Source organism: Acutalibacter caecimuris (assembly GCF_034335085.1).
GTDB classification, from domain to species: Bacteria; Bacillota; Clostridia; order Oscillospirales; family Acutalibacteraceae; genus Acutalibacter; species Acutalibacter caecimuris.
Genome location: NZ_JAWXXJ010000002.1, coordinates 173,015 through 225,245 on the forward strand (window position 1 = coordinate 173,015; position 52,231 = coordinate 225,245).

The 52,231-nt window shown below is 54.1% G+C and carries 41 protein-coding genes and 3 pseudogenes (1 of these 44 only partly in view); 32 read left to right on the plus strand and 12 right to left on the minus strand.

The features are described 5' to 3' along the window. The 4 genes from fusA to U8U01_RS02145 all read left to right on the plus strand — a co-directional run. Positions 1–1,400: the 3' portion of an elongation factor G gene (gene fusA, locus U8U01_RS02130; RefSeq protein WP_322169648.1), read on the plus strand. The gene continues 697 nt to the left of window position 1, outside the view; the window shows 1,400 of its 2,097 coding nt (coding positions 698–2,097); its start codon lies off the left edge, out of view; it ends in the stop codon at positions 1,398–1,400. Between the two features lie 138 nt (positions 1,401–1,538). Beyond that, positions 1,539–2,741: an elongation factor Tu gene (gene tuf, locus U8U01_RS02135; protein WP_322169650.1), complete on the plus strand. Its 1,203-nt coding sequence runs from the start codon at positions 1,539–1,541 to the stop codon at positions 2,739–2,741. Between the two features lie 189 nt (positions 2,742–2,930). Continuing rightward, positions 2,931–3,425 carry an RNA polymerase sigma factor gene (locus U8U01_RS02140; RefSeq protein WP_322169651.1) on the plus strand — a complete coding sequence of 165 codons (495 nt, stop codon included), beginning with the start codon at positions 2,931–2,933 and terminating at the stop codon, positions 3,423–3,425. Further along, positions 3,412–4,239, plus strand: coding sequence for a hypothetical protein (locus U8U01_RS02145; RefSeq protein ID WP_322169653.1), 828 nt, complete (start codon positions 3,412–3,414; stop codon positions 4,237–4,239). The genes U8U01_RS02140 and U8U01_RS02145 overlap by 14 nt, the downstream gene beginning before the upstream one ends. A gap of 146 nt (positions 4,240–4,385) precedes the next feature. Here the strand turns inward: U8U01_RS02145 and U8U01_RS02150 are convergent, their stop codons facing one another. Beyond that, positions 4,386–5,237, minus strand: a complete 852-nt coding sequence (locus tag U8U01_RS02150; protein WP_322169655.1) for an AraC family transcriptional regulator — start codon at positions 5,235–5,237, stop codon at positions 4,386–4,388. Positions 5,238–5,473: 236 nt separating this feature from the next. Here U8U01_RS02150 and U8U01_RS02155 point away from each other — a divergent pair, with 236 nt between their 5' ends. The 5 genes from U8U01_RS02155 to U8U01_RS02175 all read left to right on the plus strand — a co-directional run bounded on the left by U8U01_RS02155 (position 5,474) and on the right by U8U01_RS02175 (position 12,450). Next, entirely contained in the window at positions 5,474–6,205 is a 732-nt protein-coding gene (locus U8U01_RS02155) for a class II aldolase/adducin family protein (RefSeq protein WP_322169657.1), read from the plus strand. Next, positions 6,202–7,986 (plus strand): L-fucose isomerase, encoded by a 1,785-nt coding sequence (locus U8U01_RS02160; RefSeq protein WP_322169659.1) that lies wholly within the window; start codon positions 6,202–6,204, stop codon positions 7,984–7,986. The genes U8U01_RS02155 and U8U01_RS02160 overlap by 4 nt, the downstream gene beginning before the upstream one ends. Before the next feature lie 40 nt (positions 7,987–8,026). Then, complete coding sequence (locus U8U01_RS02165; RefSeq protein ID WP_322169662.1) at positions 8,027–8,995, plus strand: Gfo/Idh/MocA family protein; 969 nt, start codon at positions 8,027–8,029, stop codon at positions 8,993–8,995. Between the two features lie 420 nt (positions 8,996–9,415). Then, positions 9,416–10,360, plus strand: a complete 945-nt coding sequence (locus U8U01_RS02170) for an alpha/beta hydrolase fold domain-containing protein (RefSeq protein ID WP_322169664.1) — start codon at positions 9,416–9,418, stop codon at positions 10,358–10,360. 98 nt (positions 10,361–10,458) lie between these two features. Next, positions 10,459–12,450 carry an oxidoreductase gene (locus tag U8U01_RS02175; RefSeq protein WP_322169666.1) on the plus strand — a complete coding sequence of 664 codons (1,992 nt, stop codon included), beginning with the start codon at positions 10,459–10,461 and terminating at the stop codon, positions 12,448–12,450. A gap of 13 nt (positions 12,451–12,463) precedes the next feature. Here U8U01_RS02175 and U8U01_RS02180 read toward each other — a convergent pair whose 3' ends face one another. Next, positions 12,464–13,468 (minus strand): glycoside hydrolase family 18 protein, encoded by a 1,005-nt coding sequence (locus U8U01_RS02180; RefSeq protein ID WP_322169668.1) that lies wholly within the window; start codon positions 13,466–13,468, stop codon positions 12,464–12,466. Then, a complete protein-coding gene (locus tag U8U01_RS02185; protein WP_322169670.1) occupies positions 13,465–14,538 on the minus strand; it encodes a LacI family DNA-binding transcriptional regulator in 1,074 nt (357 codons plus the stop codon). The genes U8U01_RS02180 and U8U01_RS02185 overlap by 4 nt, the downstream gene beginning before the upstream one ends. Positions 14,539–14,731: 193 nt before the next feature. On the opposite strand from U8U01_RS02185, the gene U8U01_RS02190 reads away from it, so the two are divergent. The 5 genes and pseudogenes from U8U01_RS02190 to U8U01_RS02210 all read left to right on the plus strand — a co-directional run bounded on the left by U8U01_RS02190 (position 14,732) and on the right by U8U01_RS02210 (position 19,790). Continuing rightward, positions 14,732–17,095: a glycoside hydrolase family 9 protein gene (locus U8U01_RS02190; RefSeq protein WP_322169672.1), complete on the plus strand. Its 2,364-nt coding sequence runs from the start codon at positions 14,732–14,734 to the stop codon at positions 17,093–17,095. Next, positions 17,092–17,235, plus strand: a complete 144-nt coding sequence (locus U8U01_RS02195) for a hypothetical protein (RefSeq protein ID WP_322169674.1) — start codon at positions 17,092–17,094, stop codon at positions 17,233–17,235. Before U8U01_RS02190 ends, U8U01_RS02195 begins: the two co-directional genes overlap by 4 nt. Positions 17,236–17,287: 52 nt before the next feature. After that, positions 17,288–18,159 (plus strand): annotated as a pseudogene (locus tag U8U01_RS02200) (ROK family protein). Next, entirely contained in the window at positions 18,156–18,893 is a 738-nt protein-coding gene (locus tag U8U01_RS02205) for a 6-phosphogluconolactonase (protein WP_322169675.1), read from the plus strand. Before U8U01_RS02200 ends, U8U01_RS02205 begins: the two are co-directional and overlap by 4 nt. A 9-nt stretch (positions 18,894–18,902) precedes the next feature. After that, the gene (locus U8U01_RS02210) at positions 18,903–19,790 is read left to right on the plus strand and encodes a Gfo/Idh/MocA family protein (protein ID WP_322169677.1); all 888 of its coding nucleotides are present in this window, start codon (positions 18,903–18,905) and stop codon (positions 19,788–19,790) included. Between the two features lie 44 nt (positions 19,791–19,834). On the opposite strand, the gene U8U01_RS02215 is transcribed toward U8U01_RS02210, so the two are convergent. Next, positions 19,835–21,739, minus strand: coding sequence for a beta-L-arabinofuranosidase domain-containing protein (locus tag U8U01_RS02215; protein WP_322169680.1), 1,905 nt, complete (start codon positions 21,737–21,739; stop codon positions 19,835–19,837). Positions 21,740–21,828: 89 nt separating this feature from the next. After that, positions 21,829–22,788, minus strand: coding sequence for an AraC family transcriptional regulator (locus tag U8U01_RS02220; RefSeq protein ID WP_322169682.1), 960 nt, complete (start codon positions 22,786–22,788; stop codon positions 21,829–21,831). 146 nt (positions 22,789–22,934) lie between these two features. On the opposite strand from U8U01_RS02220, the gene U8U01_RS02225 reads away from it, so the two are divergent. The 6 genes from U8U01_RS02225 to U8U01_RS02250 all read left to right on the plus strand — a co-directional run bounded on the left by U8U01_RS02225 (position 22,935) and on the right by U8U01_RS02250 (position 30,138). Next, entirely contained in the window at positions 22,935–24,662 is a 1,728-nt protein-coding gene (locus U8U01_RS02225; RefSeq protein WP_322169685.1) for an alpha amylase N-terminal ig-like domain-containing protein, read from the plus strand. Positions 24,663–24,820: 158 nt separating this feature from the next. Continuing rightward, positions 24,821–24,958 carry a helix-turn-helix domain-containing protein gene (locus U8U01_RS02230; protein WP_322169687.1) on the plus strand — a complete coding sequence of 46 codons (138 nt, stop codon included), beginning with the start codon at positions 24,821–24,823 and terminating at the stop codon, positions 24,956–24,958. Positions 24,959–25,169: 211 nt separating this feature from the next. Continuing rightward, on the plus strand, positions 25,170–25,862 hold the full coding sequence (locus U8U01_RS02235; RefSeq protein ID WP_322169690.1) for a response regulator transcription factor: 693 nt from the start codon (positions 25,170–25,172) through the stop codon (positions 25,860–25,862). Beyond that, positions 25,859–26,890, plus strand: a complete 1,032-nt coding sequence (locus tag U8U01_RS02240; protein WP_322169692.1) for a sensor histidine kinase — start codon at positions 25,859–25,861, stop codon at positions 26,888–26,890. The genes U8U01_RS02235 and U8U01_RS02240 overlap by 4 nt, the downstream gene beginning before the upstream one ends. A 177-nt stretch (positions 26,891–27,067) precedes the next feature. Beyond that, the gene (locus U8U01_RS02245) at positions 27,068–27,733 is read left to right on the plus strand and encodes an ABC transporter ATP-binding protein (RefSeq protein ID WP_007890430.1); all 666 of its coding nucleotides are present in this window, start codon (positions 27,068–27,070) and stop codon (positions 27,731–27,733) included. 14 nt (positions 27,734–27,747) lie between these two features. Continuing rightward, positions 27,748–30,138 carry an ABC transporter permease gene (locus U8U01_RS02250; RefSeq protein ID WP_178068863.1) on the plus strand — a complete coding sequence of 797 codons (2,391 nt, stop codon included), beginning with the start codon at positions 27,748–27,750 and terminating at the stop codon, positions 30,136–30,138. A 225-nt stretch (positions 30,139–30,363) separates the two neighbouring features. Here the strand turns inward: U8U01_RS02250 and U8U01_RS02255 are convergent, their stop codons facing one another. Continuing rightward, entirely contained in the window at positions 30,364–31,404 is a 1,041-nt protein-coding gene (locus tag U8U01_RS02255; protein ID WP_118392959.1) for a DUF6076 domain-containing protein, read from the minus strand. A 302-nt stretch (positions 31,405–31,706) separates the two neighbouring features. On the opposite strand from U8U01_RS02255, the gene U8U01_RS02260 reads away from it, so the two are divergent. The 11 genes and pseudogenes from U8U01_RS02260 (at position 31,707) to U8U01_RS02310 (ending at position 45,373) form a co-directional block, all read left to right on the plus strand. Next, on the plus strand, positions 31,707–31,931 hold the full coding sequence (locus U8U01_RS02260; RefSeq protein ID WP_120474617.1) for a helix-turn-helix domain-containing protein: 225 nt from the start codon (positions 31,707–31,709) through the stop codon (positions 31,929–31,931). A 353-nt stretch (positions 31,932–32,284) separates the two neighbouring features. Continuing rightward, a complete protein-coding gene (locus tag U8U01_RS02265) occupies positions 32,285–33,025 on the plus strand; it encodes a CHC2 zinc finger domain-containing protein (RefSeq protein WP_144124320.1) in 741 nt (246 codons plus the stop codon). After that, complete coding sequence (locus tag U8U01_RS02270; RefSeq protein ID WP_118392954.1) at positions 32,910–34,250, plus strand: virulence-associated E family protein; 1,341 nt, start codon at positions 32,910–32,912, stop codon at positions 34,248–34,250. The genes U8U01_RS02265 and U8U01_RS02270 overlap by 116 nt, the downstream gene beginning before the upstream one ends. 270 nt (positions 34,251–34,520) lie before the next feature. Further along, positions 34,521–34,706, plus strand: coding sequence for a hypothetical protein (locus tag U8U01_RS02275; RefSeq protein WP_004849804.1), 186 nt, complete (start codon positions 34,521–34,523; stop codon positions 34,704–34,706). 38 nt (positions 34,707–34,744) lie between these two features. Beyond that, positions 34,745–34,936 (plus strand): annotated as a pseudogene (locus U8U01_RS02280) (recombinase family protein); the annotation flags it as partial. Between the two features lie 364 nt (positions 34,937–35,300). Then, positions 35,301–38,531 carry a helicase-related protein gene (locus tag U8U01_RS02285; protein WP_322169795.1) on the plus strand — a complete coding sequence of 1,077 codons (3,231 nt, stop codon included), beginning with the start codon at positions 35,301–35,303 and terminating at the stop codon, positions 38,529–38,531. A 12-nt stretch (positions 38,532–38,543) separates the two neighbouring features. Continuing rightward, complete coding sequence (locus U8U01_RS02290; RefSeq protein WP_322169798.1) at positions 38,544–39,191, plus strand: DUF4391 domain-containing protein; 648 nt, start codon at positions 38,544–38,546, stop codon at positions 39,189–39,191. Next, positions 39,191–39,715, plus strand: a complete 525-nt coding sequence (locus U8U01_RS02295; protein ID WP_322169800.1) for a DUF6680 family protein — start codon at positions 39,191–39,193, stop codon at positions 39,713–39,715. Before U8U01_RS02290 ends, U8U01_RS02295 begins: the two co-directional genes overlap by 1 nt. Then, complete coding sequence (locus tag U8U01_RS02300; RefSeq protein WP_322169803.1) at positions 39,687–41,612, plus strand: site-specific DNA-methyltransferase; 1,926 nt, start codon at positions 39,687–39,689, stop codon at positions 41,610–41,612. Before U8U01_RS02295 ends, U8U01_RS02300 begins: the two co-directional genes overlap by 29 nt. Positions 41,613–41,749: 137 nt before the next feature. Next, entirely contained in the window at positions 41,750–42,307 is a 558-nt protein-coding gene (locus tag U8U01_RS02305; protein ID WP_322169806.1) for a HEPN domain-containing protein, read from the plus strand. Positions 42,308–42,313: 6 nt separating this feature from the next. Then, entirely contained in the window at positions 42,314–45,373 is a 3,060-nt protein-coding gene (locus U8U01_RS02310) for a type III restriction-modification system endonuclease (RefSeq protein ID WP_322169809.1), read from the plus strand. Between the two features lie 243 nt (positions 45,374–45,616). Here the strand turns inward: U8U01_RS02310 and U8U01_RS02315 are convergent, their stop codons facing one another. Further along, positions 45,617–45,949 (minus strand): plasmid mobilization protein, encoded by a 333-nt coding sequence (locus U8U01_RS02315; protein WP_322169811.1) that lies wholly within the window; start codon positions 45,947–45,949, stop codon positions 45,617–45,619. Between the two features lie 108 nt (positions 45,950–46,057). On the opposite strand from U8U01_RS02315, the gene U8U01_RS02320 reads away from it, so the two are divergent. Next, positions 46,058–46,582 carry a hypothetical protein gene (locus U8U01_RS02320; RefSeq protein WP_322169814.1) on the plus strand — a complete coding sequence of 175 codons (525 nt, stop codon included), beginning with the start codon at positions 46,058–46,060 and terminating at the stop codon, positions 46,580–46,582. A gap of 17 nt (positions 46,583–46,599) precedes the next feature. Here U8U01_RS02320 and U8U01_RS02325 read toward each other — a convergent pair whose 3' ends face one another. The 5 genes and pseudogenes from U8U01_RS02325 to U8U01_RS02345 all read right to left on the minus strand — a co-directional run bounded on the left by U8U01_RS02325 (position 46,600) and on the right by U8U01_RS02345 (position 52,076). After that, a complete protein-coding gene (locus tag U8U01_RS02325; RefSeq protein WP_322169817.1) occupies positions 46,600–48,624 on the minus strand; it encodes a DUF4368 domain-containing protein in 2,025 nt (674 codons plus the stop codon). Continuing rightward, the gene (locus U8U01_RS02330) at positions 48,621–48,839 is read right to left on the minus strand and encodes a transposon-encoded TnpW family protein (RefSeq protein ID WP_322169819.1); all 219 of its coding nucleotides are present in this window, start codon (positions 48,837–48,839) and stop codon (positions 48,621–48,623) included. Before U8U01_RS02330 ends, U8U01_RS02325 begins: the two co-directional genes overlap by 4 nt. Positions 48,840–49,374: 535 nt before the next feature. Continuing rightward, positions 49,375–49,759: pseudogene (locus U8U01_RS02335) on the minus strand (TnpV protein). Positions 49,760–50,071: 312 nt separating this feature from the next. After that, entirely contained in the window at positions 50,072–51,748 is a 1,677-nt protein-coding gene (locus tag U8U01_RS02340) for a DUF4368 domain-containing protein (RefSeq protein ID WP_322169822.1), read from the minus strand. Between the two features lie 100 nt (positions 51,749–51,848). Next, complete coding sequence (locus tag U8U01_RS02345; protein WP_004607973.1) at positions 51,849–52,076, minus strand: TnpW family protein; 228 nt, start codon at positions 52,074–52,076, stop codon at positions 51,849–51,851. Positions 52,077–52,231: the final 155 nt, after the last annotated feature.

The window sequence follows — 52,231 nt, forward strand, 5'->3', positions numbered from 1 at the left end:
AATACCTGGGCGAGGAAGAGATCAGCATAGAGGAGATCAAGGACTGCATCCGTAAGTCTACCATTGCCAACCACATGGTGCCGGTGACCTGCGGGACCTCTTACCGCAACAAGGGCGTGCAGAAACTGCTGGACGCGATTGTGGACTATATGCCCGCCCCCACGGACGTGCCCCCCATTAGGGGCACACACCCGGACACCGAGGAGGAAATGGTGCGCCACTCCTCTGACGAGGAGCCCTTTGCCGCGCTGGCGTTTAAGATTGCCACAGACCCCTATGTGGGCAAGCTGTGTTTCTTCCGGGTCTATTCCGGCTCGATAGAGGCGGGCGCCACGGTGTATAACTCGGTGAAAGACAACAACGAGCGCATGGGCCGCATTGTGCAGATGCACGCCAATGACCGCAAGGACATTGACCGGGTATATGCCGGCGACATTGCCGCCGCAGTGGGCCTGAAGAACACCACCACCGGCGACACCCTGTGCGACGAGAAACATCCGGTTATCCTGGAGTCCATGGAGTTCCCGGAGCCGGTTATCCGGGTGGCTATTGAGCCCAAGACCAAGGCGGGCCAGGAGAAGATGGGCATTGCCCTCTCTAAGCTGGCGGAGGAGGACCCCACCTTTAAGGCGTATACCGACGAGGAGACGGGCCAGACCATCATCGCCGGCATGGGCGAGTTGCACCTGGAGATCATTGTGGACCGGCTGCTGCGGGAGTTTAAGGTGGAGGCCAACGTGGGCAAACCCCAGGTGGCTTACAAGGAGACCATCCGCAAGGAGAGCCAGAGCGACACCAAGTATGCCCGGCAGTCCGGCGGTAAGGGCCAGTATGGCCATGTTAAGATCCGCATTGAGCCCAACCCGGCGGGTGGCTACGAGTTTGTCAACGCAGTGGTGGGCGGCGCCATCCCCAAGGAGTATATCCCCGCGGTGGACCAGGGCATTCAGGGCGCGATGCTCAGCGGCGTGCTGGCAGGCTACAATGTAGTGGACGTGAAGGTAAGCCTGTACGACGGTTCTTACCACGAGGTGGACTCCTCTGAAATGGCCTTTAAGATCGCCGGTTCTATGGCCTTTAAAGAGGCCATGCGCAAGGCCGACCCGGTGCTGATGGAGCCCATTATGAAGGTGACGGTCATTACCCCCGAAGAGTATATGGGCGACGTCATCGGCGACCTGAACAGCCGCCGGGGCATGATTTTGGGTATGGACGCCCTGCCCGGCGCCCAGCAGGTCAACAGCGAAGTGCCCCTTTCGGAGATGTTTGGCTACGCGACGGATATGCGTAGCAAGACCCAGGGCCGCGGCCAATATACCATGGAGCCCGCCCATTACAGCGAGGTGCCCAAGGCTATCTCGGAGAAGATCATCAGCGACAGGGGCCGCAAGAACGACTAAGGGCGAAACCCCGGCGCGGGGGGGGAAATCCCCCGCCAAAGAAAAGCAGAAATTTTGCTTGCTTTTTTGACCAATTATTGGTAGAATGTATACAAGCAAAGCTTGGACTAATTTAATTTGCAAGGAGGAAATATTCCAATGGCAAAGGCAAAATTTGAACGTACCAAACCCCATGTAAACATTGGCACCATCGGCCACGTGGACCATGGCAAGACCACCCTGACCGCCGCCATCACCAAGGTGCTGGCCATGAAGGGCGACGCCGACTTTATGGACTATGCCAACATCGACAAGGCCCCTGAGGAGCGGGAGCGCGGCATTACTATTAACACCGCCCACGTAGAGTACCAGACCGACGCCCGCCACTATGCCCACGTGGACTGCCCCGGCCACGCCGACTATGTGAAGAACATGATTACCGGCGCTGCCCAGATGGACGGCGCGATCCTGGTAGTTTCCGCTGCGGACGGCCCCATGCCCCAGACCCGTGAGCACATCCTGCTGGCCCGCCAGGTGGGCGTGCCTGCTATGGTCGTGTATATGAACAAGGTGGATCAGGTGGACGACGACGAGCTGCTGGAGCTGGTGGAGATGGAAGTCCGCGAGATGCTCAGCGAGTACGAGTTCCCCGGCGATGATATCCCCTTCATCAAGGGTTCCGCCCTGCAGGCTCTGGAGAGCAGCAGCACCGATCCCAACGCCCCCGAGTATGCTTCCATTCTGGAGCTGATGAACGCGGTTGACAGCTATATCCCCACCCCCGAGCGCAAGGCCGACCTGCCCTTCCTGATGCCTGTGGAGGACGTTATGACCATTACCGGCCGCGGCACCGTGGCTACCGGCCGTGTGGAGCGTGGCCAGCTTAAGCTGAGCGAGGAAGTGGAACTGGTCGGTTTGACCGAGGAGACCCGCAAGGTGGTTGTCACCGGTATCGAGATGTTCCGCAAGACTTTGGATTACGCCGAGGCCGGCGACAACGTGGGCGTACTGCTCCGCGGTGTGCAGCGCAATGAGATCGAGCGCGGCCAGGTGCTGTCCAAGCCCGGCTCCATCCATCCCCACACCAAGTTTAAGGGCCAGGTTTACGTGCTGACCAAGGACGAGGGCGGCCGCCATACCCCCTTCTTTAACAACTACCGTCCCCAGTTCTATTTCCGTACCACGGACGTGACCGGCGTGATTTCCCTGCCCGAAGGCACCGAGATGTGTATGCCCGGCGACAACGTGGACATGGACGTGGAACTGATCACCCCCATCGCCATTGAAGAGGGCCTGCGTTTCGCTATCCGTGAGGGTGGCCGTACGGTTGGCTCCGGCGTTGTTACCGCTATCAATTCCTAAACCAAGCTTTTCGGGAGGCTCCCCTTGTGGGGGCCTCTTTTTTTGTGTGCGGGTGGATGAGCAGGAGATAGCATGGGGCTGCGGTTTCTTCCTTTGGCGAAGGGGGCCGGCGAAAAAAATTTTGCGGGGCATCAACAATTTGGGCCGGTGGATTGTGTAGTAAACAGAAAGAGGAAAGGGGGCGGGCAAATGGCCAGCGGATTTTCTCAAGAGGAACTGGCGGACCTGTATCAGCGGCATTATAAGATGGTGTACCAGATCTGCCTGGTGCTGATGAAACAGGTGGCCGATGCGGAGGACGCCACCCAGACCGTCTTTCGGAAGGCGATGGAACAGGCAAGGCCATTCCGTGATCCGGAGCACGAGAAGGCCTGGCTGATCGTTACAGCCCGGAACGAGTGCCGCAACCAACTGAAGTACTGGTGGCGTACCCGGCAGGCGGGCAGCGAGGCGCTGGATACCCTTACCTGGGAGGGGCCGGGGGACCGGCAGGTGTGGGAGCAGGTGGCGGCATTGCCGAAACCCCACCGGCTGGTGCTCTACCTGCACTACTACCAGGGCTACACCACCGGGGAGGTGGCACAGATGCTGGGGGAAAACCCCGCCACGGTGCGCGCCCGGCTGGTACAGGCAAGGAAGAAACTGAAATTGAAACTGGAGGAAGAGGGCTATGGAACAACGTGATTTGAACCGGATGTTTGATCAACTAAACCCGGTCCCCGGACGGGCCCAGGCACTGCTGGATGGGATCCTCCAGGACGGGACAAGGAGGGAATTTGTAATGGAAAAGCGGAAACGGTTGGTTGCCAGTGTGGCAGTGGCCATACTGCTGATGACCTGCACCATAGGGGCGGTGGCATCGATGTTCCGGGTGCAGATTACGGAGAAGGATGAGGCGGGGACGGTCTGGCTGTCCGAAGGGATTGCCTATTACCCGCTGGAGAGCCTTTCGGAGAAGGTGCGGGCCCTGGACGGCCAGCCGGCGGAACTTTTCGCCTTTGACTCCTGGGAGGCGGTGGAGGGGTTTATCGGGCTGGATTTGATGAACAACCCAGTACTGGACGCGGCCCCGGCTAAGGAGTATGGCTTTCAGATCGACTTAGGGCACAAGAAGAGCGGCGGACAGTTTGTGGTGATCACCCAGCCGGAATTGGAGCATATACGGGCCCACGGGTGTTTTGAGATCGGCCAGGTGGACATTGACGTGGAAAGCGAAGTGTTTACAGAGCGGATGGACGCCCAGGGGAAGGGCTGGGACGAGAAGTTCCACGGGTACGATTTTACGGAGAACACGGAACTGGAGCGGGAAACCTACACGGCCACCAGCGGGTTGGAGGCGCAGATCATGCAGATTACCTACGGCGAAGGGCATTACAGTTGTATGGCGGCGTTCTCGTTACAGGGCATACCCACCGTTGTGCGGGCAAACGCCCAGGGGAGCATGGAAGAGGCCCGGACGGTTTTGCTGGAGGTTTTGGACGGGTTTATTCCCGGATAGGCCCCCAACCCCCGGAAGGGGAAAGAAAAGCGATGGATAGCATAAATAAGGCGTGCCCCAGGGAGGTTCCCTGGGGCACGCCTTTATGGGTGGGGGAAGTGTGGGCCGAAACGGCAGGGCGCAGTGGGAGAGGGCAAGGCCGCCCCTTACGGCCCAGGGGCTTGCTGTTTCCGGTAGGCGGAGGGGGACATACCCTTTAGGCGGGAGAAGGTGCGGGAGAAATAACTCATATCGTTAAAGCCACAACTTAGGGCAATGTCCGTTACGGCCTCGTCTGTTAGGGCCAGGCGCTCACCGGCCTGCTCGACCCGGAAGTAGTTCAGGTACCCGATGGGGGTGCGGCCGGTCATTTGGGCAAAGGCCCGGCAGAAATACTTGGGGTTCATGCCGGCCACCTGGGCCAACTCAGGCAGGGCAACGGGCTGGTCGTAATTGTCCCGGATAAAGGTCAGCACATTTTTAAGCTGGAGGATGCGTTTGCGGTTTTTGATGGGGGGCTTGGCCGGGGCTTTGACCTGGAGCAGGCCCCCCATCATCTGCCATAAAAGCCCCATAGCCGTCCACTCATAGCCCCGCGCCCGGCCCTCCAGGGCGCTGAAAAGCCGGGCGGCCAGTTGGGCCTGGCTGCTGCCGGCGGGGAACACCCCACTGAAACCGCCCTCTTCCGCCAGGAATTCCTGGGCGTTGCGGACACAGACCGGGGTGTTGTGGAGCAGCGCGCCCAAATCTACCACCACGCACTGGTAGACGCTGTTTTGGGGGATGCCGCCGTGGACCGCCCCCTCGCCGATCCAGGCGCAGTCCCCAGGTCCCATGGGCAGGCCGCGGCCGTCGATGGTCAGGTGGAAGGCGCCGCTGCGCACCAAAATCAACTCATACTCCAGGTGCCAGTGCAGGGGCATCTGGTAGCGGGGGGAGGAGCGGTCTACATCGTATAAGGCCAGGGGGAAGTCAAAGGTGCCCCGGCGCTGGTTCTCGTATAAGCTGTTATAACCCATAATGCTTGAAAAGGTAAAAAGGTGAATATACTCCTAATTTGCAGGCGGATTTGTCCAAGAAACAAAAGGCGAAACGTACTATAATGCAATTAGTATAGCATAGCAGCAAGCCGCTTTGCTCCTTGCCAAATCGCCAGGGCGATTTGTAAACTTGCTTTGCAAGTTTCGACTCTACTGAAATACCCTGTGGGTATTATAGCATGGCACCGGTTGCCTGTCAACAAGGAGGAGTTTTTATGGAAGATTACCAGGGCATTTCGGAACAGATTTGCGACATATGTCACAAGATGTGGCAGTTGGGCTGGGTGGCGGCCAACGACGGTAATGTGAGCGCGCGCCTGCCGGACGGCAGGGTGATTGCCACCCCTACGGGGATAAGCAAGGCCTTCATCACCCCGGATAAGCTGGTGCTTTTAGACAGCCAGGGGAACCTTTTGGAGGCCGGGGAGGGCTACCGGCCCTCCAGCGAGATAAAGATGCACCTGCGCTGCTACGAAAAGCGCCCGGACGTGGCCAGCGTGGTGCACGCCCACCCGCCGGGGGCGACCGGCTTTGCCGTGGCCCACAAGGCGATGGATATGTACAACATGATTGAGGATGTGGCGGTTATCGGCTCGGTGCCGCTGACCCCCTACGGCACCCCCTCCACCAGGGAGGTGCCCGACGCCATTGCGCCTTACCTGGAGGAGCACGATGTGATGCTGCTGGAGAACCATGGGGCCCTGGCGGTGGGCAGCGATGTGCTGACGGCTTTTTACCGCATGGAAAGCCTGGAGTTGTGGGCAAAGATTACCATTAACGCGGTGATATTGGGGGGCAGCTATGACATTAGCCGGGAGAACATACAAAAGCTGATCGGCCTGCGGGGCTACTACCAGGTTACCGGACGGCACCCGGGGTACAAGGTATTTAACCCAGAGGACGAGGCGCTACATAAAAGCAGAAACCCTAAGGAGGCAGAAAAATGAATTACCCGAAAATCGGCATACGCCCGGTGATTGACGGCCGCTGGGGCGGCATACGGGAGGGGCTGGAGGCCCAGACCATGGGCATGGCCCGGAGGGCGGCGGAACTGATTGGCAGCAGCCTAAAATACCCAGACGGCACGCCGGTGCAATGTGTGGTTTCCAGCACCACCATTGGGGGCGGGGCAGAGGCCGAAAAATGCGCGGAGGAGTTTTCCGGGCAAAATGTGGTGGCGACCCTGAGCGTGACCCCCTGCTGGTGCTATGGAACCGAAACCTTTGACATGGACCCCCAGACCATTAAGGCTGTGTGGGGGTTTAACGGCACCGAGCGGCCGGGGGCCGTGTACCTGGCGGCGGTGATGGCTGCCCATGCCCAAAAGGGCCTGCCCGCTTTTTCCATCTATGGCCACGACGTGCAGGACCTGGGTGACGGGACCATCCCCGCGGATGTGGCGGAGAAGATACTGCTCTTTGCCAGGGGCGCGGTGGCCGTGGGCTGGATGAAGAATAAAGCCTATGTGAACCTGGGCGGCGTGGCGATGGGCATTGCCGGCAGCTACTGCAACGGGGATATGTTCCAGAAGTACCTGGGTATCCGGGCCGAGTGGGTGGATATGACGGAGATCCTGCGGCGCATTGCCCTGGAGATTTACGACCGGGCGGAGTATGAGAAGGCCCTTGCCTGGATAAAGGAGAACTGCAAGGAGGGCTTTGACCTGAACGAGGGCAAGGATCTGCCTGGGCTGATTACCCGCTCTAAGGTGGTGGAGCCAGACCAGGATTGGGCGTTTATCGCCAAGATGACCCTGATCGTCCGGGACATCCTGTATGGCAACCCCAAGCTGGACGAACTGGGCTGGCATGAGGAGGCTTTGGGCCGGAACGCGGTGGCAGGAGGGTTCCAGGGGCAGCGCCAGTGGACCGACTGGCTACCCAACGCGGACTTTACCGAGGCGATCATGGCTTCTACCTTTGACTGGAACGGCACTAAGGCCCCGACCCCCTTTGCCACGGAGAATGACACCCTGAACGGCGTGGCGATGCTGCTGGGCACGCTGGTGAGCAATACGGCCCCCTGTTTCCACGATGTGCGCACCTACTGGAGCCCCGCGGCCTGTGAGCGGGTGACGGGCCACAAGCCTGCTGGTGTGGCAGCAGGCGGGTTTATCCACCTGATCAACTCCGGGGCCACGGCCCTGGATGGCTCGGGCGCGGCCAAAAACGCGGAGGGCCAGGGCTGCATGAAACCTTTCTGGGAGATGACGGGGGAGGATGTGGCGGCCTGCCTGGCGGCTACGGACTGGTGCCGGGCCAACTATGAATACTTCCGGGGGGGCGGGTTCTCCAGCCACTTCCGCTGCCGGGCGGAGATGCCCGTGACCTTGCTGCGGGTGAATGTGGTGGACGGCATCGGGCCGGTTTTGCAGTTGGCAGAGGGCTGGACCGCGGACCTGCCGGACGGGATCCACACGGTGATTGACAAGCGCACGGACCCCAGTTGGCCGACCACCTGGTTTGTGCCCAGACTGACCGGCCGGGGGGCATTCAGCGATGTATACAGCGTGATGTCCAACTGGGGCGCGAACCACGGGGTAACGGTGTACGGCCATGTGGGGGCCGAGCTGATCACCCTGGCCGCCATGCTGCGCATACCGGTCAATATGCACAACGTGGAGGCCGGGCGGGTGTTCCGCCCCCACGCCTGGGCTGCCTTTGGCACCGAGGACCCAGAGGCCGCGGACTACCGGGCCTGCCGGACCTATGGGCCGCTGTATAAGTAAAGGGACATATTCTGCATATTCTGGAAGGAGGAAAGACCTTATGAAAATAGCCGCTATTGGCGCCTGGCACGTACATACCATGGAGTATGCCCAGGCCATTCAAAAGAACCCCAAGGCCCAGCTTTGCTGCCTGTGGGACGACGACCCGGCCAGGGGCCAGGAAACCGCCCAAAAGCTGGGGGTGCCTTTTCAACCGGATCTGAAGGCCATTTGGGCTGACCCGGCTATCGACGGGATCCAGGTCACGACGGCCACCAGCCAGCACACCCAGGTGCTGCTGGCCGCTGCCAAGGCGAAAAAGCATATCTTTACGGAAAAAGTACTGGCCTTTACCAACGAAGAGGCACAGGAGATTGCGGCCGCCGTGCGGGCAAGCGGGGTGAAGTTTACCATATCTTACCCCCACAAGACCCGGCCTGCCCTGAAAGCGGCCAAGGAACTGGCCCAGAGCGGCCAACTGGGGCAGATCACCTATGCGCGGGTGCGCAATGTACACAACGGCAGCAGTGCCGGCTGGCTGCCGGAGCACTTTTACAACGCGGCCCAGACCGGCGGCGGGGCTATGATGGACCTGGGGGCCCACCCCATGTATACCCTGCACTGGCTGATGGGCGAGCCCCAGTCGGTGGTTTCCCTGTTCACCCAGGTTACCGGGAAACCTGTGGAGGACAATGCGGTGTCTGTGCTGGCGTTCCCGGACGGGGCCATTGGTGTGTCGGAAACGGGGTTTGTTACCGAGGGCAACCCCTATGTGCTGGAGGTGAGCGGCACCCAGGGCTCGTTGATGGTGCACAACGACGTGCTGGAATACAGCAGCCGGGAAACAGGGGGCCAGGTGGTACAGGTGCAAGACCTGCCTGCCCCGGACCCTATGCCCATAGACGGGTGGATTGACGCGGTGGTGGCGGGCGGGGAAGCCCCCAACGGTATCAACGACGCCCTGGCCCTGACCCGGCTGATGGTGGGCGCCTATGAGGCGTACCGCACGGGCGCAAGGTATCAATTTTAAAACGTATAAGGGTTTCAAGGGTTGAAAGCGGAAACAGCGTCCCGGAGGCGATGGCCTTTGGGGCGCTGTTTTTGTGTTTGGCGGGAGGAAGAGGGGGCGGGGGGATTTCCCGCGGCAAGGCCGGGGAGGCGGGGCGGCCGTGTTGCATGACGGGGGCGCTTGGCGCAAAAGCGAAACCTTGGCGATTGGATGATTGGCGAGAGAAGGCACCGGGCTATAGGGAGATTTTGTGGCAAATGCGTAGGGGAAGAGATAGGTTGCCTGGAATAAACGCAAAAAAGTCTGGAATAGAAAATCGTTTTCTGTTATAATTGTAGTAAGGACCTGTGGGGCGCGCAAAGGGGGACGGAAGGCCGGGCTGGTAAGCGGCCTTTTGCGCGCTGCCGGCAGAGGGCTATCAATATTTTAAGGAGGCATCCTATGGAAGTAAAAGAATGGACCTACGAGGAGATCCCCGCGTATGAGGGCCGCCCGGAGGGCGTGCAGGTGATAGAGAGCACCGGGGACGAGCCCGGCGTTGCCTATCTGCACGACGTGGAGTACGCCAACATAGACGGCACGCCCTTGCGGTTGCAGATTCTGGCACCCTTCAGCCGCAACCAGCATTACCCGCCTATGGAAGGGCAGGCAGTGAACCCTTTGCCCTGCTATGTGTTCGTCCAGGGGTCGGCCTGGATGAAACAGTATGTTTACATGAACGTGCCCGCCCTGGCCAAGCTGGCCCTGCGGGGGTATGTGTGCGCCATTGTGGAGTACCGGCACTCGGGCATTGCCCCCTTCCCGGCCCAGATCAAGGACGCCCGCAACGCCGTACGCTTTTTGCGCAAGAACGCCGGGGCTTATGCCATTGACCCGGAGAAGATCATCATGGCTGGGGACTCCTCCGGCGGGCACACGGCCATGTGGGCGGGGATGCTCCATGACGACGATACCGGGGACAACCTGTACCAGGGTATCAGCGGCGACACCTGCGGCGTAGTGAACTACTACGGCTCTACCTCGGTGATGGCCCCGGACTCCAACCCCATCCAGATAGCCCACTGCCTGCCGGAAAGCCCTGAGGGCATGGTGATGGGCGGCAAGAACCTGCTGGAGCACCCGGAACTGGCCCGGCAGCTTTCGGTGGAGTGCAACATTGACGGGGACACGGTGCTGCCGCCGGTGCTGATATTCCACGGCACGAAAGACCGGCTGGTTAACTGCGAGGGCAGCGCCATCCTCTATGAGCAGCTTAAAAAGACCGGGCACCCGGTGGATTTCTACCTGATTCAAGGCGCGGACCACGGCGGGCCGGAGTTCTGGACCGACGGGGTGCTGGACATTGTGGACGGATTCTGCCGGAAATGTTTTGGGGATATACAATAATTGCCCGGTGCAAGGGGCTTAGCGGCTACCCGGCGGAGGGCTTGGGGCGCCGGGTAGCCCGCTATTTCCCCGGAGGGTAAACAAAAGGAGGAAAAGCCATGCAATACCAAAAGCTATTTACCCCGATGAAGATTGGGAGCGTTACCGTTAAGAACCGCTTTGCCCTGGCCCCGATGGGGCCTTTGGGGCTGGCGGATGCGGAGGGGGGCTGGAACCAGCGGGGGATCGACTACTATACCCGCCGGGCCCAGGGGGGTACCGGGCTGATCATTACCGGGGTGACGTTTTCCGACTGCCAGGTGGAAACCCAGAGTATGCCCAATGTGCCCAACTCGACCTATAACCCGGTGCATTTTGTCCGCACCAGCCGGGAGATGACCGAACGGGTCCACGCCTACGGCAGCAAGATATTCCTGATGATGTCCGGCGGCTTTGGCCGGGTGACCATCCCCACCAACCTGGGGGAGTTCCCGCCGGTGGCACCTTCGGCTATCCCCCACCGCTGGCTGGATAAGACCTGCCGGGCCCTGACGGTGGAGGAGATCCACAGCATTGTCCAATCTTTTGGCGACGGGGCCTACCATGCCAAGCGGGGCGGCTTTGACGGGGTGGAGATCCACGCGGTGCACGAGGGGTATTTGCTGGACCAGTTTGCCATCTCTATGTTCAACCTGCGTACCGACGAGTATGGCGGCCCTTTGGAAAACCGCCTGCGCTTTGCCAGGGAGGTGGTGGAGGAGATCAAAGCCCGCTGCGGGAAAGACTTCCCGGTGGCCTTGCGGTTCAGCCTGAAGAGCATGATCAAGGACTGGCGGGAGGGCGCCTTGCCGGGGGAAGAATTTGTGGAAAAAGGCCGGGATATCGAAGAGGGTCTGGAGGCCGCAAAGCTTTTGGTTTCCTACGGCTATGACGCTTTGGACACGGATGTGGGCACCTATGACGCCTGGTGGTGGAACCATCCGCCGATGTACATGGACAAGGGGTTGTTCCGGCCCTATTGCAAGCTGGTAAAAGAGGTGGTGGACGTACCGGTGTTCTGCGCCGGGCGCATGGACGGCCCCGACATGGCGTTGGCCGCTGTGGAGGACGGCACTTGCGATATCGTCAGCCTGGGGCGGCCCCTGCTGGCGGACCCGGACTATGTGAACAAGCTGCGGGCCGGGCGGTACGTGGATGTGCGGCCCTGCATCTCTTGCCAAGAGGGCTGCATGGGGCGGATACAGGAGTATTCCATGCTCAACTGCGCGGTGAACCCCCAGGCAGCCAGGGAGCGGGTAACGGCCTATGAGCCGGTGTGCAAGCCCAAAAAGGTGCTGGTGGCAGGTGGCGGCGTGGCCGGCTGCGAGGCCGCGCGGGTGCTGGCTATCCGGGGGCACAGGCCGGAACTGTTTGAGAAGGGGGGACGGCTGGGCGGCAACTTGATCCCCGGCGGTGCGCCTGCGTTTAAGGAGGACGACATGGCCCTGGCCAAATGGTACGCCCATACCCTGGAGCGGCTGGGGGTACCCGTTACCCTAAACCACGAGGTGACAAGGGAAGAAGTGCTGGCGGGGGGCTATGACGCAGTGGTGGTGGCCACAGGCTCCCGGCCCAAGGTATTCCCCCTGGGGGATGACGGGCACACCTATACGGCGGCGCAGGTGCTGCTGGGGGAGAAGGACTGCGGCCAGAGCACGGTGGTAGTGGGCGGCGGCCTGGTGGGCTGCGAAACGGCCCTCTGGCTGGCACAGCAGGGCAAGAAAGTGACCATTGTGGAGGCCATGGACAGGCTGATGGCCGTGAACGGCCCCCTCTGCCATGCCAACAAGGATATGCTGGAGCGGCTGGTGCCCTACCATGGGGTGGAGGTGGTCACCGGTGCGAAGGTGAAAAGCTATGCCGGCGGTGTGGCCACCGTGGGAACGGCGGAAGGGGAAAAGCAGGTGCCCTGCGACAGTGTGATTTTAGCAGTAGGCTACCGGGAGGAGGATACCCTTTACCACCAGTTGGAGTTTGACGTGCCGGAAATCTACCTGCTGGGCGACGCGAAGGCGGTTTCCAACATTATGTACGCCATTTGGGACGCTTTTGAGGTGGCCAACCATATTTAAAGGAGAGGGGCGGCTAATCCCCCAACTCTTTGCCGATCACGGTTACAAGTTCATGGGTGGTATCGCAGCCATGTTCCCAGTACATGATCCCCAGAAGGCCGGCCTCCTTTACATAGCGGCATTTCAGGGCAATGGCCTCTGGGTTTTCGTAGCTGATGAAACTGCTGCCGTTCCATAAATAGGCCGCTTGCGCGTCTTTATCCCAATATCTGGTATATCCATGCTGGGCGATAAACTGCTTGGTGATGTCGCTGTACCGCGGGCCGCCCTCGCCGCCGGTTTGGGCGGGCTGGCAGAGGCCGTTGTTTTTGTCCTCGACCCCGGACCATTGCCGGGAATAGAACGCCGCGCCAATGACGATCTTCTCCAAGGGGACGCCGGCTTGGTGGAACATGGCCACCATGTCTACGGTGTTCAGGCCGCTGTTGTCGCCTGCCCCGGCCCGCAGGGCGGCGTGGTGCCCGGCCTGGCGGGTAAAGCCGCTGCGCATATCATAGGTCATGATCTGCACATAATCTACCAGTTGGGCAACCTTGTCCATTTCGGTATCCCGTACAAAATAGGCCCCGGCCCCTGCGGCAATCGACAAGCTGCGGGGGCCGATTTTGTCCCGCAATGCCTGGAGCAGCAGGGTGAAGTTTTCCCTGTCCCGCGGGTCATGGTCAATGCCGGCCTGGCCGTTACAGGGATACTCCCAATCGATATCAATACCGTCAAGCCCGTACCGCTCCGCCGTTTCCAGGCAGGACTGGGCGAACGCTTCCCGCCCGGCTGCGGTCATGGCCATGGTGGAGAACCCGCCCGCGCCCCAGCCCCCCACCGAGAGGATGATTTTGATTTCCGGGTTCCACGCCCGGAAGGTTTCGATTAAGCCCATATGGGTGAGCCCGGAGATGTCCAACAGGCCGTCTTTCACCAGGCCAAAGGCCAGGTTGATGTGGGTCAGGCAATGCAGGTCCTCTTTGGTAAAAACGGTAAGGCCCTCGTTCATGGCGTAAGCCAACGCGTATTTTTTCATTCTGGTACATCCTTTCTTTGGGTTTGTATTACCGGTGCGCAACTCTCCCGCACCACAAGTTCTGGCCGGTAGCCAAGGGGTTTGCACGCCTGGGAACCGCCCATAACTGCCAGCAGGGAATTGATGACAAAGCGCCCGAAACGGCTGTTGTGCTGGTCTATGCTGGTGAGCCGGGGTACAAAAAAGCCCGCGTCAAAGAACTGGTCGCAGCTTATAACGGACACATCCCCCGGCACGGCCAGGCCGGCATCAGCCAGCGCCCGGTAGGCCCCCAAGGCGACGCTGTCGTTCATGGCCAGCAGGGCGGTAAAGGGGTTCCCCCGCCCCAACAGCCAGTGGACGGCTTCATACCCGTCCGGCGCGTAGTAGTCGGAGGGGGCGACCAGCGCCCGGTCGTAGGGGAGGGAGAGGGCAGAGAGGGCATCCGCATAGGCTGCCAAACGGGCCTCTGTAATGCCGACCCCTTCCTCGCCGCCTACAAAGGCGATACGCCGGTGCCCAAGGGAAACCAGATAGTTTACCGCCGCAAGCACGCCCAGGCCCCGCTCTCGTTGGATAAAAAGGCACTTTGCCCCCGGTATGGGATCCCCGATAACAACCGTGGGGACTGCGGCTGCAAGCCGGGACAGGGCCTGGCGGTAGTTTCTGCCCACGTCCATCAAATCGGCCTGGCCGCCTGCCACGATGACGCCGTCCACGGCCTTATCCAGCATGGTCTGGAAAGCCGCCAACTCCCGGTGGGCCAGCTCGACGGGGCCCGCGGCCCGGAAACCGGTATTGCACAGCAGCACCGAATAGCCGGCAGAGCGGGCGGCGGTTTCCATCTCCCGGAACATGGAGGCAAAATAGGGGTTGGCGATGTCCGGCAATATGACCCCCAAAGTCATGGTACAGTGGCAGGCAAGGCCCCTGGCCAGGGCGTTTGGGGTATAGTTGTGCCGGGCCATCACGGCCTGGACCCGCGCCCGGGTGGATTCCGCTACGGGCGCGGTACCGTTTAGCACCCGGGATACCGTGGCGATGGACACGCCGCTCTCCTGGGCGATTTGCTTGATTGTGATTGTGCTCATCCTGCCGCCCCCTTGCTGGGAGTAGTATAGCAGAAAATGAAAGGGGTTTCAATACAAAAAACCTGTTATGCCAAAGAAAGGGCAGAACCACAAAAAATGCGGGCAGAATCTTGTGGAAGTCACCCACTTGAAATGAAAACGTTTTCAATATACACTCATACTAACTGTTTTGACACCCAGGAGGTAAGGACATATGGATTTGGGATTTGAACGTGAATTGCGGGAAAGCCTGTTTGTACACCGGCCGCTGCCCCTGCACCGGGAACACAGCCTGGAGGCGGCTTTCCCCCACAAGCACGTAACGGCAAAGCGGGCGCTGTGCAGCGCCTTTCGGCCCGGTTTTCCCCGGCGGGAGGGCGTTGCCCGGCTTACGCATGGATCCGGCTTGATTCGGATGACCGCCCCATTGCGCGCCAGCCAATGGCCAAAGGGCGCCCCGGAGGACGGGGACTACTGCAATTTTGGTACGGCGGGCATGGTGTTTGACCTGGAGCGGGAGGATTGGCGGGGGTTTAACCGCTTGCGGTTTTGGGTGCGGCCCCAAATCCACGGTGGGCGGATCCTGCACCTAAACGTGTCTATTGTTAACCAGGGGGCAGAGCCTGTACCCGACCCCTACTTCCGGGAGGGGGCCACGGTCTTTGACTTGGAGAACGGCGGTTGGCAGGCGTGTATATGGGAGTTTGCGGCCATGCCCAGGGACGCGGTTACGGGGCTGCGTTTCTATGTGTTTTGCAGCGGCCATGACGTTTCCGCGGGGGAAAGCCTCTGCTACGAGTTTAAAGACATCTGCCTGGAACAGGTGGAGGCCCCGGAGCATGAATGGGGCTGGGAAAATCCCAACCCGGGCATCCGGCTTTCCAGCGCCGGGTATTTCCCCGGCGGTAAAAAGACGGCCGTTACCGCCGGGGCAGGGGAGCGGTTCCGGCTGGTGGAGGCGGACAGCGGCCGGGAGGTTTTCTCCGGGCCGGTGGAGTGGGTGGAGAACCCGCGCGGCTGTTTTGAGGTGCTGGACTTCTCTGCCTTTACCGCGCCCGGACGCTATATGCTGCAAAGCGGGGGCTTAGAAAGCCCGGCCTTTGCAATCAGCGGCACGCTCCGGGAGGAGGCCCTTTGGAAGGCGGTCAACTTCTTTTACTGCCAGCGCTGCGGGTTCCCGGTGCCGGGGAAACACAGTACCTGCCACCAGGACATCCTGGCCCGCCACAACGGCGTGGCGGTGAGTTATGCAGGCGGCTGGCACGACGCAGGGGACCAGTCCCAGCAGTCGGCCCAGACCGGGGAGATTGTGCAGGCCCTGTTTGAGAACGCCAACCGGGTGGAGAAGGGCAGTATGCTCTACCTCCGGCTGATGGAAGAGGCCCAATGGGGGCTGGATTTTATCCTGCGCACCCGGTTTGGGGACGGTTTTAGGGCCACCAGCGCCGGGGCGACCAGGGTGACGGACGGCCTGATGGGGAACTTTGACGATGTGGAGGCCAGGGTACATGACCACGCCTTTGAAAACTTCCTGCTTGCCGGTGTGGAGGCCTATGCGGCCGGGGCCCTGCAAGGCTATGACAAGGGCCTTGCAGTATGCGCCTTGAAAGCCGCCAGGGAGGACTTTGGGTTTGCGGAGAAGAAATTCGCCCTGGCCGGCGTAGACCCGGCCCATATGTATGAACATACCTATAACAGCGGGCTGTCCCAGTATTATGCGGTAATGGTTTGGGCAGCGAGCTGCCTGTTTGAAGTGACTGAAGAGGACGGCTATGCCAAGACGGCCCGGCAATACGCCGGTAAGCTGCTCGCCTGCCAGGAGCAGGGGCAGGCGGGGATAGGGTTGACCGGCTTTTTCTACCGGGACGAGAGCCACCAAACCATCGTACACTTTAACCATCAGGCGCGGGAACATCAATTTATGCAGGCATTGGAGGCAATATGCCGTACCCAGCCGACGGCAGAGGAGCGACCCCTTTGGGAAGCTGCCATGGAACGATACGGGGGGTATCTCAAGGCCATTGCGGGAAACACCGCGCCCTACGGGATGTTGCCGGCCGGGGTACATAAGCGGGACGAATGGCAGGATCGGGAACTCTTCCCGTACCTGCACGTGACGTGCGATTATGACCGGGAGCGGGAAAACTACCGGGAGCAGTTGGCGGCGGGTACGCCTGTGGGGGAAGGCTATGTGCTGCGGAACTTCCCTGTGTGGTTTTCCTTCCGGGGGAACGGGGCCGTGTTGCTTTCTATGGGCAAAGCGGCGGGGATTGTGGGGAGATACTGCAAAGACCCGGACCTGACCCAGATGGCGAAGGAGCAGCTTTACTGGATGTGGGGCAAGAACCCGTTTGGCCAGTCGCTGGTATACGGGATGGGCAGGAATTACTGCCGGCAATATGCCGTGCTTACCGGGGAAAGCGTGGGTGAAGTGCCGGTGGGTGTGGAAACCCTGGGCAACGGGGACTTACCCTATTGGCCGCAAAACAACAACGCTGCCTTCCGGGAGGTATGGGTGGGGGCTGCCTGCCGGTACTTGCAGGTATGCGCGGAACTACATGAGGAGGATGGGGGATGAACCGGTTGGAATATCAGGAACTACGGGGGGCGCCGGCCGGGAAACGCCAATGCCCGGCGGGCGTTTGGAAAGTTTACCAGGCCGTGGCCCGAAGGCATGGGGGCGGCGGTTTCGAGGGAGGATTAGACAGTGACTTGTGAAACGACCTATATCGGTGTGGATTTGGGCGGCACCAGCTTGAAATTGGCAGAAGTGGACCGGGCAGGGAAATTGCTCCGCCAGTGCTGCTGCCCTTCCGGGAGGCTGGGCCATCAGGAGGCGTGGGCAAGTATTTCCCGTGCGTTGGACCGGTTCCTGCCGGGGGCGTACGGCACGCCTGCGGCCATTGGGCTGGGGCTGGTGGGCCGGGTGGACGGGGAGCGGGGGCTGTGGTTGGAGATCGACCACGACCGGCCCGGCGAGCTTGCGCTACGGAGCATATTGGAGAGCAAATACGGCCTGCCCTGCTTTATGGACAATGACGTGCGCAGCGCTGCCAGGGCGGAGTGGCTGTTCGGCAAGGGGAGGGGGCTGGAAAACTGGGTGTATATCAATGTGGGGACCGGGATTGCCGCGGCAACCTGATAACCGGGGGGCACTGTAACGCCGGGGAGGTAGGGCACTCTGCGTCAGGGATAGGGTTCCATGCCCCCTGTGCCTGCGGGCGCCCGGACTGTGTGGAACCAGTGGCCTCCGGCCTGGGCTTTGACACCAGAGCCCGGATTCTGGCAGCGGATTACCCCGGCACCTGCCTGCCTATCCCGGCGGGAGGGCGGGTCAGCCCGGAGGCGGTGTTCTCCCTGTACGGCAGCGACCCGCTTTGCCGGAGATTGGCAGATAACGCGGCCCAGGCGCTGGCGAACCTTATCATGAACCTGGTACGGTTCTGCGACCCGGAGGCGGTTATTTTGGGGGGCGGGGTGATGACGGGCGGTTTCCTATATGAAAAAATGTTGGAAAGGCTGTACCCCTACACGGTGCGGTATGTGACCGGGGGCGTGGTGCTGACAGGGCTTACCCCCCAAACGGTGGGCCTGCTGGGCGCCTGTGCCAACGGGATTTGTGGAATGGAGGAGAAACGATGAAGATCATTATTTCGAAAAACGAGCGGGCATTTGATGTGATGGCCGCCTGGGAGATCATTGGGCAGATCATGAAAAAGCCGGATTCAGTTATTGGACTTTCCACCGGGCAGACCACCAAAAATATGCACGGGATTGTCAGCGACATATACCGCCAGTACCCCTTTGATACCAGCGGCGTGACCCTGTTCAATGTGGATGAACTGACCAACCTTCCCCGGTCTTACGCAGGCTGCTGCTATACCATGATTTGGGAGCAGATTGCCGGCCCTTTGGGCATCCCGGCGGAGCGGTTTATCATGCCCAACACCATGGCGGCGGATTACCCGGCGGAGTGCCGGGCTTTTCAGGCGGCCCTGGAGAGCCGGGGCGGGATCGACCTGCAAATGCTGGGGCTGGGCTATAACGGCCATATCGGCATCAACCAGCCCGGCACGCCCTTTGCCAGTGAAACCTGGGTATCCCCCATGGACCCGGTGTTTGAGGCGCGGGTGCGCCGGGAAACAGGGGTGGGGCCGGCGCATACATTGGGGGGACTGACTTTGGGCATCCGCACCATTATGCACGCCAGAAAGATCATGCTGGTGGCAAAGGGCGCGCATAAGGCGGAAATGGTGCGGCAAATGCTGCGGGGGCCGGTGACGGAGGATATCCCGGCGTCGGTTTTGCAACTGCACCCTAATTGCACCTTTTTGCTGGACGCGGATGCAGCCGAATATGTGAAAGATATGGCGTGAGGATAAAATATGCTGAAAATCGGTTTTGCGGACTTTTATCTCGACAACTGGCACGCCAACCATTATCCTCAGTTCTTAAGGGAGGCGGCCGCCCGGTGGGGGCACGACGTGCAAATCACCCAGGCCTTTGGCATATGGGACCGGCCCCCGGCAGGCGGCGTTGACACGGGCCGGTGGTGCCGGGAGAGGAACATTGCCCCTGCCGGGAGCATGGAGGAACTGGTTGACAGGGTGGATGCCGTGATGGTTATTGCGGCGGATGATTCCGCCAGGCATGAACAGGTGGCGGAACTGCCCCTGAAAAGCGGCAAGCCGGTGTTTGTGGATAAGACCTTTGCCCACAATTTGGAGGCGGGGAAACGGATGTTCGCGCTGGCGGAGGAGCACAAAACGCCAGTATTCTCCTCCTCTGCCCAGCGGTATTGCCAGGATATCCTGGACTGGCAGAAGGAGCACCCAAGTTGGCGCAGCCAGGTTGGACGGCCCCGGTTTGTTTCTACCGTGGGGCCGCACTCCCTAGACCATTACGCGGTGCACCAGTTGGAGCCCATTGTGGCGCTGATGGGCGTTGGCGTAAAGCGGTTGAAGGCGTTTGCGGTGGGGAGCCAGGTGACGCAACTGATCCTTGACTATGGGGACGGGAGATTGGCAAGCTTTACGCAGAGCCCGCAGCCTTACGCGGAGTTCAACTTTATGGTTTCTGACGGAGAAACAGGGAAACGGCTGGTGAGCGATGACGGGAACTTCTACCACAATCTGATGAAGGCCATTCTGGATTTCTTTGTACATGGGATATGCCCGGTGGCAAAGGAAGAAACCCTGGAGATTCTGGCAATGATTGATACGGCCCGGAAAGCCAGGCGGCAGCCGGACGTCTGGTTCCCCGTTACCTATTGAGGGGCGGTTGGAGAAACGGCATGGGTGGGGGAATGCCGTCTTTATTATGCCGGACGGGGCTTAAGCGATAGCGCCCCTTGTTTACTGACGGGAACCCAAGCCGCGATCATCTGGTCATAGCCCTTCCCGACGGAGGCATAGTCTGCCAGCCGCAGTTGGCGGCCGTTTTGCAGCGCGATGGTAAAGGCCTGCTGGGCCTCAAAAGGCACCTCCGTAAGGGGGAGAGGCTGGGGGTCAAGGGGGGTGCTGAGGTCTAAGGGGGCGGACAGGCTGTTCTGGGGGAACTCCGCAGAAACTGCCAGCACCACCGGCCCACGGACAAACGCCAGGGAGGGCGGGAGTTTGCCGCTGCCCTCCCCCAACTGCCAGGAGCAGGCAGCCTCCACAGCCATGGGGAGGCGCAGGCAGATCCTGTCCCCGCTATGCCAGAGCCGTTCCAGCCGCAGCCAACCAGAGGCGGCTGGGACGGCTTTCCCGTTTACCTGGGCCTTGGGGGCAGCGCACCAGTTGGGGACGCGCAAAGCCAATTCAAATGGTTCCGGTTCATCCAGGGACAAATCCAGGGTTATGGACTCGCCCACAGGATAGGTTGTATCCATGCGAATGCCCAGCCGGTTGCCCTGGGGCGTGGAGAGGCACAGGGCGCCGGGGAAGTACAGGTTTACCGCCACACCTTGCCGGCTGTGGAAAGCGCTTGACTGGGCCGCGGCGCCCAGACCGGCCGCGCCGATGGCCGCGCAGCAGCCGTAAATGGTGTTGTCTGCTATAACCATGCGCCCGCCTACCGCCTGCCCACGGAAATCTGCCCGCAGGGGGCTGTAGCTGTCAAAGGGTAGCCAGCCGTGGGGAGAGAGGGGGTCATGGGAAACCTTACGGGTGTTGACGGCGCCCAGAAGGGCGTTATACAAAGAGCGCTCCATGGCATCGCCAAAAACAGGGTCGCCGGTAAAGCAGAGCACTTGGCCGCAGAGTTTCATCCAGGTTACTGTGACACAGGTTTCCTGCATAATGCCGGTGTAATGGGGGTCGGCCTGGCCCAGCCGGGCGTGGTCGAAGAGTTCGTGGGTGCACCCGGCGCTGCCGATGATGGTGATATCGGAGGCCAGCACCTGCCGGGTAAAGTTCACCACAGCCCGGCCCCACTTTTGCTCTCCGCTGGCCCGGACATATTCCAGTAGGCCCTCAAAACAGGACATCATCTCGTATGCTTTGGTAACCGGGTACTGCCAGGGGGCCAGCTTGTCTTCCAGGGCCAGTTCAAAGATATTGGCCGACTGTATGCCGCCAAGGCCCACGATGTAGCGCGCAAAGGCAAGATACTTTTCCTCGCCGGTCATGTTGTACAGCCTGACAACCGGTTCCAACAGCGAGGAGGAGTTGAGCCCTTCCCAGTGGCAACTGGCCTGGCGCAGGTCGGCCTTGCCCTGGCCGAAACGGGCCATGATGCAGTCTGCCTGGGCCTTGAGCGAGGCCAGCAGGGCAGCCTTCAGGCTGTCATCCCCGCAGATATCGTAAAAATACTCCATGCCCAGCAACACATACTTCCTGCCCCAAATATCCCAGCCCTGGAACTGGGCCTCCCGGCTGTAGGTAGAGAGCCTGCCGTCAGGCCCGGCGTTTTGGAGCATGGCCCGGACGGTGGTTTCCAACTGGCGGTACAGTTCCGGATCCTGGGTATAGGCCCAGACCATGCTTCCGCCCCGCATGAGTTTTCCCCAATACTCGCAGCGCCAACCCAGGTCCTGATCGTCGGCAGGGCGGGTGAACTGCTCGGCGAAACGGGCCCAGAGGGCGGCATCCAGCAGTTGGTGCTGTTGGATAAAGCGGACGGCCCGGTGAAAAGGGCCGGTGTAGGCAAAAGCGCCGGGGCCTGGGATGAAGAGCGCATCGGTAGACAGGCGGGGGGAGTAGGCGGAATATCCTGCTGTTAGGCGGTGGTAGTTTGACATGGGAAATTCTCCTTTTTGATGAAAAATAGTCTGGGGAGGACAGGGCCAAGGGGGTTGGGGGGATGGGCCAAAAGCCTTTTGTGGGCGCTTTATGAGGGGATTTGGGAGCCGCCCGCAATGGGGGTATGTGGCACGGCCGGTGAAGGGCCGGGTGACAGCGGATATTCGTCCCCCGCCTTGTGCCGGATGGCTTTTCTGTAGGCCGTGGGCGTCATCTGATACTTCCCGCGGAAGGCCCGGCTAAAATAGGCATGGTTGTGAAATCCGCAGTTCTCGGCGATATCGATGACTTTATAACTGGTTTCTGCCAACTGTTTTGCCGCCAACTCCAGACGGTAGCCGATCAGGTAGGCGTGGAAACTCTGCCCGGTAACGTCCTTGAACAGCTTCATAAAATAACTCTCTGAGAAACCGCAGCGGGCGGCTGCCTCCCGAACCGTACTTACCCGGTCATAGTGGCTTTGCACATAGTAGAAGGCGTTTTTCAAGCGGCTATAGGCGAGGCGGTTGCGATCTGCCTCTTCGGCGGAGGTACTGTGCCGGGTCATGGCGTAAAGGATCCGGAACAGGCCCGACTTGACCATCAACGCATAGGCGGAGCAGCTTTCTTCCCGATGGGCGATCAGGGCCAGGATACAGGGCGTTACGGCCCGGTTGAAAGCGGAGCCTGCCGGATGGAAACATTCCATCGCCCGCCGGCCATTGACAAAAGGGAGGACATATTTCTCATAGCAGGGGTCGCCCCCGGCACCCTGGAAAAGGGAGGGGGCAAAGAGGAGGTTGAAATAGTCCCCCTTTGCGGGGCCGGCCTGTTCGATGGAATGGACTGCATGGGGCAGGATGACCAGCAGGTCCCCGGCACGGAGCGTATAGGGCTGCCCCCATATGCTGGCCCGGAGGTTTCCGCAGTTGCAGTAGATCAGCTCAAAACTCTCGTGCCAATGCAGGGGAAAGGCGGAGAGCCAGTCCGGGATGCGGCCGTGGTAGACGCTGTAAGGGAAGGCGGGGCTACCATGTATCTTGGTTTCATGCAGGTCTGTTTGATCCATAGGCATCCCCCTAAAATAGGATTGTGTTAAAAATGTAGGAAGATATTGCAAGAATTCTACCATAGAAGAGCGTATAATGCAAGGGAATCTGTATTTTGATCTACAGGATCGGGATACACGGAACTTACATATGGAGGAGCGGCAATATGGAACTTGCGGCAATCAGGCACTTTGCGGACAAAACTTACTGCTACGCCCTGGAAAAGGGGCGCTTTCTCATCCGGCTGGAAACCAAACGGGGCGATATGGCCAGGGTACGCCTGCATACCCAGGAGAAATATCTTCCGGCCGGCCTTACCCGGCAGGTGCAGGACATGGAATTGGCCTGCGCGGACCGGTACCGGGACTATTACGAGGCGGTGGTCACCATCGACATGGTATGCCTCCGGTACTTTTTTGAAATGGAGGACGCCACCGGCCGGGTGCTGTACTATGGGGATCATGGATTTTATGAACAGTGCATCCAGGACGTGGGGCAGATGTTTGACTGCCCCCAGACACTTCGGGAGGAAGAGCGGTTCCTTTTGCCGGGCTGGGCAAGGAATAAGGTGATCTACCAGATTTTCCCCTCCCGGTTTGCCACAGACAAGGAAGTGCCCGAAGAGGTTTGGTACCAGGCGCCTATTGGCCATGCCGCCAATCTACAGGGTTCTTTGCGGGGCATTATAGATAGGCTGGACTATCTGTGTGAGCTGGGGGTGGGCATCTTATATATGACGCCGGTGTTCCGTTCCCGGTCCAGCCACAAATACGATATTGACGACTATTATGCCATTGACCCGTCTTTCGGCGATAAGGAGGATCTTAAGGAACTGGTTAGCAAAGCCCATAGCAGGGGGATGTACGTGATTTTGGACGGTGTATTTAACCATACTTCGGTCAACTTTTTCGCCTTTCGGGACTTAAAGGAGAAGGGGGAACAGTCTAAATACCGGGACTGGTACTATGTAAACAGTTTTCCCCTTACTGCCAAACGGGGGGAAAAGCCCAGCTATAAAACCTTTAGCTATGCGGGCGGGATGCCGAAACTGAACCTGCAAAACCGGGAGGCGGCGGATTTCGTCATTGATGTGGCTACGTATTGGATCAAAGCCTGCGATATTGACGGCTGGAGGCTGGACGTGGCGGATGAGATCAACCACGCTTTTTGGAAACGTTTCCGCCGGGCGGTAAAGGCAGTGAAACCGGAGGCACTGATTGTGGGGGAAATATGGCACTATGCAGGGGACTTCCTGGAGGGGGACGAGTGGGACAGCGTTATGAATTACCCGTTCTATTACGGGGTACAGGGCCTGGTTGCGGATGGGAGCCGGAACGCGTCGGCATTTCTGGGGGATTTGGGGTTCCTTCGGGGAAACCTGCACCGGGAACTGGAAGGGTACCTGTGGAACTTTATCGACACCCATGATACGGCCCGGTTCCGGCACACTGCGGGGAATGACCGTGGGAAACAGCGGCTGGCGGCAGCGATCCAACTCCTTTTGCCCGGAATGCCCATGATCTACTATGGGGATGAGGTGGGAATGGACGGGGGCGCCGACCCGGACTGCCGCCGGGGGATGCTGTGGGACAAGGCCCGGCAGGACCGGCATATACTGGCCTGGTACCGGAAACTCATCCGGCTGCGGCAGCAGGAACCTACCCTGACAGAGGGAAAGCTTGTGCGGCAGCACGCGGAGGACAGGAAAGGGCTGTTGGTTATAGAACGGCGGCTGGGCGGGCGGTGCGCTACCCTGGTTTTCCATGCCCAGGAGGGAAACGTCCCCCTGCCAGCGCTACGGGGGCGGCTGGACCAGATTACCGGGCAGGCGTTTTCGGGCAACTTGGGGGACTATGAGGTGGCCGTGTTTGTGGAAGGGGAGGCGGAAATATAGAGGATCCGCCTGGCCGCTGAAAAAACGGTTTCTGGGTGGAAATGGCACGGGGTTTTATAGGGTGGCTTAGTAAATTGCAAAACAGTAAACCAATGATCGATTGTCCTTGGGCTGTGTTTATGGTATCCTGAGAAAAACTTTAAGGGGAGAAAGCATATATGAACATGGCAAAAACAGGACGCTTAATCACCCAACTGCGGCTGGGCTTAGGGCTGACCCAAGCCCAGTTGGCGCAGCGGCTGGATGTTACCGACAAGGCTGTGTCGAAATGGGAGCGGGGAGTTTCCCATAGTTAAAGATACCACACCAAATATGATGAACCCACGCTTATACACTACCAGCTATAATAAACCGCAAGGACAGCAATTTGATGATACTGCTGTCCTTTCTTTTATAAAATTGCAGTACACATAAAAAAGCTGTAAAATGATAAATATATTTGTCCTTGTAACAATTCTCGGACATTTGCCTGTTATACTATCTGCAAAAAGCAAAGGAAGTGAGGATATGAAGCAGATTTTAATTGTCGAGGACGACAGTTTTTTGAATAAGATGTTAGCCTATAACCTGACCGCAGACGGCTACGGCGTGACTTCTACTCTAAATGCCAGAACCGCAGCCGACGCCATCCGCCAGCGGGAATTTGATTTAGTGCTGTTGGACATTAACCTGCCAGATGGGAACGGTTTTGAGCTGTGCAAGCTGATAAAGCCCCAGCACCCGGACACCATCGTAATATTCCTGACCGCCAACGATCAGGAGAGCGGCCAGATACGGGGCTATGAGGTGGGCGCGGTGGACTACATCACAAAGCCCTTTGTGATCGGGGCCTTGCAGCGAAAAATCAAAGCCATGTTCGCTATGCTGGAACACCACAAACCGGCCAAGGACATTTACGACGACGGGCGGCTGTTTCTGGACTTCTCGGAGCAGACGGCGTCCCTAAACGGCAAGCCCCTGACCCTATCCCCGATGGAGTATAAAATGCTGAACCTGTTCCGCAAAAATCCCCGGCAAGTGCTGACCCGTGGGCAGCTTTTGGAAAAGCTGTGGGATATAGACGAGAGGTTTGTGGACGAACACACCCTGACAACCTCCATCAGCCGGATTCGCAGCAAGATCGAATCCGACGGCGGTGCGCCCTACATCAAGACCGTTTACGGCATGGGCTATCAATGGACGGGAGGCGAGGCAAAATGAAGGTTAAGAACCTCTCGGTAAAGCGGCTGTTTGGCCGGGTGGCAATGGGGCTTGTCCTCTCCATGCCCGGAATCACCATAGCCCTGTTTCTTGTGACAAAACAGATTGCGGTGCTGCTGACGGGCGGGGCGCTGCTGTTGTGCGCCCTTGTGGGGATTTTTGTACTGACGCAGGCGTTTGGAAAGCGGCTGTCGCAGTTTACCGCTGACCTGTGCCAGACTTTAGACCACATGATCGCCGGGAATGAAGCGCCCCAGCGCCCGGAGGACAGCGAAACCCAGCTTGCCAGAATCGGACACCGGCTGGCAAGGCTTTACCAGATCATGCAGGAGAACCGCCGCCGGGTGGACGAGGAACGGCAGGAGTTACAGACCCTTGTATCGGATATTTCCCATCAGGTGAAAACGCCGGTAAGCAATCTGAAAATGGCGACGGACACCCTGCTGGAAAAGCCTATGACCGAGGCAGAGCGCACCGACTTTATCCGGGGAATCCGCAGCCAGACGGATAAACTGGACTTTCTCTTTCAGGCCCTTGTGAAAACCTCCCGGCTGGAAACGGGCGTGATCCAGTTGGATAAGAAATCGGGCCGCCTCTTTGATACCGTGGCGCAGGCCATGAGTGGGATCGTGTATGCAGCGGAGAAAAAGGAAATCGCCGTGTCCGTGGACTGCCCGGAGGATTTGACCGTTTCCCATGACAGCAAGTGGACATCCGAAGCCCTCTTTAACCTGCTGGACAATGCAGTGAAGTACACCCCGGCAGGCGGGAAAATCACGGTGTCTGTGGTGCTGTGGGAAATGTATGTGGAGATCAAAGTGACCGACACCGGCAAGGGCATTTCCGAAAGCAATCAGGCCGCCATCTTCCGGCGCTTTTATCGTGAGGAAGAAGTACACGAACAGCAGGGCGTGGGCATTGGCCTGTATCTGGCCCGCGAGATCGTAACGCGGCAGGGCGGCTATATCAAAGTGTTTTCGGAGCCGGGCAAGGGTTCGGAATTTTCCATTATGCTGCCTACAAAATAGAACGCGGCGGACGGCCATTTCCGGCTGCCCGCCGTAAATTTTTTTGAAATGTCCGAGCATTGTAACATTTCACCCCGATTTTCAATGAAATTTTTTGGCCGCTGTAACATTTCGCGGACATTTGGGTTTTACAATGACCTTATCAACAGGCAGAAAGCCTTGAAAGGAGTTTTGAGTATGAGCGTTTTGCAGACGATTGATCTGAAAAAGTATTACGGCACAGAGCCGAACATCACCCGCGCCCTTGACGGCGTGAACTTCTCCGTGGAGGACGGCGAGTTTGTGGCTGTTGTGGGAACCTCCGGCAGCGGCAAGTCCACCCTGCTTCACATGATGGGCGGGTTAGACACTCCCACCAGCGGAACCGTGATCGTCCGGGGCGAAGAACTGGCAAAGAAGAACGACGAACAGCTCACCATCTTCCGCCGCCGCAACATCGGCTTTATCTTCCAGAATTATAACCTTGTTCCCATCCTGAATGTGTATGAGAACATCGTCCTGCCGGTGGAGCTGGACGGGGACACGGTGGATCAGAAGTTTTTGGACGAGATCGTTCACCTGCTGGGACTGGAAGATAAACTGAAAAATATGCCGAACAATCTTTCCGGCGGCCAGCAACAGCGTGTGGCTATCGCCCGCGCCTTGATTACCAAACCGGCTATTGTGCTGGCCGACGAACCAACCGGCAACCTTGACAGCAAGACCAGCGCCGAGGTGCTGGGACTTATCAAGCGTACCAGTGCGGAGTTCCGGCAAACTGTTGTGATGATTACCCACAATGACGACATAGCCCGTCTTGCAGATCGGATTGTCCGCATTGAGGACGGCAAGATTGTGGAATAAGGAGGTGGCAAGCTATGACATGGCCTTTTGAAAATGATACCAGCGCCATTACAAAGAAGCTGGCAAAGGAGAGTTTGAAAAGCGAGAAGCGCCGGAATTTTATGATAATAATTGCTATTTCACTGGCAGCGTTTTTGATGTCAATGTGTGGAACATTATTTTTTGCTTTTCAGGAATCTCAAAATAATATGGCCACTTTTCAAGCCAGCTATGATAATCTGACAGAGGATAAAATTGAAAAACTTCGTCATCAACCAGAAATCGAAATGGTAGCGTCGCTTTACAATCTGGGAGAAATAAAAATGCCAGAGGGATATTCATTGTATTTGGCATATATGGATGATGCGGCATGCTATATTGCCCGAAATCAATTTACACTAAAAGATGGGACTATGCCATCTAAAGAAAATGAAATTGCAGTTGACCGTGAAATGGTGAACAAATATTTTTCTAATACTGCAATCGGAGATAAAATTTCTTTTCAAATAAACGGAAAATCACAAGATTTTGTGATTTCTGGGATTACGGAAAGCTCGACTGAATCACAGGGCAATTACTCGTGCTATATATCAAAATCGTTTGTAGAAAATAGCTCTAATTATAATCCTGCAAAATACCAAAGCTATGTTTGTTTTGCTGATGCAGATTCAACATCAAAAGAAATTCTAAAAGAAAGAATTGCTTCTATTGGAAAAGAAATTGGTGCTGATTATAGCTTAAGTTTTCTCTTTTTTAGAGAGAATATGGGATTGTCATTTGAAAATATACTAACTTTTGTAAGTTTGTCCGTGTTGGTATTATTTGCAGGTATAACGGTAATCCAAAGTATTTTCAGAATTTCTATCAATGAAAAAATAAGAAATTTCGGACAGTTACGCACTTTAGGTACAACTGCATTACAGATAAAGAAAATGATAAACTATGAAAGTAGATATTTATCATGGCTTGGAATCCCTCCGGGTATTGTTTTGGGTGCGATTGTCGGAACTGTTTTGGGAAGTAATGAATTTTCCAGCGGATTTTCTCCTATCAATATTCCTTTTGTAATGATAGGTGTTTCCATCATTTGCACTCTTATGGTGAAATTATCTGTTCGCAAGCCGCTTAAAATTGCGGCAACTACTTCCCCTATTGAGGCAGTACGATATATAGCTTATCGAAATGCTCCGATGCAATCTCGAAAACATAATAAGAAAATTTCACCTTACTCTTTAGCTCTATTAAATCTTGGACGCGATAAGAAAAAGACAGCCAGTACATTGCTTTCCTTGATATTTGGAGGATTACTCTTATTTATATCTGCATCCGCAGCAGTTAGTAATACGCCAGAGCAATTTGTCCGTGAAAAGTTTTTTGTAAACGGCGGAAGCTTCCGTATATATCTTTCTGAAGAATCAGTTGGAAAAAACGAAACAAATAATCCGCTAAATGAATCTTTGAAAGAAGAACTTTTGAATACTAAAGGAATCCAAAAGATTATACCACTTAGAGATTCGGTAGGAATGTGTCATTATTCTATCAATGGAAATGCTACTGAGGGAATGTGTGATATAATTTCGGTTCAAAGTACAGAAGGTAATTTTAGCTTTGTTGAACAACATTTGATAGATGGACAAATGCCTAAGAACCAGTTTGAAGTTTTATTGACAGATGGATATATGGAACTGGGGATTACAAAAGGGACACCTATAAAGATTACAAATAGTGGAGAGGAAATAGAATGTATTGTTTCCGGTTTCTTTGATAAGAGCTTTGTCGGAACCGAAAACGGTACAGATGCTATTGATCCAGCGAATCTTATAATTACACAAGAACTTGCACAACAACTATTCACAAACACAGAAAATTTTGCTTACTCATGGGAGATCATAACTGATAAAACTTATAATGATGAAATAGAATCAGCCATTCAGCAGAAAATTACCTCTAAAGAAAAGGGGCTTTCTATTTGCAGCTATAATGATGTTGTAGAGTACATGGAATCTTCTATGAACTTATTGTTTGGAAGTTTGCAAATGCTGTCATTACTAATTTTGCTGTTTGGAATAATCAATCTAATCAATATGACGCTCTCTAACCATCAAGCGCGTAAACAGGAAATCAGTACATTACGCTCTGTTGGATTAAGCCTAAAACAATTATATCGTTCTCTCATAACAGAGGGATTGCTATATGTACTTGTTTCATTTGGAATCGTTCTTTTGGTTGGTATTCCCATAGCTATTCCTGTGAGCAAAGCTGTTGGTATTCTATTCGGTATGCCAAATCTCTCATATCAATTTCCAACAATGCAGATAGGTGGATATCTACTAATATTGATTCTTTTACAGTTGATTCTTTCTGTATGGGAAATACGGGATTTGAAAAAGCGTTCATTAACAGAACAAATGCGGGCAATGGAATGACCTTTTGAGATCGGCGGGGCGGCGTATGCTGCCCCGCTTTTTCCGCCATTTCTCAAAAAGATTTTTGAAATGTCCGAGCGTTGTAACAATTCAGCCTGTTTTTCTGTCGAAATCAAAGGCACCTCGGACATTTATAGTTCTTCCAAAAGTTTGATGATAATATTACCATTCATGGAAGAAGCAATCTGTTATTGCAATAATGCGAAATTGACGATAGAAAGTTTTTCATATCTCGGTCAGCTCAACAATTACATTACTCTGCTGATACAGCCAGTCCGCAAATTCTTTCGGGCTGGCTGTTCCTGTTTTTACAGCCTTTTTTCTCTGTAAGGCTTCTTTCTTAAAGTCGGAAAAGGCAGCCTGTATTTTTTCCAGACAGTCAGCCGGAAAGCCTGCGGTATTTTTTACCCGGTTTATTTTGTTGCGCCAGTTCTGGCATTCATTTTTATAAAGCAGGTCATAGTTATTTTCTCTTGCCCTCTCGTCAAATTCCCGCTTGTTTTGAAGCGCCTGTGCTTTGCGGCACTTGTCGCTGCACAGCTCATACCGCTGGCTCTTTGCCAGAAAATATTTCCCGCAGACCTTGCACTGCCGGAAGCAAAGCCCCCAGTCATTCAGCCTGTTCAGATAATAGGTAATCAACGGGTAGAGGGACGCATAGGCAGACACACATTCTTCTGTGCGACGGTTGTCCGGGAACCAGAGGTCAAGCCGGGTATCTTCTGATGGTGCGCCTTTGAAATAAAGGCTGCCAGCTTGAAAATGTTTCGGTTTTCCTGTCTCCCTGTCAAAGCTCATGGCTTCGTTATGGAATACCCCGGTCAGGCTGCTCATTTTATCCATGAAGCGGTCACAGGCAGCGTTACGGTCACGGGGTTCTCTGGAAAGCAGATAGCTGTTCCAGATACGGAACGCCACATACATTTTCAGAGGGTCATTGCTAAGATATTTTCCCCAGAGAAATTCGCTTGCCGCCTGCTCCAGCTCCGGCTGTTTCCATCGGTTGGAGTGGAGGGCTTGCCGCAGTGGAGAAAGCCCGTATAAGTTCCAATCTCTGTCCGTGTCACGCTCAAAGTTTATCAAAAAAGTTCCCAGCGGGCGTGTCATATCACAAAGCACCTCTGTGTTTTGGCTCCCGTTCAGCCGGAAGCGGATCTGCTGTTCTTCCCCAATCAAAATCCGCTCTTTCATTTTCTTCCTGTCCAGCGTCAGGACAAACAAAATCCTCTCAAAACATGGCTCATGTCGTATAAACTGATTCTCCATCCCTATCCCCTGCCTTTGTTTATGGTAATTATATAATTCAGTTATATCCGTTACACTCATGGTATCGCAGAATCATTGTTTTGTCAAGGATAGTACGCTATGATGATTGCAGTTGGTAATTTCGTACCGCACAGTACCTTGACAAGTGAATGACCGTCCAAAAGGGATATGACCGGCAGGAGAAGTGACGCATCCGGCGCACCAATGCAGGGAAACACCGCAGGAATGGGGCAGGAAAACGGCTTTTGGGGAAAACGGCAACAGGAAGCATTTTAACCTATTTGATTTATGGGAGGAACAGAATGAACGATAAAAAGAGATTGAACAGCTACGAGGATTTACCGCTGGTTCTGGATGTGGCGGACATTCAGCAGATTATGGGAATTTCAAGAGCGAGCGCCTATGAGCTGGTACACACACCCGGCTTTCCAGCGTTCCGCAGGGGCAGACTTATCAAGGTCAGCAAAATTGCTTTCTTTGAATGGATGGCAAAAGGCTCCGAAACCGTACCGAGAAGCGACAAATAAGCGTGAGTTATCATTAAGAAACAGAGGGAGAAATTTGAAACATCCCACGATGCGGAGTTACGGCTGTTTTATGCCGCCCGCCGTATTCTGAAAGAAAAACTGGACGGAAAACCCATTGCCCTGAAAGCATGGAAACAGGAATATGCACAGTTAAAAACAGAGTATGCCGAACTGTCTCCGCAGCACAAGCCACTCCGGGAGGAAGTCATACGGCTGCGGCAGGTGCAGAACGCCGTAGATACCGCACTGCGCCGGAGGGAGCAGCCACAGGAAGTACAGAGAAAGAAACATGAGATGGAGCTATGATATAACCGGCAGCTTTACCGCTGCCGGTATTTTTATGGAGGGAGCATTTGAATGTATTTGAAGCGGTGAAACAGTCTGTTACCACCCGGCAGGCTGCTTCATTCTATGGAATCCGGGTGGGGAGAAACGGCATGGTCTGCTGTCCATTCCACAATGACCGCACGCCCAGCATGAAAGTGGACAGCCGCTTTTACTGCTTCGGCTGCGGGGCTTCCGGGGATGTGATCGACTTTGCCGCTTTGCTGCATGGATTGGGGAAACGGGAAGCTGCGGTCAGGCTTGCGAAGGACTTCGGCGTTTCCTATGAGAAACCCGGCAATGCACCGCCAGATAGGAAGCGTCACAACAGGTCACAGCCCCGACAAAAATCAGCGGAGCAGAGATTTCAGGAAACGGAACGGTATTGTTTCCGGGTGCTATGCGATTATCTGCGCCTGCTGGAGCATTGGAAAACAGCATACGCCCCACAGCCGCAGGATGCCATCTGGCATCCTCTTTTTGTGGAAGCGTTGCAGAGGATAAGCTACACAGAATACCTTTTGGATATTTTGTTATACGGAGAAATAGAAGAAAAAGCGGCATTGATCGCCGCACAGGGAAAGGAGGTGCTGCGGCTTGAACAGCGAATTTCAGAGCTTGCCGCCGGAAACGCAGGAAGTGGTCAAAAGGACGATGGACACAATGGAACCGGCGCAAACACCGGCAGAAATCCGGGAAACATTAGAGGGGACGCAGAAAGGCGGCGTGAAGAACAGCATCCGAAACTGCCTGACGGTGTTCCAGCGTGACCCTCTGTTTCGCGGGGCGCTGCGCCTGAACCTTTTGACGGAGCAGATTGACATTGTGAAGCCGCTGGGCTGGGAGCGCACCAGTACCACGCTGACCGACATGGACATAAACTACCTGCTTTTGTATCTGGAAGAAAACTACGGGCTTACCAGCGAGAAAAAGGTGCAGAGCGCCATCAAGATTGTTGCCAATGAAAACCGCTACCATCCAGTCAGGGATTACCTGAACAGCCTGCAATGGGACGGCACAGAGCGCATCCGTTACGCCCTGCATCACTTTCTGGGAGCCGATACGGACGAATACACCTATGAAGCCTTGAAACTGTTCCTGATGGGAGCCATCCGGCGGGTATTCAGACCGGGGAGCAAGTTTGAGGTCATGCTCTGTCTGGTTGGTGGTCAGGGAGCCGGGAAATCTACCTTTTTCCGGCTGCTGGCAGGCAGGGACGAATGGTTTTCAGACGATTTGAAGAAGCTGGACGATGAAAATGTGTACCGCAAGCTGCAAGGGCATTGGATTATCGAGATGTCGGAGATGATCGCCACAGCCAACGCCAAGAGTATTGAGGAAATCAAGTCATTCTTAAGCCGCCAGAAAGAAACCTACAAAGTGCCGTATGAGACACACCCGGCAGACCGGCTGCGGCAATGTGTATTCGGAGGGACGACCAACCGGCAGGACTTTTTACCCCGTGACCGCACCGGCAACCGGCGCTTTCTCCCCGTGACGGTGTACCCGGAACGGGCGGAGGTTCACATACTGGATGATGAAGCGGCGGCGAGGGCGTATATCGAACAGATGTGGGCGGAAGCCATGACGGTTTACCGCAGTGGGAAGTATAAGCTGTCATTCAGCATAGAAATGAACCGATACCTGAACGCCCACCAGCAGGACTTCATGCAGGAGGACACACAAGCTGGCATGATCTACGCCTATTTGGAGGACTACACCGGTGACAGGGTATGCTCCAAACAGCTTTATGAGGAAGCGCTGGGGAACTTAAATTCCCCGGCAGACTGGGAGACACGGGCAATCTGCGAGATTATGAATACTGGCATTGCGGGCGGCATCATACAGGGCTGGGCAGCCTACAAAAGCCCGAAGCGGTATAAGAAATACGGTTCTCAAAAAGGCTGGGAGCGTGTCAACCAAGCCCCGCCGGAGGGGGACGGTTTTAAGGAAATCACGGAAGAAGAAGCCCGGCAAATGGAACTGCCATTCTGAAAAGCCGCCGGTTAACAGTTTGGTTGACGCTTCGGTTGACAGCCGGTTGACGGGGAAAAGCCTGATATTTGGGGCATTTCTCTCCTTTGTCAACCATGTCAACCAAGAAATCAAAGAAAAAGTAAAAAGTAATCATAGAGCGCCTATGGATTGTTTTCAAAGTCTTTTCTGCCGGTTGACACGGTTCGGTTGACATGGAGACAGTCTGCGGCTGTACACCTGCCTGACATTCCCTTGTCGGGCATATTTCATTTATGGAGGTAACTGCCTATGGCAAAAAGCAAAAACGAGAGCAATAACAAAAACAGCGGCACCCTGCTTACCGAAAAAGACGGCACCCAGTATTTTGTCATGGGGAAAGTCCGTATCAAGGTATCGGAGCATTTCGCACAGGATGGGAAGCCGCTTGACAGCCTGCTGGAAGATGTGATCCAGCACGCTGCCGCCGCTTCCTGAAAAAATACGGAATAACGACTGTCAATCAGCCCACGCTTATGATATACTTGTACCAGCGAGTATTGTATAAGCGTGGGTTGTTTCTTTTAGAAGGAGGATTTTTAACCGTGAAACAACCATACAATACAACGATTTATAACACCGCACTTTATTTGAGATTGAGCCGTGACGATGAATTGCAGGGAGAAAGCGGCAGCATCCAGACCCAAGAGAACATTTGTCAAGGATATTTTCACCGTAGTTAACAAATCTTCGCACACGACGCTATGGGCTTACTACAAAATGGGCTGACATATGAATACTGAATAAAATGCAGACAAAAAATAACCACGAACAAATTGGCTTATATAAGGGGCAGAGGACAGCATCCACAGGGTGCTGTCCTCTGATTAATATCTGAGCGTTCTTAGTTTCTGCCCTTTCTGTCGGTTATGGCAAAATTTCTTGGAACTTTAGGGAAAGAGGAATTGTTTTCCGGAGATGGGTAGTGTATAATATAATCTGTATAGGCGTAGCCTCTATGGTGTACCCATACCAAAACATGAGTTGAGCAAAAAAGGATAAGCTATAACGATTGGAAAGGGACAGCTTGTGATGAAAATATTTGACAATATCACAGATATCGTCCGGGATGACTTGAAAGAAACGATACAGCGTGGCAGCAAGGTTTCCATAGCGGCCGCTTGCTTTTCCATGTATGCATACAAAGAGTTGAAACATCAGTTGGAACAGGTAGAAGAATTCCGTTTTATCTTTACTTCCCCGACCTTCGTTCAAGAGCGGGCCGAAAAGCAAAGACGGGAGTTCTATATTCCAAGACTTAGCAGAGAAACCAGCCTATATGGTACAGAATTTGAAATCAAGCTGCGCAATGAAATGACCCAACGGGCTGTTGCCAGAGAGTGTGCTGACTGGATCAGGCGTAAAGCTATCTTTAAATCCAATGTCACTGGGGAAAACATGGGCGGATTTATGACAGTCGATTCTCCTGTGGAGCAGACCGCCTATATGCCGTTGAATGGCTTTACAACAGTGGATATCGGCTGTGAACGCGGCAATAACAGCTACAACATGGTCAACCGGATGGAGGCACCGTTCTCCACCCAGTATATGCAGCTGTTTGAAACGCTTTGGAGTGATCACGAGAAGATGCAGGATGTGACCGAAATGATTATCTCCAACATCAGTACAGCCTATAACGAGAATTCGCCGGAGTTTATCTACTTCATGACCCTATACCATGTTTTCAGCGAATTTCTGAACGATATTTCTGAGGATGTCCTGCCCAATGAGGCAACCGGATTCAAGCAGAGCAAGATCTGGAGTATGCTCTATGATTTTCAGCGGGATGCTGTTCTTGCCATTATCAACAAGCTGGAGCAGTACAACGGCTGTATCTTGGCTGACAGCGTTGGTTTGGGCAAAACTTTTACCGCCCTTGCCGTTATTAAATATTATGAAAACAGGAACAAATCCGTACTTGTCCTCTGCCCCAAAAAACTGGCAGAAAACTGGAATACCTACAAAGACAACTATGTCAATAATCCCATTGCCGCCGACCGACTGAATTATGATGTGCTGTTTCATACAGACTTGTCCCGCTCCGGCGGTACATCCAACGGGCTTGACCTTGATCGGCTGAACTGGGGCAATTATGACCTTGTTGTGATTGACGAATCCCACAATTTTCGTAATGGCGCTGGAACCCATGCCAATACGCAGGAGAACCGCTACATAAGGCTGATGGACAGAGTGATTCGTGCGGGCGTTCGGACTAAGGTGCTGATGCTGTCCGCAACGCCGGTCAATAACCGCTTTACCGACCTTAAAAACCAGCTTGCCATCGCCTATGAAGGAAATCCGGACTTCATCAATGAGGCGCTGGACACAAAAAAGCCCATTGACGAAATTTTCCGGCAAGCTCAGAAATCGTTCAATGCCTGGAGCAAACTCGACCCGGATGTGCGTACTACCGATGCCCTGCTCCGCACGTTGGACTTTGATTTCTTTGAACTGCTGGACAGTGTGACGATTGCCCGCTCCCGGCGGCACATCGAAAAGTATTACGATACGGCGGCGATTGGACAATTCCCGGAGCGGCTGAAACCGATTTCCCTGCGTCCCAGTATGACCGACCTGTCCAGTGCCATCAACTACAACCAGATATTTGAGCTGCTGACCCAGTTGAGTTTGTGTATCTATACGCCGTCAAACTACATCTTTCCAAGCAAGATTGCCAAGTATATCGACCTGACTCACAACAAGGGCAACAACCTTACTCAGCAAGGGCGTGAACAAGGTATCCGGCGGCTGATGAGCATCAATCTCTTAAAGCGGCTGGAAAGCTCTGTGTACTCCTTCAACCTGACGCTTACGCGAATCCTTGACCTGATCACTGGCACAATCAAAGCCATTGATGACTATGAAAAATACGGTCAGGCTGACATTGATATGATCGAAGCGTCCGAAGATGACTTTGATATGGAGGACGGCAGTACCGATTACTTCACTGTAGGCAAAAAGGTGAAAATCGATCTGGCTGATATGGACTATAAGACCTGGCGTGCAGAACTGCAACAGGATGCGGAAAATCTTGAACTGCTGACATTGATGATAGCCGACATTACGCCGGAACATGACCTGAAGCTCCAGAACCTTCTGCATTTACTGGACGAAAAAATGCGTACTCCCATCAACGTGGGTAACAAGAAGGTGCTGATCTTCTCGGCGTTTTCCGATACGGCGGAGTATCTGTATGACCAAGTAGCCGGATATGTCAAAGAGAAGTACGGTTTGGACACGGCGGTCATAACCGGAAGTATTGACGGACGCACCACCATCAAGGGACTGAAAGCTACCCTGAACAATGTGCTGACCTGCTTCTCTCCCATCTCCAAGGGGCGGGACGTACTGATGCCAGGCAGTACAAAGGAGATCGATATTCTGATCGCCACTGACTGTATCTCCGAGGGCCAGAACTTGCAGGACTGCGATTATCTGGTCAACTATGACATCCACTGGAACCCAGTGCGTATTATCCAGCGGTTCGGACGCATTGACCGCATCGGCAGCAGAAACAAGGTGATCCAGCTGGTGAATTTCTGGCCGGATATGACGCTGGACGAATACATCAACCTGAAATCCCGTGTGGAGACCCGGATGAAAATTTCCGTTATGACCTCCACCGGTGATGACGATTTGATCAACCCGGAAGAAAAAGGAGATCTGGAATACCGCAAGCAGCAGTTGAAACGGCTCCAGGAGGAAGTGGTGGATATGGAGGATATGTCCACCGGCATCTCCATCATGGACCTGGGGCTGAACGAGTTCCGGCTGGATTTGCTGGACTACATCAAGACCCACGGCGACCTGGCGAAAAAACCAAAGGGGCTTCATGCCGTCGTACCTGCAACCGAAGAAAACCCGGAGGGCGTGATCTTTGTCCTACGGAATATCAACAACAGCGTCAATATCGACAATCAGAACCGCATCCATCCTTTTTACATGGTCTATATCAGCTTAGACGGCGAGGTGGTCTGCGACTACCTGAACCCGAAGAAGCTGCTGGACACCATTCGACTGCTGTGCCGGGGCAAGTCGGAACCGCTCATGCCGCTGTGCGCAAAATTCAACGTGGAAACGGATGATGGCAGGAACATGAAGGATGTGTCGCAGCTTCTTTCCGACGCGATCAACTCTATTATGGATGTGAAGGAAGAAAGCGACATTGACAGTCTGTTCTCCGCTGGTGGCACTTCTGCGCTGATGAATGCGGTATCCGGGCTGGATGATTTTGAACTGATCTGCTTCCTAGCGGTCAAATAAGGAGGTTCGTCCATGCTTGGTCTGCCTAAAAGCACCGAATTTAACCGGCGCATCCCAAAGCAGAAGTTTTACGAAAACCTTACCATTTCCTCAGCGCTGAAGCGTATCTTTGTGGAACAGATCAGGGTGATTTGGTGGCGGAACAAGATTGCTCCCGCCACAATGAACCTTGCCGCCGGGGAGGCAGTTACGGAAATCGAGGTGTTCGAGGTCTGCCTGTCCGCGCCCCAGCTGGACGAGGCTGTTCTGCGGCAGATTGACAAGGAGATACCCTACCATATCCTGTTTTTGCTGGAGTATGAGGGCAAATATCAGGCGTGGACGGCCTATAAAGAGGCGGCGGGCAGCGGATCAAACGCGTTCAAGATTGGGACCTACTACCATACCGATTGGATGGAGGAATCCGCCCTGCCCCTTAAATTGGACGGCCTGAATACCGATAAAGTATATGAAAACTTTGTTCGGCAGATTGCCGGGGAAACCCTTTCCGGGGCAGACGAAACGCTGAAAGAGTCCGTGGAGCGGGACAAACGCAGACAGGAACTGCAAAAGCAGATTGCAATCCTGCAAGTGAAGGTGCGTCGGGAAAAGCAGCTGAATAAGCAGGTGCAGTTGAATGCTGAATTGAAACGATTGAAAAAAGAGTTGGAGGAATTGTGATGGACTTTTCAGATTATATCAATATAGCTGCCATTATTTTAGCCCCCATTGTTTCTGTGATTATCGGGCAAAAATTGCAGGATAGGGCAAGAAAACGTGATGACAAAATGCAGATTTTCAAAATTTTGATGGCGAGTCGAATTTATGGCTGGACAAATGCAAGTGTCGAGGCGTTGAATCTAATCGAAGTTGTGTTCGCAAAGGATAAAAAAGTCATTGCGCAGTGGAAAAAATATTATGATGTTCTTTCTGTTGAAAAACCCGATGCGGCTCAGCGTGAAAAGATGATAAAGGAAAGAGAGACTTTGTTAGAAGTCATAGCTGTTTCGTTGGGATATAAGGATAATGTCACATTAAGAACCATACAAAATTCTTATCAGCCCGTTGGATTAGCTGATATGCTGAAAAAGCAGGAGCGATATCAAGATAATCAACTTGAGCTTATGGAAAGATTCATGTCTTTAATTCCAAAAACTAACACGGAGGAAGGACAAAATGGACAAGCTGAAAATGGAAACCCCTGACCTGTCTCAAGCCAACATCGAAAAACTTGCCGCTCTGTTCCCCGCCTGCGTGACCGAGGCCCAGGGCGAGGACGGCAAGCTGAAAAAGGCGGTCAACTTTGACCTGTTGCGGCAACTGCTGTCTGATGTGGTACTGAAGGGCGACGAGGCCTATGAGTTCACCTGGGTGGGCAAAAAGGCCGCTATCGTGGAGGCCAACCGGCCCATTCGCAAGACCCTGCGGCCCTGTCCGGCGGAGAGCGTGGACTGGGACACCACCGAAAACCTCTATATTGAGGGCGACAACCTGGAAGTGCTGAAACTCTTGCAGGAGAGCTATCTGGGCAAGGTGAAGATGATTTACATTGACCCGCCCTACAATACCGGAAATGACTTCATCTATCGGGACGATTTTGCCATGAGCGGCGAGGAATACAGCGAAGAGAGCGGTCAGGTGGACGAGAACGGCGACCGGTTGTTTAAAAATACCGACAGCAACGGACGGTTTCATTCCGATTGGTGCAGTATGATTTATTCCCGGTTGATGTTGGCGAGAAATTTGTTGAGTGATGATGGAGTTATCGCCATTTCTATTGATGACAATGAAATAGATAATTTAAGTGAAATATGCAATGAAGTTTTTGGCGAAGAAAACTTTATTGCGAAAATTGTTGTGCAAAATAATCCGAGAGGTCGTCAATCGGACCGCTTTGTTGCCACTGTACATGAATATCTCTTGTGCTATGCAAGAAAATCGGCATTATGCGCAATTAACGGAATGCCACTAACTGATGAGCAAAAGGCAGAGTATTGCCATTCTGATGAGATAGGAGCATATAGGTTGCTTGGCCTCCGTCAAAGAGGTGTAGCATCATTACGAGAAGATAGGCCTGATATGTTCTTCCCCATATATGTAAATCCTCAAACAAATGAGATTTCTCTCAATGAACAGGAAGGATGGATTTCTGTATTCCCTCAAAAATCGGATGGAAGAGATGGAAGGTGGATGTGGGGAAAGCAAAAATGCTCGGCTGATATTTTGCGATTGGTTCCACGCTTGATTGAACGCAGAAATGAATTTGATATTTTTGTGAAAGATTACTTGGTAAGAGAATCTGGACAACGCACACGGAAGTATAAGTCTATCTGGGATGATAAGTCCATTAACAACCAGGTCGGCACTCAAGAGGTGAAAAAATTGTTGGAGGGCGACTATATGTCGTTCCCAAAATCAAGGGCGTACATCCAAATGATTTGCCAAATGCTCGTTTCGGCTTCTGAAATAGTTCTCGACTTCTTCTCCGGCTCCGCTACTACCGCCCACGCCGTGATGCAGTTGAACGCCGAGGACGGAGGGCATCGCAAATTCATTATGGTGCAGTTGCCCGAACCCTGTGACGAAAAGAGCGAGGCATACAAGGCGGGATACCAAAACATTTGCGAAATCGGCAAAGAGCGCATCCGCCAGGCCGCAAAGAAAATCGCCGCCGACAACCCCGGCAAGCCCTTTGACGGCGGCTTCCGTGTGTTCAAGCTGGACGACACCAACATGACCGATGTGTACTACTCCGCCGGGGAGTATGGACAAAATATGCTTGACCAGCTGGTGAGCAACATCAAGCCTGACCGCACCGACTTGGACCTGCTGTTTGGCTGTCTGCTGGAGTGGGGCCTGCCCCTATCCATGCCCTACACATCCGAAAAAATTGAGGACTGCACCGTCCACACCTACAACGACGGCGACCTGATTGCCTGCTTTGACGAGAATATCCCCGACACCGTTATCAAGGAGATCGCCAAGCGTCAGCCCCTCCGGGCGGTGTTCCGGGACAGCAGCTTTGCCGACAGCCCCGCCAAGATCAATGTGGGCGAGATTTTCAAAATGCTGGCTCCGGATACCAGGGTGAAGGTTTTGTAATTGGTCAGAAGTGTCTGACTGATTAAAAATCCGAAGCAGTGTTTCGGAAAATAGCAGGCGGAGGATAGTCAGGCCCTTGGAACATCGGCAGATGGAGCAAAAGTCCCTGATGCCCTCAGCCAAGGGAAGGTGATTTGATGAGCACTGATTTTATCGTTTATGAAGCGAAAGCGTTCTATAATGCGTACATAGGTTTGGAACAGCTGAACCGAGAAGTTGAAGACAAAATGTTGCTGTGGATTCCTATGCTTGTCAATGGAGCGTTTTCTATTGAAATTACTCTCAAAGCAATCCTCTTTAAGAGAGGCATTGAATATGGCAAAGAGCACAATTTGCTCATTCTGTTTGAAATGCTGCCAAAATCAATTCAAGATGAAATCTGGAGTCATTTGGCTGAAAAAGCACCAGAATATGCAGATCCAAAGCGCCGAACAGATGAACTTATTCTCATTTCCAATGCATTTGTTGACTACCGTTATGTTTTTGAAGGTAAAGTTGTTCCAGCTTTTGATATGCGTTTCCTTTCTGCGTTTGCTAATGCGGCAATTTGTACTATGTTTTCTCTTGGGTATAATTTGTTTTTGATTCCCTGCACAAGCGAAAAAACGGATCAGGAAATTGACAGCATGATTGAAAGCAATAGAGCAGAATCTATTCAAGCAATACAAGCTCACATTGAGAAAAAAAGGAGGTGAATGTTCATGCGACTTCAATACCGACACCAGAAATTCCAGGCCGACGCGGCCAGGGCCGTTGTGGATGTCTTTGCCGGACAGCCCTATCTGACCCCCACCTATATGATGGACCGAGGCAGCGGCAACTATCAGATCGGTGTCAATGAAGAACGGGACTTCACCGGATTCAGCAACCAGAGGATCGTGCCGGAGCTGTCCGACCAGCGGATTCTGGAGCAGCTGAACAAAATCCAGCGCGCCAACCAGATCAAGCCGTCGGACAAGCTGGAGGGACGGGCCAACGGCTACAACCTCACCATTGAGATGGAGACCGGTGTGGGCAAGACCTACACCTACATCAAGACCATGTTCGAGCTGAACAAGCACTACGGCTGGAGCAAATTTATTGTTGTCGTTCCCAGCGTAGCTATCCGAGAGGGCGTGTATAAGTCCTTTGAGATGACCCAGGAGCATTTTGCCGAGGAATATGGGAAGAAGATACGCTTTTTTATATACAACTCCGCCCAACTGACGGAGATCGACCGCTTTGCGTCGGACAGCTCCATCAATGTGATGATTATCAATTCCCAGGCGTTCAATGCAAAAGGCAAGGATGCCCGCCGGATTTACATGAAGCTGGATGAATTTCGTTCCCGCCGGCCCATTGATATTATCGCTAAAACTAACCCAATTTTGATCATTGACGAGCCCCAGTCGGTGGAGGGCAAACAGACCAGAGAACGGTTGAAGGAATTCCACCCGCTTCTGACCCTGCGCTACTCCGCCACCCACAAAAGCGACAGCATCTACAATATGGTGTTCCGTCTGGATGCTATGGAGGCTTACAACCGGCGGCTGGTCAAGAAGATTGCCGTAAAGGGTATCACCGAAAGCGGCAGCACCGCTACCGACAGCTACCTCTATCTGGAAAGCATCAATCTCTCCAAAAGCGACCCCACCGCCACCTTGCAGTTCGAGGTAAAGATGGCCAGTGGAGCTCCAAAGAAAAAGAGCCGCATCGTCAAAATTGGAGACAACCTTTACGACTACTCCGGCGGACTGGAGGAATACAGAAACGGATTTGTGGTCAAGCAGATCGACGGGCGGGACGACTCGGTGGAGTTTGTCAACGGCATCAAAATTTTTGCCGGAGATGTGATTGGAGCAGTAGACGAAGATCAGCTGCGGCGCATCCAGATACGGGAAACCATCCTCTCCCACATCCAGCGGGAGCGCCAGCTATTTTACAAGGGCATCAAAGTCCTCTCGCTGTTCTTCATTGACGAAGTGGCAAACTACCGGGAATATGATGCGGCTGGCCAGCCAGTCAACGGAAAATATGCCGCCATATTTGAGGAGGAGTACGAGGACATTATTGGAAGTATGCAGCTTGCCATTGGCGACGATGAGTATCTCAGGTACTTGCAGGCTATCTCAGCATCAAAGACCCACGCCGGTTATTTTTCGGTGGACGGCAAAGGCAAAATGGTCAACTCCAAGGTTGGCCGTAAAGAAACGACCTCTGATGATGTGAGTGCCTATGAGCTGATTATGAAGAACAAGGAGTTGCTGTTGGACCGCGACCCGGTTCGCTCCCCGGTGCGGTTCATCTTCTCCCACTCCGCCCTGCGGGAGGGCTGGGACAACCCGAATGTATTCCAGATCTGCACCTTGAAGCAAAGCGGCAGCGATGTCCGCAAGCGGCAGGAGGTGGGGCGCGGCCTGCGCCTGTGCGTCAACCAGAACGGCGAGCGAATGGATACCAATGTCCTTGGCAACGATGTGCATAACATCAACATTCTCACTGTCATTGCCAGTGAAAGCTACGACTCTTTCGCCAAGGGGCTGCAAACGGAGATGGCCGAAGCGGTCGCCGACCGTCCCCGCGCTGTAACAGTGGAATTGTTCGTCGGTAAGGTTATCAAAGACGAGCATGGCAATGAGCAGGTCATCGACCAAGCCACGTCCTCCGCCATCCACTTCGATATGATCGTCAATGGTTATATCGACCGCAAGGGCGCACTGACTGACAAATATTATGAAGATAAGGCAAACGGTGAACTCAAAGTAGCGGAAGAAGTCGCAGGCTCCGCCGCCTCAGTGCTTGCGATCATTGATTCCATTTATGACGAGCGCAGTATGCAGCCGGAAAACGCCCGCAGCAACAATGTAGAGCTGCAGGTGGATGAGGACAAATTGGCTATGCCGGAATTTAAGGCACTGTGGTCAAAAATCAACGCCAAATCTGTCTATATTGTAGATTTTGATACGGAGGAACTGATCCAAAAAGCTATTGCCGCCTTGGACAGCAAGTTGCGCGTCTCCAGAATTCACTTTCAGGTAGAGACCGGGGCAATGACGGCAATCCAATCCAAAGAAGAACTGCTTTCCGGTGCATCCTTTGTGAAAGAAGAATCCGCCAGCTACAGTGTGACTATGACGGCAAATTCCAATGTGAAGTATGATTTGATTGGAAAGCTGGTTGATGAAACCGGGCTGACCCGCAAAGCCCTTGTTGCCATTCTAAAGGGCATCCAGTCTACTGTATTCAGTCAGTTTAAGGATAACCCGGAGGAGTTTATCGTCAAAGCCGCAGCTCTCATCAACGACGAGAAAGCAACAGCGGTTATTGAGCATATCACCTATGATGTTCTGGATGACCACTATGGCGCAGATGTCTTTACCGATCCGACAATCAAAGGCAGGCTTGGATTCAACGCAATGAAAGCAAAAAAACATCTGTATGACCATATCGTTTATGACTCCACCGGAGAACGGGATTTTGCCGCCGAACTTGATACGAATACTAATGTGGCGGTCTATGTGAAGCTGCCGGACGGGTTTTATATCGCAACGCCGGTGGGCCATTATAACCCGGACTGGGCCATTGCTTTCTATGAGGGAAGTGTCAAACACATTTACTTTGTGGCGGAAACAAAAGGCTCTATGCGTTCTATGCAATTGCGGTTGATTGAGCAATCCAAAATCCACTGCGCAAGAGAACACTTCAAAGCCATTTCCGGCGATGGAGTAGTTTACGATGTGGTGGATAGCTACAGAACTCTGCTGGAAAAGGTTATGCGGTGACAGTTTCGCTACTTCGCGAGCAGTGCATTTGTTCCCACAAATGCTCAAAATGGACTTCCAGCGGTCACGCTGGAAGTCCATTTTTGCTCGTTGGGGCCGTACCCCAAACCCTGTGAACAGCCCCGTTGCCGGGGCTGGCTGCGCGTTCGTTTCACGAACGCTATTGTTCCTGCGACCCAGGAAAAGACGGAGCCTGCGCGCCCCTACAAAGTGGAAAAGCGGCAATCCCAATTCTCGCCACCATCATCGGATTGCGGCAAGACAGGTAAGGGATTGTCCGGACAATTCCCAAATCTCGTCCAGACGCTTCTGCAAATCCTCAATGTCCGCAGCATAGATGCTCCCGGTTTCGTTCGCCCGCTTAGCGTACTGGTTCAGATTATCGGAGCATCGCCGGAGCATGACAGTAAGCTGGCGCACATCCTGCAAGTCCAGCCTGATGCAGATTCCGTCCAGCGCCATCTTGCGGACATAGGCACTCATATTCAGAACGCCAGCGTCCTCCATTTTGAGTTTTATCCGCTCCTTGTCCTCCGGCGAGATGCGGATCTTCAATTCTTCGGTCCGTTTGCTCATTGCTTTTGAGTTCCTCCCCTCGCAAATCAAATCAGCTAATTTTGATTTTCAGCATCGTGCCGCAAATCAGGTTTTCAAAAAATGGCCGGACACAGGAGGCCAATCCCCATGTCCGGCGCATATTTCATATTTCCGTTACAGTTAGTGGTGGTGTTCAATTTGACCACCACCAGCAGTCGTAATGGTCTTGAGTTTTATTCCGTGATTTTGTTACGATTAAGGCAAGTGATCAATTTGGACACTTGCCTTATCCGTAACGCTCTGGCGATACGCCCGCTGGCGGCAGGCATTGGAGCAGTAGACCGCATCCGACCGCTTGGGGGTGAAGGTTTTTCCGCATCCTTTGCAGACCCGGTTCTGTCGTTTTTCCAGCCGCCGCTGTTTCAAATCTTTCTGATAGCCCCGATTCCCGCACAGATGGTAATAGCAATATTTCTTGGTTTCAATCAACGTGTAGAAATCCCGTCCACAGCCCTTACAGACGATTTTCCGTACAATGGAATTTGGTCTTATCCCGGCGAGTTTTTCTTCATACCATTGCTTCAGCGTTTCCTGATTTTCGTATTCCCAATCACAGTTCCACATAGGATTTTCCCTTCCTCCCATGAAACAGGGCGGGCCCAAAATATCTGACCCGCCCCATCCCATGTTTATACGGTTTCTGCTCCCTGCTCCTCGGCCCGCTTCTGCCGATACCGCATTTTGCTGTGCGCTTTCCTCTGGCAAGCCTCACAGCAGTATTTCACATCGTTCCTGGTCGTGGTGAACGCTTTCCCGCAGTTTCCGCAGACACATTCACGCATCCTGCCTGCCGCTGCCTCCTGCCGGTAGAATTTCGCCCGGCAGTTCGGGCCACAGAACAGAGTGTTCGACCTCGTGGATTCAAATTCTTCCCCACAACATTTGCAGATCAACTTGAACGGCTGGCCGACAGCGTGTTCGCCGGCCTTGATCTTCTGATAGCGTTCCCGGCTCTTGACCCGATGCCGGTGCAGGGAAGCCTGTCGCTTTTCTTCCTCCGGCGTCAACTCCGGTGCCGGGAGATTGAACCGTCCGATGAATTTCAGATAAATGTCTACTTGTTGTGTCCTGTCGCCGTCTACCTTTTCCGGGGCGTGGACGATGATCTTCTCGATGAACTCGTTTATCATGAGCGTAGTCAGTTCCGAGAAATCGGTGTACTTCTTCGCCAGGACGAGGAACCGTTCCACATTGGCGGTGTCCTGCTCGAAGCTGTCCAGCGCCGATTCCGCCTCCATGACGGATTGGCGGAGCGCCGTTTGCTCCTGCTCGTACCCGGCAAGGAGGGTGTCGAAGCGGTCTTCGCCAATACGCCCCACCGCATAGGATTCGTACAGCTTCTTAATGATGGCGTCCAGTTCCTCGCAGCGCCGCCTGTCCTTGTTCAGCTTGCGCTTCAGGTCTTTCGCCGCCTGCGCCTGCCGGACTTCGGATGCCGCCCGCACCTTCTGGATAAACTCGGCCTCGTTGGAGATAGCATAGGTGCTGGCGGAGCGGATCGTTTCCAGAATCAGCGTCCGCAGGGCCTTGGTGGAGATGTGGTGATTACTGCAAGCGGATGTCTTTCTTTGTCCCGCGAGTTTATACGAGGAACACTCATAGGCATCCGACGGATATGGCTTCGTCTCTCTGCCCCGTGTCCGCTGGTTATACATCTTTGCCCCGCAGTCGGCGCAGTAGACCAGCCCGGTCAGGGGATTGGCCTCGCCCATCGTGTCTATGCGGCGTGGTGTCCCCCGCAGCTTCTGCACAAGCTCCCATGTGGCGCGGTCAATGATGGCCTCGTGTGTGTTTTCAAAAATCAGCCAGTCCTCCGGGGCATGATAAACCGGCTGTTTATCTTTGTAGGATTCCTTATGGGAGCGGAAATTGACTGTATGCCCCATATACTCCGGCTTGGACAATATCTTTCCTACGATAAAGTCGCTCCATGCGTAGGGACGGTCTATGCTTTCTCTGCTTTTCCAGACACCCCGGCCATGTCTGGCCAGGTAAGCTGCCGGGGACTCAACCTGGTCCCGATACAAGATGTTCGCAATATCGCTCAGGCCGTGTCCCTCGATAGCTAACTGATAAATCCGCCGGACAACAGCGGCGGCCTCCTCGTCGATCAGCCAGTGGTATTTGTCGTTGGGGTCTTTCTTGTAGCCGTAGATGGCGCAGTTGGTGGTGGGCTTGCCGGACTCGCCCTTGACCCGGATAGCGGTTCGCTGCTTGCGGCTCAGGTCCCTCAAATACCATTCCGACATGATGTTGACAAACGGCGCAAACTCGCTGGAACTGGGGTCGGCACTGTCGATGCTGTTGCCGATGGCGATGAAGCGCACCCCAAATTTGCGAAAGAGAACCTCCGTGTAAAATCCTGTCTGAAGGTAATCTCTGCCGATTCTGCTCATGTCCTTGGTGAGTACCAGAGCCACTTTCCCGGCCTCAATATCGGCCACCAGCCGTTTCCATGCCGGACGGTCGAAGTTGCCGCCCGACCATCCGTCATCAGTATAATGGACGATATTGGAGAAGCTGTACTGGGCAGCGTAGCCCTCCAGGTATTTTTTCTGATTCACAATCGAATTACTGTCCCCGGCGGATTCATCGTCACGAGAGAGTCTCTCATATAAAGCCGTGATCTTTTCCTCAGTCTGTCTTGCGCTCATGACGCGCTCCTTTCAGACTGTCGGCTCATTTGTGGTGCATCCATCATACCACGTTCTTCGCCGTTTTGCAGCCCCTCATTTCGGATCATCCGCAAAATTTTTTCCTCCATCGTCTCGCCGCTGTTGTCGGAAAAGACCACCTTCACCTTGTAGGTGGTGGAGCCGATACGCCGGATCATATACTGGCAGTTTTGGTTTTCGTTGTTTTTCGTCATGGTGTCCTTTCTCATATCATCGAAACTCAAAAACAGAAATTTCTGATATGGGAAGCCGTTTCCCCGAAGCAGTTCCTGGCAGGCATATCCCTTTGCTGGTGCTGTGCCGTTGTGTCTCACCCTCGGTACGCTCGCTTTCGGTCATGGCATACTTTTCCGGCGTGATAGCTGCTCGGACGGTCATTCAGTTGTCGTTTTCGCCACCTTTCTGTTTCTGGATTTTGGGTTATGTATGAGAAAGGAAAAGCAGATACAAAAAACCGCCCACGGATTTTTCCGCAGTCGGCTATGTATCTGCCAAATGAAATATGTGTATTATATAGACATCAGATATTCAGTTCAAATATGGACTCATTATAATTCAAACGCCTGTTCCTGTCAAGCCCTGCCGAAGAAAATTTTTGAGGGAGGCGGCGGACAGGCAGTCAGCGATGGTACAAATGCAAAGGAAAAACTCCCGCAAGGTCCCGCCCATAGGGGGGGAGCCTTGCGGAAGCCTGTACGCTTTTGCGATGGTGCAAATGCCGGGTAAAAGTCATGCATAAATCAGTTCACACTTGATGCTTTCCTCAGCGCGGTTTACAATGCTGTTCATTGCCCTGACCCATTCCCACTGTGACTGGTGCTTCAATTCCTCGGTCACACCCTCGGCGGCGGCCATCTGTCTGATGATGAGCCGATAGCGGTCCTGCGCCTGCTCGTCCAGGTCGGCAAGGTAGTTGTGCAGCTTGCCCGTCAAAATCAGATGGTTGAGCAGAAGCGGATTCGTTTCCTCCAGGTACGCCCGGTGCATCCGCCCCCACTTCCCGATGGGGCGGTCATCATCCTCCGGCAGTCCGATAGCCGGGATGTAGTAGTCCCCGGCAAGGACATACAAGGCCATTCGTCTCGTCATGTATCCTCGGTTCCAGTTTGTCCATAGTGTTTTCCTCCGTCATTTCAGATGTTTTCGGTAGCGGCTACCGATAATGCGATACGGGTCTTTATCTCCTTTCCTACGACCGCAAGTCCTATTCACCACAAATGAGCCGCAGTCATATGTATTTGGTGGCAGAAACCACCCTCTACATAGTAACTCTCAGCGCATGATGCTTAGGCAGTATGCCGCAGAGCATGGGCTGACCGTTGTAGACGAGTACATTGACGACGGATGGAGTGGGACAAATTTTGTTGAGGTAAGATAACGTAACCTTTTTTGCAGAGGGCGTTATCTTACCTCTTTTTGATGTATGTTAGATAGCATAACTCTTTACGTCGGCTCCTATCTGTCTGAAATAGGAGATACTTTCGGTAGGCTTGTCGCCTGTATCAACTCTGCCGACAAAGCTATAAAAGATTTCGATTTTGCGGGTGTTCGTTTCCTTATCCAGTTCGTGAATAAGAATACGGTCAATAAATTCATGGACGTTTTCGTAGGTCAGTTCGGTAATGGCGGTGTACTTGCGTACCAGTGCGACAAACCTTTTCACGTCCGTGCTGCGCCCGGTGGCGTTGTCGATTTCCTGTGACAGCTCCGCAATCCTCCGGGTCAGCGTCTTTTTTTCTTCATCATAGCCGGAAGTCAGAAAAGCAAACTGTTCATCTGAAAGTTTCCCTAAAGCGTTGTCCTCGTAGAGCTTGCGGAATAAGATGTTCAGCTCGTTCATACGGTTCTGTGCCTTGTCAAGCTCTTTCCGCTGCTGTGTCAGCGTCTTTTGTACTGCCTTTGCGCTGCACTCGTTGGCGGTTTCGATAAACTCCTGTTCATGCTCTTTCACATAAGACGTTACGCGCTGCAAGTCTGCAAGGACAAGTTCTTTCAATACGCTTTTGCGGATATAATGTGTAGTGCAGAGCATATCATTTCTTGCCCGGTTGCGGTAGTTGCCGCAAGTGTAGGCGTGTTTCCGTTCAAGCGTCCCGGCTCCGCGTACTGCATACATTTTATAGCCGCAGTCCCCGCAAAAGAGAAGCCCGGAAAACAGGTCGATTTCATCAACCTTTGTCGGGCGGTGCCGGGTGGCAATCCGCTTCTGTGCAAGTTCAAAGGTTTCTTCATCAATCAAAGGTTCGTGAGTGTTGGGGAAGAAATACCTTTTTTCCTCCGGGTTCTTTTTCGTCTTTTTCGACTTATAAGATACCTTGTAGGTTTTCCCGGTTATGGTATGCCCTAAATACTCTTTCCTTGTCAGAATGTCGTACAGCGTCTTATCCGGCCAGTTGTACCATGCGTTGAGCTGTGGGCGGGGGTGGCGGTTGCTTCCTGTTCTGCGGTAGCGCAGTTCCCCGACGGTCAGTATTTCATTGTCCCGTAGCCAGTTCTGGATTTCACACATACGGTCGCCCCGTACATACATTGCAAAAATCTGTTTTACGACGTGCGCCGTTTCCGGGTCGGGTATCAGATGATTGCGGTTATCCGGGTCGATAAGGTAGCCGTAAGGGGCTTCGCCGTTGACGCGCTCGCCTTTCTGCGCCTTTGCCTGTTTGACAGCCCGGATTTTCTTTGAAGTGTCGCGGGCGTAAAACTCGTTGAACCAGTTCCGCAGAGGGGTAAACTCGTTATCTTCCCTCGCTGTGTCTACACCGTCGTTAATGGCAATGTAGCGCACTTCGTATTCTGGAAAGATAATTTCTATCAGTTCGCCGGTTTTCAGATAATTACGTCCCAGACGGGAAAGGTCTTTTGTTATGACGGTTGCCACGTTCCCGGCTTCAACCTCATGCAGCATGGCTTGAAGCCCCTCGCGCTCAAAGCTCACGCCGGAAAATCCGTCGTCTACAAAAAAGCGCGTGTTGAAAAAGTGGTGTTCGTCAGCATACTTTTGTAAAATCAGCTTTTGGTTCTGTATGCTCTCGCTTTCCCCGGCCTGCATATCTTCCTGGCTCAATCTGCAATATAAAGCGGTAATCTTGTCTGTCTGTAACATTTTGTCCTCCTTTCCGACGACAGACAAGCATGGTATTTGTACTGTCTATATTATACCACATACCGCTGCCTGTGTCATGTATAAAATGTGAAGAAACGCCCTATTTCCGGGCGTTTGCGGGGTTCAGCTCCATGTCTTTGCGAATGAGCTTTTTTATCTTTTTATCCAGTGTGTCCGTTGCGCGTTCACTTGCGGACGAACATACAAGGTAAGTAACTTTTCCGATTTTATGCTCCGTTGTGGTAACGGGCGTTTGGTTTTGCGTCAAAGAAAATCCCCCTTTCTTTCGCAAACATATAATACAGTCTATGAATAGCAGCAAGTCCACTATTCAATAAAACAAAGGCTTTAATCGGACGGTTATTAGATAGTGTCTACACAAGGTAGAGGAATTGTGATAGAATGGAAGCATCAAAAAAGACAGGAGAGGAAAAGATGGATGCTTCCTATCACAGACACGACATAAGCGATCAAGTGTGGTCG

Coding starts and splice junctions, on each gene's coding strand:
- tuf (WP_322169650.1), top strand. CDS start 1,539: ATGGCAAAGGCAAAATTTGAACGTACCAAACCCCATGTAAACATTGGC.
- U8U01_RS02140 (WP_322169651.1), top strand. CDS start 2,931: ATGGCCAGCGGATTTTCTCAAGAGGAACTGGCGGACCTGTATCAGCGG.
- U8U01_RS02145 (WP_322169653.1), top strand. CDS start 3,412: ATGGAACAACGTGATTTGAACCGGATGTTTGATCAACTAAACCCGGTC.
- U8U01_RS02150 (WP_322169655.1), bottom strand. CDS start 5,237: ATGGGTTATAACAGCTTATACGAGAACCAGCGCCGGGGCACCTTTGAC.
- U8U01_RS02155 (WP_322169657.1), top strand. CDS start 5,474: ATGGAAGATTACCAGGGCATTTCGGAACAGATTTGCGACATATGTCAC.
- U8U01_RS02160 (WP_322169659.1), top strand. CDS start 6,202: ATGAATTACCCGAAAATCGGCATACGCCCGGTGATTGACGGCCGCTGG.
- U8U01_RS02165 (WP_322169662.1), top strand. CDS start 8,027: ATGAAAATAGCCGCTATTGGCGCCTGGCACGTACATACCATGGAGTAT.
- U8U01_RS02170 (WP_322169664.1), top strand. CDS start 9,416: ATGGAAGTAAAAGAATGGACCTACGAGGAGATCCCCGCGTATGAGGGC.
- U8U01_RS02175 (WP_322169666.1), top strand. CDS start 10,459: ATGCAATACCAAAAGCTATTTACCCCGATGAAGATTGGGAGCGTTACC.
- U8U01_RS02180 (WP_322169668.1), bottom strand. CDS start 13,468: ATGAAAAAATACGCGTTGGCTTACGCCATGAACGAGGGCCTTACCGTT.
- U8U01_RS02185 (WP_322169670.1), bottom strand. CDS start 14,538: ATGAGCACAATCACAATCAAGCAAATCGCCCAGGAGAGCGGCGTGTCC.
- U8U01_RS02190 (WP_322169672.1), top strand. CDS start 14,732: ATGGATTTGGGATTTGAACGTGAATTGCGGGAAAGCCTGTTTGTACAC.
- U8U01_RS02195 (WP_322169674.1), top strand. CDS start 17,092: ATGAACCGGTTGGAATATCAGGAACTACGGGGGGCGCCGGCCGGGAAA.
- U8U01_RS02205 (WP_322169675.1), top strand. CDS start 18,156: ATGAAGATCATTATTTCGAAAAACGAGCGGGCATTTGATGTGATGGCC.
- U8U01_RS02210 (WP_322169677.1), top strand. CDS start 18,903: ATGCTGAAAATCGGTTTTGCGGACTTTTATCTCGACAACTGGCACGCC.
- U8U01_RS02215 (WP_322169680.1), bottom strand. CDS start 21,739: ATGTCAAACTACCACCGCCTAACAGCAGGATATTCCGCCTACTCCCCC.
- U8U01_RS02220 (WP_322169682.1), bottom strand. CDS start 22,788: ATGGATCAAACAGACCTGCATGAAACCAAGATACATGGTAGCCCCGCC.
- U8U01_RS02225 (WP_322169685.1), top strand. CDS start 22,935: ATGGAACTTGCGGCAATCAGGCACTTTGCGGACAAAACTTACTGCTAC.
- U8U01_RS02230 (WP_322169687.1), top strand. CDS start 24,821: ATGAACATGGCAAAAACAGGACGCTTAATCACCCAACTGCGGCTGGGC.
- U8U01_RS02235 (WP_322169690.1), top strand. CDS start 25,170: ATGAAGCAGATTTTAATTGTCGAGGACGACAGTTTTTTGAATAAGATG.
- U8U01_RS02240 (WP_322169692.1), top strand. CDS start 25,859: ATGAAGGTTAAGAACCTCTCGGTAAAGCGGCTGTTTGGCCGGGTGGCA.
- U8U01_RS02245 (WP_007890430.1), top strand. CDS start 27,068: ATGAGCGTTTTGCAGACGATTGATCTGAAAAAGTATTACGGCACAGAG.
- U8U01_RS02250 (WP_178068863.1), top strand. CDS start 27,748: ATGACATGGCCTTTTGAAAATGATACCAGCGCCATTACAAAGAAGCTG.
- U8U01_RS02255 (WP_118392959.1), bottom strand. CDS start 31,404: ATGGAGAATCAGTTTATACGACATGAGCCATGTTTTGAGAGGATTTTG.
- U8U01_RS02260 (WP_120474617.1), top strand. CDS start 31,707: ATGAACGATAAAAAGAGATTGAACAGCTACGAGGATTTACCGCTGGTT.
- U8U01_RS02270 (WP_118392954.1), top strand. CDS start 32,910: ATGGACACAATGGAACCGGCGCAAACACCGGCAGAAATCCGGGAAACA.
- U8U01_RS02275 (WP_004849804.1), top strand. CDS start 34,521: ATGGCAAAAAGCAAAAACGAGAGCAATAACAAAAACAGCGGCACCCTG.
- U8U01_RS02285 (WP_322169795.1), top strand. CDS start 35,301: ATGAAAATATTTGACAATATCACAGATATCGTCCGGGATGACTTGAAA.
- U8U01_RS02290 (WP_322169798.1), top strand. CDS start 38,544: ATGCTTGGTCTGCCTAAAAGCACCGAATTTAACCGGCGCATCCCAAAG.
- U8U01_RS02295 (WP_322169800.1), top strand. CDS start 39,191: ATGGACTTTTCAGATTATATCAATATAGCTGCCATTATTTTAGCCCCC.
- U8U01_RS02300 (WP_322169803.1), top strand. CDS start 39,687: ATGGACAAGCTGAAAATGGAAACCCCTGACCTGTCTCAAGCCAACATC.
- U8U01_RS02305 (WP_322169806.1), top strand. CDS start 41,750: ATGAGCACTGATTTTATCGTTTATGAAGCGAAAGCGTTCTATAATGCG.
- U8U01_RS02310 (WP_322169809.1), top strand. CDS start 42,314: ATGCGACTTCAATACCGACACCAGAAATTCCAGGCCGACGCGGCCAGG.
- U8U01_RS02315 (WP_322169811.1), bottom strand. CDS start 45,949: ATGAGCAAACGGACCGAAGAATTGAAGATCCGCATCTCGCCGGAGGAC.
- U8U01_RS02320 (WP_322169814.1), top strand. CDS start 46,058: ATGTCCGGCGCATATTTCATATTTCCGTTACAGTTAGTGGTGGTGTTC.
- U8U01_RS02325 (WP_322169817.1), bottom strand. CDS start 48,624: ATGAGCGCAAGACAGACTGAGGAAAAGATCACGGCTTTATATGAGAGA.
- U8U01_RS02330 (WP_322169819.1), bottom strand. CDS start 48,839: ATGACGAAAAACAACGAAAACCAAAACTGCCAGTATATGATCCGGCGT.
- U8U01_RS02340 (WP_322169822.1), bottom strand. CDS start 51,748: ATGTTACAGACAGACAAGATTACCGCTTTATATTGCAGATTGAGCCAG.